Origin of the sequence: Brevundimonas sp. LjRoot202 (genome assembly GCF_964253355.1) — a bacterium.
Taxonomy (GTDB): domain Bacteria; phylum Pseudomonadota; class Alphaproteobacteria; order Caulobacterales; family Caulobacteraceae; genus Brevundimonas.
This window is the reverse complement of sequence record NZ_CAXUQW020000002.1, coordinates 141,585-195,067: the sequence shown is the minus strand read 5'-3', so window position 1 is coordinate 195,067 and position 53,483 is coordinate 141,585. Positions and strand designations below refer to the sequence as shown.

At 69.4% G+C, this 53,483-nt stretch carries 61 protein-coding genes and 1 other RNA gene (2 of these 62 cut by a window edge); 27 read left to right on the top strand and 35 right to left on the bottom strand.

What is annotated here, in order from left to right; translation table 11 throughout:
* Nucleotides 1-401, top strand: partial view of a competence/damage-inducible protein A gene (locus tag ACSQ1L_RS05885; RefSeq protein ID WP_435992896.1) — the 3' portion only. Its footprint begins 352 nt before the window's first position; only the last 401 of its 753 coding nucleotides appear in the window; its start codon lies off the left edge, out of view; its stop codon occupies nt 399-401.
* Here ACSQ1L_RS05885 and ACSQ1L_RS05880 read toward each other — a convergent pair.
* Genes ACSQ1L_RS05880 through fliI form a run of 3 tightly spaced genes read right to left on the bottom strand, consistent with a single transcriptional unit; the run spans nt 398 to nt 3,252 of the window.
* Nucleotides 398-1,498, bottom strand: a complete 1,101-nt coding sequence (locus ACSQ1L_RS05880; RefSeq protein ID WP_435992894.1) for an endo-1,4-beta-xylanase — start codon at nt 1,496-1,498, stop codon at nt 398-400. The genes ACSQ1L_RS05885 and ACSQ1L_RS05880 overlap by 4 nt on opposite strands.
* Complete coding sequence (locus ACSQ1L_RS05875; protein ID WP_435992892.1) at nt 1,488-1,898, bottom strand: flagellar export protein FliJ; 411 nt, start codon at nt 1,896-1,898, stop codon at nt 1,488-1,490. The genes ACSQ1L_RS05880 and ACSQ1L_RS05875 overlap by 11 nt, the downstream gene beginning before the upstream one ends.
* Nucleotides 1,899-1,911: 13 nt before the next feature.
* Nucleotides 1,912-3,252 (bottom strand): flagellar protein export ATPase FliI, encoded by a 1,341-nt coding sequence (gene fliI, locus ACSQ1L_RS05870; RefSeq protein ID WP_435992890.1) that lies wholly within the window; start codon nt 3,250-3,252, stop codon nt 1,912-1,914.
* A 151-nt stretch (nt 3,253-3,403) separates the two neighbouring features.
* Here fliI and cysK point away from each other — a divergent pair, with 151 nt between their 5' ends.
* The 3 genes from cysK to ACSQ1L_RS05855 all read left to right on the top strand — a co-directional run bounded on the left by cysK (nt 3,404) and on the right by ACSQ1L_RS05855 (nt 6,242).
* Nucleotides 3,404-4,384, top strand: a complete 981-nt coding sequence (gene cysK / locus ACSQ1L_RS05865; RefSeq protein WP_435992888.1) for a cysteine synthase A — start codon at nt 3,404-3,406, stop codon at nt 4,382-4,384.
* A 48-nt stretch (nt 4,385-4,432) separates the two neighbouring features.
* Nucleotides 4,433-5,650: a DUF2336 domain-containing protein gene (locus ACSQ1L_RS05860; protein ID WP_435992886.1), complete on the top strand. Its 1,218-nt coding sequence runs from the start codon at nt 4,433-4,435 to the stop codon at nt 5,648-5,650.
* 160 nt (nt 5,651-5,810) lie between these two features.
* Complete coding sequence (locus ACSQ1L_RS05855; RefSeq protein WP_435992884.1) at nt 5,811-6,242, top strand: MucR family transcriptional regulator; 432 nt, start codon at nt 5,811-5,813, stop codon at nt 6,240-6,242.
* Nucleotides 6,243-6,306: 64 nt separating this feature from the next.
* Here ACSQ1L_RS05855 and ACSQ1L_RS05850 read toward each other — a convergent pair whose 3' ends face one another.
* The 7 genes from ACSQ1L_RS05850 to ACSQ1L_RS05820 all read right to left on the bottom strand — a co-directional run bounded on the left by ACSQ1L_RS05850 (nt 6,307) and on the right by ACSQ1L_RS05820 (nt 14,357).
* A complete protein-coding gene (locus ACSQ1L_RS05850) occupies nt 6,307-7,413 on the bottom strand; it encodes a DUF2336 domain-containing protein (RefSeq protein ID WP_435992882.1) in 1,107 nt (368 codons plus the stop codon).
* A complete protein-coding gene (locus tag ACSQ1L_RS05845; protein WP_435992880.1) occupies nt 7,410-8,243 on the bottom strand; it encodes a hypothetical protein in 834 nt (277 codons plus the stop codon). The genes ACSQ1L_RS05850 and ACSQ1L_RS05845 overlap by 4 nt, the downstream gene beginning before the upstream one ends.
* A gap of 79 nt (nt 8,244-8,322) precedes the next feature.
* The gene (locus ACSQ1L_RS05840; RefSeq protein ID WP_435992878.1) at nt 8,323-9,075 is read right to left on the bottom strand and encodes an ABC transporter permease; all 753 of its coding nucleotides are present in this window, start codon (nt 9,073-9,075) and stop codon (nt 8,323-8,325) included.
* Nucleotides 9,072-9,851, bottom strand: coding sequence for an ABC transporter ATP-binding protein (locus ACSQ1L_RS05835; RefSeq protein ID WP_435992876.1), 780 nt, complete (start codon nt 9,849-9,851; stop codon nt 9,072-9,074). The genes ACSQ1L_RS05840 and ACSQ1L_RS05835 overlap by 4 nt, the downstream gene beginning before the upstream one ends.
* On the bottom strand, nt 9,844-10,884 hold the full coding sequence (locus ACSQ1L_RS05830) for an ABC transporter substrate-binding protein (protein WP_435992874.1): 1,041 nt from the start codon (nt 10,882-10,884) through the stop codon (nt 9,844-9,846). Before ACSQ1L_RS05830 ends, ACSQ1L_RS05835 begins: the two co-directional genes overlap by 8 nt.
* Nucleotides 10,885-11,476: 592 nt before the next feature.
* Entirely contained in the window at nt 11,477-12,487 is a 1,011-nt protein-coding gene (locus tag ACSQ1L_RS05825; RefSeq protein WP_435992872.1) for an alpha/beta hydrolase, read from the bottom strand.
* 43 nt (nt 12,488-12,530) lie between these two features.
* Nucleotides 12,531-14,357: an ABC-F family ATP-binding cassette domain-containing protein gene (locus tag ACSQ1L_RS05820; protein ID WP_435992870.1), complete on the bottom strand. Its 1,827-nt coding sequence runs from the start codon at nt 14,355-14,357 to the stop codon at nt 12,531-12,533.
* Nucleotides 14,358-14,394: 37 nt separating this feature from the next.
* Between ACSQ1L_RS05820 and ACSQ1L_RS05815 the strand changes: the two genes are divergently transcribed.
* From ACSQ1L_RS05815 to ACSQ1L_RS05795, 5 genes are all read left to right on the top strand, one after another.
* On the top strand, nt 14,395-14,886 hold the full coding sequence (locus ACSQ1L_RS05815) for a YcgN family cysteine cluster protein (protein ID WP_435992868.1): 492 nt from the start codon (nt 14,395-14,397) through the stop codon (nt 14,884-14,886).
* A 131-nt stretch (nt 14,887-15,017) separates the two neighbouring features.
* Nucleotides 15,018-17,333, top strand: a complete 2,316-nt coding sequence (locus tag ACSQ1L_RS05810) for a PAS domain-containing protein (protein WP_435992866.1) — start codon at nt 15,018-15,020, stop codon at nt 17,331-17,333.
* A gap of 204 nt (nt 17,334-17,537) precedes the next feature.
* Entirely contained in the window at nt 17,538-18,698 is a 1,161-nt protein-coding gene (locus ACSQ1L_RS05805; protein WP_435992864.1) for a phage portal protein, read from the top strand.
* Complete coding sequence (locus ACSQ1L_RS05800) at nt 18,698-18,922, top strand: hypothetical protein (protein ID WP_435992862.1); 225 nt, start codon at nt 18,698-18,700, stop codon at nt 18,920-18,922. Before ACSQ1L_RS05805 ends, ACSQ1L_RS05800 begins: the two co-directional genes overlap by 1 nt.
* A 50-nt stretch (nt 18,923-18,972) precedes the next feature.
* Complete coding sequence (locus ACSQ1L_RS05795; protein ID WP_435993659.1) at nt 18,973-19,410, top strand: HK97 family phage prohead protease; 438 nt, start codon at nt 18,973-18,975, stop codon at nt 19,408-19,410.
* Here ACSQ1L_RS05795 and ACSQ1L_RS05790 read toward each other — a convergent pair.
* Complete coding sequence (locus ACSQ1L_RS05790) at nt 19,407-19,751, bottom strand: hypothetical protein (protein WP_435992860.1); 345 nt, start codon at nt 19,749-19,751, stop codon at nt 19,407-19,409. The two genes, ACSQ1L_RS05795 and ACSQ1L_RS05790, sit on opposite strands and share 4 nt — an antisense overlap.
* 461 nt (nt 19,752-20,212) lie before the next feature.
* Here ACSQ1L_RS05790 and ACSQ1L_RS05785 point away from each other — a divergent pair, with 461 nt between their 5' ends.
* The 4 genes from ACSQ1L_RS05785 to ACSQ1L_RS05770 all read left to right on the top strand — a co-directional run bounded on the left by ACSQ1L_RS05785 (nt 20,213) and on the right by ACSQ1L_RS05770 (nt 24,539).
* Nucleotides 20,213-21,130 (top strand): DnaJ C-terminal domain-containing protein, encoded by a 918-nt coding sequence (locus tag ACSQ1L_RS05785; protein ID WP_435992858.1) that lies wholly within the window; start codon nt 20,213-20,215, stop codon nt 21,128-21,130.
* The gene (locus ACSQ1L_RS05780; RefSeq protein WP_435992856.1) at nt 21,127-22,278 is read left to right on the top strand and encodes a phosphoserine transaminase; all 1,152 of its coding nucleotides are present in this window, start codon (nt 21,127-21,129) and stop codon (nt 22,276-22,278) included. Before ACSQ1L_RS05785 ends, ACSQ1L_RS05780 begins: the two co-directional genes overlap by 4 nt.
* Nucleotides 22,279-22,361: 83 nt before the next feature.
* Nucleotides 22,362-23,657 carry an adenylosuccinate synthase gene (locus ACSQ1L_RS05775; RefSeq protein WP_435992854.1) on the top strand — a complete coding sequence of 432 codons (1,296 nt, stop codon included), beginning with the start codon at nt 22,362-22,364 and terminating at the stop codon, nt 23,655-23,657.
* 75 nt (nt 23,658-23,732) lie between these two features.
* Complete coding sequence (locus ACSQ1L_RS05770; protein ID WP_435992852.1) at nt 23,733-24,539, top strand: response regulator; 807 nt, start codon at nt 23,733-23,735, stop codon at nt 24,537-24,539.
* A 35-nt stretch (nt 24,540-24,574) separates the two neighbouring features.
* Here the strand turns inward: ACSQ1L_RS05770 and rpoH are convergent, their stop codons facing one another.
* The 4 genes from rpoH to ACSQ1L_RS05750 all read right to left on the bottom strand — a co-directional run bounded on the left by rpoH (nt 24,575) and on the right by ACSQ1L_RS05750 (nt 28,002).
* Nucleotides 24,575-25,462 (bottom strand): RNA polymerase sigma factor RpoH, encoded by an 888-nt coding sequence (rpoH, locus tag ACSQ1L_RS05765; protein ID WP_435992850.1) that lies wholly within the window; start codon nt 25,460-25,462, stop codon nt 24,575-24,577.
* Nucleotides 25,463-25,668: 206 nt separating this feature from the next.
* Nucleotides 25,669-26,577 (bottom strand): ThuA domain-containing protein, encoded by a 909-nt coding sequence (locus tag ACSQ1L_RS05760; protein WP_435992848.1) that lies wholly within the window; start codon nt 26,575-26,577, stop codon nt 25,669-25,671.
* Nucleotides 26,578-26,667: 90 nt separating this feature from the next.
* Nucleotides 26,668-26,973, bottom strand: a complete 306-nt coding sequence (locus ACSQ1L_RS05755; protein ID WP_435992846.1) for a GNAT family N-acetyltransferase — start codon at nt 26,971-26,973, stop codon at nt 26,668-26,670.
* Nucleotides 26,974-27,003: 30 nt separating this feature from the next.
* The gene (locus ACSQ1L_RS05750; protein ID WP_435992844.1) at nt 27,004-28,002 is read right to left on the bottom strand and encodes an RluA family pseudouridine synthase; all 999 of its coding nucleotides are present in this window, start codon (nt 28,000-28,002) and stop codon (nt 27,004-27,006) included.
* Nucleotides 28,003-28,131: 129 nt separating this feature from the next.
* Here ACSQ1L_RS05750 and ACSQ1L_RS05745 point away from each other — a divergent pair, with 129 nt between their 5' ends.
* Nucleotides 28,132-28,770: a DUF2799 domain-containing protein gene (locus tag ACSQ1L_RS05745; RefSeq protein ID WP_435992842.1), complete on the top strand. Its 639-nt coding sequence runs from the start codon at nt 28,132-28,134 to the stop codon at nt 28,768-28,770.
* A 4-nt stretch (nt 28,771-28,774) separates the two neighbouring features.
* Here ACSQ1L_RS05745 and ACSQ1L_RS05740 read toward each other — a convergent pair whose 3' ends face one another.
* From ACSQ1L_RS05740 to ACSQ1L_RS05720, 5 genes are all read right to left on the bottom strand, one after another.
* Nucleotides 28,775-29,800: a class I fructose-bisphosphate aldolase gene (locus tag ACSQ1L_RS05740; RefSeq protein ID WP_435992840.1), complete on the bottom strand. Its 1,026-nt coding sequence runs from the start codon at nt 29,798-29,800 to the stop codon at nt 28,775-28,777.
* A 113-nt stretch (nt 29,801-29,913) separates the two neighbouring features.
* Nucleotides 29,914-31,110 carry a phosphoglycerate kinase gene (locus ACSQ1L_RS05735; RefSeq protein ID WP_435992838.1) on the bottom strand — a complete coding sequence of 399 codons (1,197 nt, stop codon included), beginning with the start codon at nt 31,108-31,110 and terminating at the stop codon, nt 29,914-29,916.
* Between the two features lie 87 nt (nt 31,111-31,197).
* Nucleotides 31,198-32,208 (bottom strand): type I glyceraldehyde-3-phosphate dehydrogenase, encoded by a 1,011-nt coding sequence (gene gap / locus ACSQ1L_RS05730; RefSeq protein WP_435992836.1) that lies wholly within the window; start codon nt 32,206-32,208, stop codon nt 31,198-31,200.
* Between the two features lie 128 nt (nt 32,209-32,336).
* Complete coding sequence (locus tag ACSQ1L_RS05725) at nt 32,337-33,866, bottom strand: ATP-binding protein (RefSeq protein WP_435992834.1); 1,530 nt, start codon at nt 33,864-33,866, stop codon at nt 32,337-32,339.
* The gene (locus ACSQ1L_RS05720; protein WP_435992832.1) at nt 33,863-34,597 is read right to left on the bottom strand and encodes a response regulator; all 735 of its coding nucleotides are present in this window, start codon (nt 34,595-34,597) and stop codon (nt 33,863-33,865) included. The genes ACSQ1L_RS05725 and ACSQ1L_RS05720 overlap by 4 nt, the downstream gene beginning before the upstream one ends.
* A gap of 127 nt (nt 34,598-34,724) precedes the next feature.
* On the opposite strand from ACSQ1L_RS05720, the gene ACSQ1L_RS05715 reads away from it, so the two are divergent.
* Both ACSQ1L_RS05715 and ACSQ1L_RS05710 read left to right on the top strand, forming a co-directional pair.
* Nucleotides 34,725-35,369 (top strand): hypothetical protein, encoded by a 645-nt coding sequence (locus ACSQ1L_RS05715; RefSeq protein ID WP_435992830.1) that lies wholly within the window; start codon nt 34,725-34,727, stop codon nt 35,367-35,369.
* Nucleotides 35,370-35,473: 104 nt separating this feature from the next.
* The gene (locus ACSQ1L_RS05710; protein ID WP_435992828.1) at nt 35,474-36,718 is read left to right on the top strand and encodes a S41 family peptidase; all 1,245 of its coding nucleotides are present in this window, start codon (nt 35,474-35,476) and stop codon (nt 36,716-36,718) included.
* Here the strand turns inward: ACSQ1L_RS05710 and purT are convergent.
* The 3 genes from purT to tkt are packed head-to-tail and all read right to left on the bottom strand — an operon-like array spanning nt 36,715 to nt 40,262.
* On the bottom strand, nt 36,715-37,908 hold the full coding sequence (gene purT / locus ACSQ1L_RS05705) for a formate-dependent phosphoribosylglycinamide formyltransferase (protein WP_435992826.1): 1,194 nt from the start codon (nt 37,906-37,908) through the stop codon (nt 36,715-36,717). The two genes, ACSQ1L_RS05710 and purT, sit on opposite strands and share 4 nt — an antisense overlap.
* Nucleotides 37,909-37,912: 4 nt before the next feature.
* Nucleotides 37,913-38,308 carry a VOC family protein gene (locus tag ACSQ1L_RS05700; RefSeq protein ID WP_435992824.1) on the bottom strand — a complete coding sequence of 132 codons (396 nt, stop codon included), beginning with the start codon at nt 38,306-38,308 and terminating at the stop codon, nt 37,913-37,915.
* Nucleotides 38,309-38,312: 4 nt separating this feature from the next.
* A complete protein-coding gene (gene tkt, locus ACSQ1L_RS05695; protein WP_435993657.1) occupies nt 38,313-40,262 on the bottom strand; it encodes a transketolase in 1,950 nt (649 codons plus the stop codon).
* Nucleotides 40,263-40,404: 142 nt separating this feature from the next.
* Here tkt and ACSQ1L_RS05690 point away from each other — a divergent pair, with 142 nt between their 5' ends.
* From ACSQ1L_RS05690 to ACSQ1L_RS05660, 7 genes are all read left to right on the top strand, one after another.
* On the top strand, nt 40,405-40,662 hold the full coding sequence (locus ACSQ1L_RS05690) for a hypothetical protein (RefSeq protein ID WP_435992822.1): 258 nt from the start codon (nt 40,405-40,407) through the stop codon (nt 40,660-40,662).
* Nucleotides 40,662-40,970 (top strand): cell division protein ZapA, encoded by a 309-nt coding sequence (locus tag ACSQ1L_RS05685; RefSeq protein WP_435992820.1) that lies wholly within the window; start codon nt 40,662-40,664, stop codon nt 40,968-40,970. Before ACSQ1L_RS05690 ends, ACSQ1L_RS05685 begins: the two co-directional genes overlap by 1 nt.
* A gap of 51 nt (nt 40,971-41,021) precedes the next feature.
* Nucleotides 41,022-41,182: non-coding RNA, 6S RNA (gene ssrS, locus ACSQ1L_RS05680), on the top strand.
* An 80-nt stretch (nt 41,183-41,262) separates the two neighbouring features.
* Nucleotides 41,263-41,844 (top strand): 5-formyltetrahydrofolate cyclo-ligase, encoded by a 582-nt coding sequence (locus ACSQ1L_RS05675; RefSeq protein WP_435992818.1) that lies wholly within the window; start codon nt 41,263-41,265, stop codon nt 41,842-41,844.
* Nucleotides 41,845-41,854: 10 nt separating this feature from the next.
* Nucleotides 41,855-42,676, top strand: coding sequence for a TIGR00282 family metallophosphoesterase (locus ACSQ1L_RS05670; protein ID WP_435992816.1), 822 nt, complete (start codon nt 41,855-41,857; stop codon nt 42,674-42,676).
* Between the two features lie 82 nt (nt 42,677-42,758).
* Complete coding sequence (locus ACSQ1L_RS05665) at nt 42,759-43,163, top strand: hypothetical protein (protein ID WP_435992814.1); 405 nt, start codon at nt 42,759-42,761, stop codon at nt 43,161-43,163.
* 215 nt (nt 43,164-43,378) lie between these two features.
* Nucleotides 43,379-44,242, top strand: coding sequence for an aspartyl protease family protein (locus ACSQ1L_RS05660; RefSeq protein ID WP_435992813.1), 864 nt, complete (start codon nt 43,379-43,381; stop codon nt 44,240-44,242).
* On the opposite strand, the gene ACSQ1L_RS05655 is transcribed toward ACSQ1L_RS05660, so the two are convergent.
* Both ACSQ1L_RS05655 and purL read right to left on the bottom strand, forming a co-directional pair.
* The gene (locus ACSQ1L_RS05655) at nt 44,208-44,552 is read right to left on the bottom strand and encodes a DUF305 domain-containing protein (RefSeq protein WP_435992811.1); all 345 of its coding nucleotides are present in this window, start codon (nt 44,550-44,552) and stop codon (nt 44,208-44,210) included. The two genes, ACSQ1L_RS05660 and ACSQ1L_RS05655, sit on opposite strands and share 35 nt — an antisense overlap.
* The gene (gene purL / locus ACSQ1L_RS05650) at nt 44,549-46,768 is read right to left on the bottom strand and encodes a phosphoribosylformylglycinamidine synthase subunit PurL (RefSeq protein ID WP_435992809.1); all 2,220 of its coding nucleotides are present in this window, start codon (nt 46,766-46,768) and stop codon (nt 44,549-44,551) included. The genes ACSQ1L_RS05655 and purL overlap by 4 nt, the downstream gene beginning before the upstream one ends.
* 102 nt (nt 46,769-46,870) lie before the next feature.
* Here purL and ACSQ1L_RS05645 point away from each other — a divergent pair, with 102 nt between their 5' ends.
* On the top strand, nt 46,871-47,023 hold the full coding sequence (locus ACSQ1L_RS05645; protein WP_435992807.1) for a hypothetical protein: 153 nt from the start codon (nt 46,871-46,873) through the stop codon (nt 47,021-47,023).
* A complete protein-coding gene (locus tag ACSQ1L_RS05640; protein WP_435992805.1) occupies nt 47,023-47,265 on the top strand; it encodes a Tat pathway signal protein in 243 nt (80 codons plus the stop codon). Before ACSQ1L_RS05645 ends, ACSQ1L_RS05640 begins: the two co-directional genes overlap by 1 nt.
* On the opposite strand, the gene ACSQ1L_RS05635 is transcribed toward ACSQ1L_RS05640, so the two are convergent.
* On the bottom strand, nt 47,262-48,065 hold the full coding sequence (locus tag ACSQ1L_RS05635; RefSeq protein ID WP_435992803.1) for a hypothetical protein: 804 nt from the start codon (nt 48,063-48,065) through the stop codon (nt 47,262-47,264). The two genes, ACSQ1L_RS05640 and ACSQ1L_RS05635, sit on opposite strands and share 4 nt — an antisense overlap.
* Nucleotides 48,066-48,177: 112 nt before the next feature.
* On the opposite strand from ACSQ1L_RS05635, the gene ACSQ1L_RS05630 reads away from it, so the two are divergent.
* Nucleotides 48,178-48,444 (top strand): hypothetical protein, encoded by a 267-nt coding sequence (locus ACSQ1L_RS05630; RefSeq protein WP_435992801.1) that lies wholly within the window; start codon nt 48,178-48,180, stop codon nt 48,442-48,444.
* 3 nt (nt 48,445-48,447) lie between these two features.
* Here the strand turns inward: ACSQ1L_RS05630 and ACSQ1L_RS05625 are convergent, their stop codons facing one another.
* The 6 genes from ACSQ1L_RS05625 to purC are packed head-to-tail and all read right to left on the bottom strand — an operon-like array spanning nt 48,448 to nt 51,397.
* Nucleotides 48,448-48,993 (bottom strand): sugar O-acetyltransferase, encoded by a 546-nt coding sequence (locus tag ACSQ1L_RS05625; RefSeq protein WP_435992799.1) that lies wholly within the window; start codon nt 48,991-48,993, stop codon nt 48,448-48,450.
* Between the two features lie 34 nt (nt 48,994-49,027).
* Nucleotides 49,028-49,690, bottom strand: a complete 663-nt coding sequence (gene purQ, locus ACSQ1L_RS05620) for a phosphoribosylformylglycinamidine synthase subunit PurQ (RefSeq protein ID WP_435992797.1) — start codon at nt 49,688-49,690, stop codon at nt 49,028-49,030.
* A 45-nt stretch (nt 49,691-49,735) separates the two neighbouring features.
* Complete coding sequence (locus ACSQ1L_RS05615; protein WP_435992795.1) at nt 49,736-50,215, bottom strand: YbhB/YbcL family Raf kinase inhibitor-like protein; 480 nt, start codon at nt 50,213-50,215, stop codon at nt 49,736-49,738.
* Between the two features lie 59 nt (nt 50,216-50,274).
* Nucleotides 50,275-50,406, bottom strand: a complete 132-nt coding sequence (locus ACSQ1L_RS05610) for a hypothetical protein (RefSeq protein ID WP_435992793.1) — start codon at nt 50,404-50,406, stop codon at nt 50,275-50,277.
* A complete protein-coding gene (gene purS / locus ACSQ1L_RS05605; RefSeq protein ID WP_435992791.1) occupies nt 50,403-50,639 on the bottom strand; it encodes a phosphoribosylformylglycinamidine synthase subunit PurS in 237 nt (78 codons plus the stop codon). Before purS ends, ACSQ1L_RS05610 begins: the two co-directional genes overlap by 4 nt.
* Nucleotides 50,639-51,397: a phosphoribosylaminoimidazolesuccinocarboxamide synthase gene (gene purC, locus ACSQ1L_RS05600; protein ID WP_332659453.1), complete on the bottom strand. Its 759-nt coding sequence runs from the start codon at nt 51,395-51,397 to the stop codon at nt 50,639-50,641. The genes purS and purC overlap by 1 nt, the downstream gene beginning before the upstream one ends.
* 251 nt (nt 51,398-51,648) lie before the next feature.
* On the opposite strand from purC, the gene ACSQ1L_RS05595 reads away from it, so the two are divergent.
* Nucleotides 51,649-51,972 carry a DUF1476 domain-containing protein gene (locus ACSQ1L_RS05595; protein ID WP_435992789.1) on the top strand — a complete coding sequence of 108 codons (324 nt, stop codon included), beginning with the start codon at nt 51,649-51,651 and terminating at the stop codon, nt 51,970-51,972.
* A 124-nt stretch (nt 51,973-52,096) separates the two neighbouring features.
* Here ACSQ1L_RS05595 and ACSQ1L_RS05590 read toward each other — a convergent pair whose 3' ends face one another.
* The 3 genes from ACSQ1L_RS05590 to purB form a co-directional block, all read right to left on the bottom strand.
* A complete protein-coding gene (locus ACSQ1L_RS05590) occupies nt 52,097-52,678 on the bottom strand; it encodes a fasciclin domain-containing protein (RefSeq protein WP_435992787.1) in 582 nt (193 codons plus the stop codon).
* A 115-nt stretch (nt 52,679-52,793) separates the two neighbouring features.
* A complete protein-coding gene (locus ACSQ1L_RS05585; RefSeq protein WP_435992785.1) occupies nt 52,794-53,288 on the bottom strand; it encodes a DNA-deoxyinosine glycosylase in 495 nt (164 codons plus the stop codon).
* A gap of 4 nt (nt 53,289-53,292) precedes the next feature.
* Nucleotides 53,293-53,483: the 3' portion of an adenylosuccinate lyase gene (gene purB / locus ACSQ1L_RS05580; protein ID WP_435992783.1), read on the bottom strand. 1,117 nt of this gene lie beyond the right edge of the window; only the last 191 of its 1,308 coding nucleotides appear in the window; the start codon falls outside the window, past its right edge — the gene reads right to left on this strand; its stop codon occupies nt 53,293-53,295.

Sequence of the window (53,483 nt, the reverse complement as noted above, 5' to 3'; positions counted from 1 at the left end):
GGATGGCGCGGATTCCGGAGGGTGGCGCGCTGATCGCCAATCCGGTCACCGATGCGCCGGGCTTCCAGATCGGCAACGTGTTCGTGATGGCCGGGGTGCCGAAGATCATGACCGCCATGCTGGAGGATGTGGCGCCGCGCCTGAGGACGGGCGCGGTGGTGCACGCACGGACGGTGCGCGTGACCGGCGTCGGCGAGGGCAGCGTGGCGGACATCCTTTCAGCGGCGGCACGGGCGAACCCCGACCTCAGCTTCGGCAGCTATCCGTTCGGAGCGGGGACGGTGGGAGAGATCGGCGCCCACCTGGTCGTTCGGGGACGCGACGAGGGAGCGGTGGAGGCGGCCACGGCGGCGCTGCTGGAGGCGTTGGAACTCGCCGGGGTCGTGGCGACCGCCGTTTAGGCTCCGGCGCGGCCGGTGAAGGCGTCGACTACGGCTTGATACGCCGGGTTGGGACCGCCGGCGGCGTCGAGGAGGACGGGGCTCTCGTCGGGGCGGTTCTTGCCCTCCTCGCGTAGGAGCCAGCTGTCGATGTCGCGCAGGCCCCAGGTGGTGAAGGCGTAGCGTTGGCGTTGGGGCAGGGCCATGAAAGCCTCGGCCAGTTCGCCGACGCGGGCGACCTGCTGGGCGCGGCGTTCGGCGGTGGAGCGCAGGTCGGGCAGTTGGCCGCCGTCGCGCTGCATCGGGAAGTCCAGCTCGGAAATGTGGATGGGCAGGCCCAGGGACGCGGCGTCGCGCATGAAAGCCGTGATCTGGCCGGCCGGAATCTCGATGTTGAGGTGCGACTGGGTCCCGATGCCGCCGATCGGGGCGCCCAGTTTGAGCAGGCGTTCGACCAGCTTGAGGAAGGTCGCACCCTTCCGGGGAATGTTCTCGAGGTTGTACTCGTTGAGGAACAGGACGGCGTCGGGATCGGCGGCGCGGGCCTGTTCGAAGGCGCGGACCATGTAGCCGTCCATACCGAGTGCACGGCTCCAGTGGCAGTCGCGCAGGCCGTCGCCATCCTCGGCCACCGGCTCGTTGACCACGTCCCAGCCGGCCATCCGGCCCCGATAGCGGCTGACGAAGCTGGAGATGTAGCGGTCGAATTCGGCGGCGAAACGGGCGCGGGGGACGTCGTCGTTGAAGACGTCGCCGCCCTGCGAATACCAGATCAGGGTATGGCCGTGGACCCGCAAGCCGTTGTCGCGGGCGAAGGCGACCATGCGGTCCGAGGCCGAGAAGTCATGGGTGAAGCCCGGCCCGAGGGTGCGCTCCATCTTCTGCTCCCACTCGGGGGTGAGCTGGGAGCAGTGGCGCCGGACCTGTTCGACCCAGTCGGCCTGGTCGAGCTGCCAGGTCATGCCGATGGCGCCGAACGGGCAGGGCGTAATGGATTTCAGCGGGGCGGCCGGGGGACCGGCGGCGGGTTCGGCGGCGGCGAAGCGGTCGCAGGCGGCGAGAGCGATTGGCGCCGCCAGAAGGGCGCGGCGGTTCAGGCGGGGCGGGTCAGCCCGCACGACGCCTGAGGCCCAGTTCGTCGAAGGCGGCGGTCTCGCGCTTGCCGGCGGCGATCAGGCGGTTCAGGCGAGTGGTCTCGGCGACGTGCTCGAACTTCTTCAGCTCCTCGAAGGCGCCGGTGAGGGCGTCGCGGGCGCCCTCCTCCTCGGCCTCGATCTCGACGACGTCGGCGAGGGCGGCGGATTTGCGGGCCTTCCAGCCGTTCAGATAAGCCTGCAGCAGCAGGGCGGCCTCGGCGTCGTCGCGGGCGCGTTCCTGTTCGATCTCGGCCTCGGCCTCGAGCACGGCGATACGCATCTCGGCGGAGGCTCTACGGGCGGTGATTTCGGCGAGGCGCTTCTGCAACGTCTCGACCTCGTAGTTGGAGATGCGGATCAGGGATTGGGCCCAAGCGGTCATGCTGCGTCTCCGGTCACGGGATCATTCCCTGATTGAGAATGGTTTCCAGACGGTCAAAGGAATCGGCCAGGCGCGTCACGTCATGGTGATCCTGGCCGAGGAAGGCTTCAAGCGCCGGGTTCAGGGCGATGGCGCGGTCGACGATCGGATCGGCGCCGGTGCGGTAGGCGCCGATGCGGATCAGCTCTTCCATGTTGGAATAGGCGCTCAGGCATTGGCGCGCCCGGCGGTTCAGCTCGCGCTCGGGCGGCGTCTGGCAGGCGGGCAGGGTGCGGCTGACGGACTTGAGCACGTCGATGGCCGGGAAGCGGCCGCGCTCGGCGATCTTGCGGTCCATGACGATGTGGCCGTCGAGGATGCCTCGCACCGCGTCGGCGATGGGCTCGTCATGGTCGCCGCCGTCGACCAGCACCGTGAACAGGGCGGTGATCGGGCCGGCGGTGGTGCCGTCGGGGCGGACCGGACCAGGGCCGGCGCGCTCCAGCAGCTTGGGCAGTTCGGTGAAGACGGTCGGCGTGTAGCCCTTGGTGGTCGGCGGCTCGCCGGCGGCGAGGCCGATCTCGCGCTGGGCCATGGCGAAGCGGGTGACCGAATCCATCAGGCACAGCACCTCGAGGTCCTGGTCGCGCAGGAATTCGGCGATGGCCATGGTCATGTAGGCGGCCTGGCGGCGCTTGAGGGCCGGTTCGTCGGAGGTGGCGACGACGACAATGGCGCGGCGCAGGCCCTCTTCGCCCAACGTCTCCTCGATGAATTCGCGGACCTCGCGGCCGCGTTCGCCGATCAGGCCGACCACCACCACATCGCAGGTCGCCTGCCGGGCCAGCATCGACAGCAGCACCGACTTGCCGACGCCGGAGCCGGCGAAGATGCCGAGGCGCTGGCCCCGGCAGGTGGTGGTGAAGACGTCCATGGCGCGGACGCCGAGATCCAGCCGCTCGCCGACGCGGCCGCGCGAGTGGGCCGGGGGCGGGGGGGCGCGGAGCGGATAGGCGGCTGGGCCGGTGGGCAGAGGGCCCTTGCCGTCGATGGGCTGACCGAAGGCGTCGATGATGCGGCCGAGCCAGGCGGTGGTCGGGCGCACGCTGGCGGCGGCAGCGATGATGCGGATGTCGGCGCCGGGGGCGACGCCCTCGACCGGGCCGAACGGCATCAGCAGGGCCTTGGCGTCGCGGAAGCCGACCACCTCGGCGGGCAGGGGCGACAGATGGCGGCGGTCTATTTCGGCCCGGGCCCCGACGGCGAGGCGGGACAGGCCGCCCTTCGACTCGATCAGCAGGCCGTTCACGCCCGCGACCTTGCCGGTCACGACCAATGGGTCGATCGCTTCGACGGCGGCGGCGAGATTGCGCAAGAACGGCCCCTGGAACAGCCGTTAACGGATGGGCCATCGTGGTTAACGGCCGGTGAAGGGGCCGGCGCGGGCGTCATTTCGCGCAAGTCCTTTGCGAAGGCGACGGAACGCCTATCTTGTGTCGGTCCGCCGCCATCCCGCGAGAACCCCCATGTCCGACGCCGCCTATGACCCGTCCCGCCACCTGAAAGCCGGTCGCGGCAAGATTTTCCCATCCATTCTCGACACCATCGGCGACACCCCGGTGGTCGGGCTGCCGCGGCTGTCGGCGGAATACAAACCCAAGGCGACGGTGCTGGCCAAGCTGGAGTTCTTCAATCCGGTCGGGTCGGTGAAGGACCGCATCGGCGTGGCCATGATCGATGCGCTGGAACAGGCCGGGCAGCTGGGGCCACACTCGGTGCTGATCGAGCCGACCAGCGGCAACACCGGCATCGCCCTGGCCTTCGTCGCCGCCGCCAAGGGCTACCGGCTGATCCTGGTCATGCCCGAGAGCATGTCGATCGAACGCCGCAAGATGCTGGCCCTGCTGGGCGCCGAACTGGTGCTGACCCCGGCCGAGAAGGGGATGAAGGGCGCCATCGCCACGGCGCAGGAACTGCTCGACAAGACTCCGGGGGCGGTCATCCCGTCCCAGTTCGACAACCCGGCCAATCCCGCCATCCACCGGGTCACCACCGCCGAGGAAATCTGGAACGACACCGCGGGCGAGGTCGACGTCGTCATCTCCGGCGTCGGCACCGGCGGCACCATCACCGGCGTCGGCCAGGTGCTGAAGGCGCGCAAGGCTTCGGTGCGGATGATCGCGGTCGAGCCGACGGCGTCGGCCGTGCTGTCGGGCGGCGAGCCGGGCCCGCACAAGATCCAGGGCATCGGGGCGGGCTTCATTCCCTCGATCGTCGACCGCTCGGTGATCGACGGCGTCGAGCAGGTTTCCAACGAGGACGCCTTCGACATGGCCCGCAAGGCGGCGCGGCTGGAGGGGATACCGGTCGGCATCAGCTCCGGCGCGGCCCTGGTGGCGGCCTTCCGCCAGGCGGCCCTGCCCGAGAACGCCGGCAAGATGATCGTCGCCATCATTCCCAGCTTCGCGGAACGCTATCTGTCGACAGCGCTGTTCGAGGGACTGTAGGCGACCGTCACGGGCGGTTAACCGGCCGGCCTTAACCTTCCGGTCGACATGTCCGAGCCCGCTCTCACGTCCGAGGAGGTCGCGCCAGAAGGCGGCTTCCGCGCGCGCCACGCGCTGTTGAAGCGTCTGGCCGACGTGGTCTCGTTGCCGACCAGCCGGATCAATGCGTTCGAGCGGGCGGTGACCGGTGACCTGCTGGTCGAAATGCTGCGTCTCGCGTCCCCCGAGGACCGCAAGCGGGTGGCCGTGCGCCTTGCTCCGCTGGCCGAGCTTCCAAACGTCCTGGCGCGCATGCTGTTGCGCGATGAGCCGGACATCGCCGGCCTGCTGATCGAGCAGTGCGCCTCGCTGTCGGACGCCGACCTCGTCGCCTGTGCGCGCGACGCCGGCGTCGAGCACCGGTTCCAGATGGCCAACCGCCGCGCCCTGTCCGAGGTGGTCACCGAGACCCTGCTGAGTTTCGGCGAAATTCAGGTGATCGAGGCGGTGTTGAGGAACACGACCGCGCGGCTGAGCCAGGTCGCCGTCGAGGGGGTGGTCAGCCTGAGCCGGACCGACCGGGGGCTGTGCGGCCATCTGCTGAAGCGACCCGAACTGAGGCCGTCGGGCGCTTATGTGATGTTCTGGTGGTGCGAGCCCGAAGACCGCCGAACCATCCTGCAAAGGTTCGCCGTCTCCCGCGAGGTCATGCAGGAGGTGGCTGAGGACGTCTTCGCCATGGCGGCGGAAGAGAACTGGCAGGATCCAGTGTCGCGCAAGGCGCTGCAGTTCATTGAGCGTCGGCAGCGGAACCGCGGAGCGGTGGAGAAGAGCCCCTACGGCGGGCTCGAGGAGGCGGTCGGGGCCGCCGCCGTCAACGGCCTGACCCGCGAGGTGGCGACGGAGATCGCCTATCTGTCCGGCGTCAAACCGGTCACCGGCGCCAAGATACTCGGCGATGCGGGGGGCGAACCCCTGGCCATTCTCTGCAAGGCGACCGGTCTGGCCAAGTCGGATCTGCAGGGCCTGTGGCGGTCGATGCGCCGGCCGGAGACCGCCGCCGACGGAACGCCCGATCCTGCGTGGGAGCGGGTCCAGGTCACCTATGACATGCTGGCGGTGGACCGGGCGCAGACGGTGCTGCGCTATTGGAACTGGTCCCTGTCGTCGGCCCTGACGCCGGCCCTGCTGAGGGCGATCCGCGACGGCGACGAAGACGATATCGACGACTATTCGGCGCCCGAGCGAGCGGCGATGCTGGCGCTGGCGGAAAACTTTGGCCGTTGAATCAGGCTTTAAAGTAAAAGGCCGTTAGTCTTGTAAGCAGCCGCTGTGCGCGGCGCGAATACGCTATTGCGTGAATCAGGGTTGATCTCTATTGAGCCAGCTACAGGCTGGCGGCGAACGTTCGCCTTAAACGATCAGATCACAAGGTGAGGTCGCGCGTATGGAAGACAACTCGCAACTGCTCGAGATGACCGCCGACATCGTGTCGGCCTATGTCGGCAACAACAACGTTCAGGCGGTCGAAGTGCCGGGCCTGATTTCCAGCATCCACGCCGCGCTGTCGCAGGTTTCGAGCGGGGCGGTCGAGCCCGAGCCCGAGCCCAAGGAGCCGGCGGTTCCGATCCGCAAGTCGATCACCCCGGATTACCTGATCTGTCTGGAAGACGGCCGCAAGTTCAAGTCGCTGAAGCGTCACCTGCGCACCAAATACAACATGAGCCCCGAGGAATACCGGGCCAAGTGGGGCCTGCCCAAGGACTATCCGATGGTCGCGCCGAACTACGCCAAGGCGCGTTCGGACCTGGCCAAGCAGATGGGCCTCGGCCAGGGCGGCCGCAAACCCGCCCGCGCCGGCCGTCCCGCCAAGAAGTAAATCCGGTCCGAAGGACGGTTTGCAGCGCCCGCCCCAGCGATGGGGCGGGCGTTCTGCGTTCGGGTCAGGCCGCCTGGGCCCCGCGGCGCATGCGCCAGAAGCGCAGGGTCCGGAGCGCCGCCTCGCGGCTCAGTTCGGCGTACATGCGCGCATAGGCGTGCGCCTTGGCCATGGCGTCGCCGTCGTCGTTCAGCAGCACCACCGCATAGGTCAGGAACAGGGCGCGATCGAGATCGGCGGCCTTGCAGACCACGGCGAGGGCGTCGAGCTCGCGCCGCTCGACGATCTGTCGGGCGGTGTGGAAATCAATGTCGGCCAGCTGCGCCAGCGCGATCAGGAAAGCCGTGCGGCCGCCCGTACGGTCTCCGGACCGAAGGAAGCGGGCCAGCATCTGGGGCGTCAGCTGCGAAGCGGCCCTCAGTTCCTCCACATAGGCGGAGCATTCCGCGTAGTCGGAGGGCAGGGCGCCGTCGTCGGTGGCGATGCGGGCGCGACCGGCGGCCAGGGCGCTCTCCAGCAGGGCCGGGTCCATGCTCGCGTTCTGTTCGAGAATCCGGGTCCGAAGGCGCGCCTCGACCACGAAATACATGTCGTTCAGCAGATCGGGCGGCAGGCTGGCCCGTGAGACCGTCGCCTCGTGCAGGGCCGGGTTGACCTTGGCCCGCTCGACGGCGGCTTCCGAGGCCTTGCGCGACAGCCGGGCCCCGTCGTTGCGCAGCAGGGTTCCGAGGGTTTCATCGTCGCCACGTTCGACGATGACGTCGGAGACGGCTTCAGACACCGAGGGGCGGGCCGAGACGGCGCGCAGATGGTCCTGACCATGCCGCCGCACCACGCCCAGCAGATCTTCGTCGGTGAGCACCGGGGAGGCGGCCAGAACCGCGCCGGCGACGGCCGCCTCGTCATTGGCCAGGCGGCGGATCAGGGTGTGCGGCGCATCGGGGGCGTTGGCGAAGCGCGCGGCCAACTCGGCGCGCACGGCGCTCTCCATGTCGTCGGCCAGCTTGACCAGAACAGCGTCGTAGAGGGCGTCCTCTTCGGCGCTGCGCGACGTTCCGCCGAAGAAATGGTCCGTCAGCTCCCGCAGCAGGGTGCGGCGCTTCTCGCTGGAGTCCTCCTCGGCGAGGGCGATCAGGTCGGGCAGGCGCGACAGGGTGGACGCCTCGGTCACTGGTGGTCCCCGTCGGAGGCGGCGGGCGCGGCGCGCACATTGCCATTGCGGTCACGGATGAGGGTCGGCCCCTGCTCGGGCTCGGCCAGGTCCTGCGAGGCGAGGGTGTCGATCGAACTGACCACCAGGGCGTCGACATAGGTCGGTGCGGGGATGACCAGGGCGTCCGGCTCACGTCCGTTCTGCCGGTGCACCGAATAATAGCGGCCACCGTCCTGGGACTGGGGCTCGCCCGTCGCGGCGACTTCGGCGGCGGGTCGGGCCGGCGCCGCCTCCTGCTGCATGCGGAAGATCGCGGCGTCGCGGCGGGGCGCCATCGGGTCTGAAGAGGCGGCGACCGGGGCGGCTTCATCCGGACTGACCGGCGCAGGGTAGACGACCTCGGCAGGCGTCGGCTGACTGTGGCCGCCCTGATCGGGCAGGTATTCGGGGCCGGGCCGGGGCGGCGGCGTCGTGGCTGAGGGGGACGGCGGAAGCGGGGCCGACGCCGGAGCCACGGGCGGTCGCAGCCAGGCGTTGGCGGGGGTCAGGGTCCGTGGCGCGGATCCCGGCGCAGGCGTCAGACCGCGCTGGGGCGGCGGCTCGGCCGAGGCGAAACCGCCATGGGGAATGACGCGATTGGGGCGGCGGAGGTCGGCGCGGGTCGCGGCGGGCCGGGCGGCCTGACGGTCCGCCGGGTCGGCGGCCTCGTCCCGTCCGGGCCATGACAGGTACCGAAGGCCCCGCGCCTCGCCGGCTCCCGACGCCGACTGGGCCGAGGCGGCGTCGGCGAGCGTCAGCAGGCCGGTGGCGGCGAAGGCGGCGGCGGCGAGTGTCGAGGCGCGGCGCAAAGGGGCAGGCTCCGGGCGGAAACAGGAGCGCCATGGTAGCCGCGCGGGGCTTAACCCGTCGCTAACGGGCGACGCCGGTTCAGGCCAGCCAGCGCCGCGCTCCGCGTTCCAGCGCGGCCACGACGGCATTGAGCGCCAGACCCATGATCATCAGGCAGGCGAGGGCCGCCAGCATGTCGGCCGTGCGCAGCCGGTTGCCGGCCTCGAGCAGCCGCCAGGCCAGCCCCTGCGTCGCGCCGGAGCCGGAGACGAACTCGGCCACCACGGCGCCGATCACCGACAGGCCGGCGGCGACCCTCAGGCCTTCGAGGATGAAGGGCAGGGCGGCCGGCAGGCGCAGGCGGATCAGCCGCTGAACCGGCGAGGCGCCGTAGAGATCGAACAGGCGTTCGAGGTCGGGGTCGGCGGACTTCAGGCCGGTCAGGACGCCCGAGAACAACGGAAAGAAGGCCACGGCGGCGGCGAGGGCGACCACGGCCCGGTCGGCATGGTCGAGGCCGGTCCAGATCAGCACCAGCGGGGCGATCGCGACCACGGGCGTGACCTGCAGGGCCACGGCCAGCGGCCGGACCGCCTGCTCGGCCGGGCGATGGAGCGACACCGCCAAGGCCAGGCCGCCCCCGAGCAGAAAGGCGACGACGAGGGCCTGGAAGGCCATCCAGAAGGTCGCGCCGGCGGACGAGAGCAGCAGCGGCGCGCGCTGGACCAGGGCCATGCCGACGGCGCTGGGGGGCGGCAGCAGGTAGATCGGCACGTCGAGGGCGCGGCAGGCGATTTCCCATCCCGCGAGCAGGAGAGCGGTGAGGAGCAGGGATGGGAGGAGGCGGGTCACGAGCTCCCCTCCCGGGCCTGGCTCATGGAATGCGCCAGATCGGCGGCCAATCCCTCGACCGCCGCACGATAGGCGGTGTCCGCTCGCCACCTGTCTGGTCTGGGCAGGACGCCCGGCGACGCCCGTTCCGCGACCACCCGCCCCGTGGCCGCATCGAGCACCACGGCGCGGCCCGCCAGATAGACGGCTTCCTCGACGTCGTGGGTGACGAAGACGATGGCGGGGCGCGGCGAACGCCCGGCCCACAGGCGGTGCAGGTCCTCGATCAGCCGCCGGCGGGTGACGCTGTCGAGGGCGGCGAACGGTTCGTCGAGCAGCAGCAGGTCCGGTTCGGTGACCAGGGCCCGGGCCAGCGATACGCGCATGGCCATGCCGCCGGACAGCTGCCGCGGACGGGCCGACAGCCGGTCGCCGAGGCCGACGGATTCGAGACCCGCCGTAGCCCGCCGCCGCGCTTCCTCGCGGGGCGCGCCCGCCAGTTCGAGCGGCAGGGCGACGTTCGACTGGATATCCGCCCAGGGCATCAGGGTGGCGTTCTGGAAGACGAAGCCGGTGCGGCCGTGGCCGGCGCCGCGGACCACGGCCCCTTCCGAAGGGGTTTCGAGGCCGGCGAGAAGGCGCAGGAGGGTCGACTTGCCGGCCCCCGACGCGCCGACCACTGCGACGATCTCGCCGGGCGCCACGCCGAGGTCGACCGGTCCCAGCGGCGGCCGGCCGGGATAGCGAACGACGACGTCCCGCAGCGCCGCCGCGAACGCCGATCCGGCGTCAGCCACGGCCGGGCAGGTACTGGGTCGTAAAGGCTTGGCGCCAGTCGAGGTTCGGGGGGTAGACGCCCGCCTCCGAGGTGACCTCGAAGAACGCTCGCCAGCGCTCCTCCGTCATCGTGCCCAGGCCGTATAGCGCAGCGTCGCCGCCATCGACGATGCCGTTGGCCTTCAGCTTGGCCCGGGCCTGATCGAGGATGTCCTGGGTCATGTCCGGATTGTCGCGGCGGATCAGCGCGTCGGCGGCCCTGCCGTCGCCCTGGATGTAGTCGCGCCAGCCCTCGGCCGAGGCGGCGATGAAGCTGCGCAGGGCGCGGGCGTTGTCGCGGGCGAAGGCGGTCGGGGCCAACACCATGGCGGCGTAGGAGGGATACCCCTCGTCGGCGAGCAGGAAGACCTTGGGCGTGAAACCCGCCTCCTGCTCGATGGTGTAGGGCTCGCTGGTCAGATAGCCCTGCTGCACGGCCCGCTCGTCGGCCAGGAACGGGGCGGGATTGAAGGTGTATTTGCGCACCTGGTCGTCGGTGAAGCCGTATCTGGCCTTCAACCAGACCCAGAAGGCGTTGATCGAGGCGTCGGCCAGCAGGATGGGGCGATCGCGCAGGTCGGCGATGGAGCTCAGCGACGGGTCGGGATGGGCGATCAGGACTTGGGGGTCCTTCTGGAAGAAGGCCGCGACCGCCTTCACAGGCGCGCCCTCGGCGACGAGGTTCATCGGGATGAAGCTGTTCGAGCCCATGCCGAGTTCGACGGCGCCGGAGGCCAGCAGCTGGGGCACGTTCACCGCCGGGCCGCCCTGCATGATCTGCACGTTCAGACCGCGCTTCTCGTACGCTCCGGAGGCCAGCGCCTGGTAGAAGCCGCCGTGCTCGGCCTGGGCGCGCCAGTCGGTGGCGAAGCGGAGTCGGACGCGGCCGTCGTCGTCGACCGGGGCCTCGGACCGTCCGCAAGCCGCCAGCGCCGTCGTCGCCGCCAGCGCGCCAGCGCCCGCGAGCAGGGCGCGGCGGTCGGGCGATTGAGGGCGATTCCCGCGCAGCTTCATGGCCTTGGTTTACGGCCGGGGCGGGGGGAAGGGAAGGGCATGGCGGCGACGGAGCGGGGCGAGCTCCCGCTGAACCTGTCGCCGGAATTGAGCGAGGGGACGAAGATCCCCGGCGAACCGGTTTTCCTCGTCCCCTCGCCAAGTCCGGGTTGGACTTGGCCATTGAGGTTCAGAACCCTGGCCTCGGCATCAGCGAGGCGAACCTCGGTGATGGTCGGCTGTATCCTGTCGCGCTCCTGGTCTCCGGCGTTCCACGAGGTCGAGCCCCGCGCCGTCCATCGATCCCGATCCGGTTCCCGCCGGTCACCTCTCGGGCCGAAGCCTTTGAAGGATCCTTTGGGCCTTGATCCTGCCCCCCGCTCGTTAAGGTCCGAAAACCCCCCGGTAGCATCAGGTCAGAGAGCCGGGCCGGTCCGCTTTGAGCCCCGGGTCTCCCCGGTTTTCCGCGCCGCCGTGTCCCTCGGCCTGTTGACGTTCGCGCCAAATCCGGTAGACGGCAAGCGCCCGAATCCGGCCGGCTGTGCGGAACCGCCCCGGCCCCGGTGGACAACCCTGTGCATATCTGTGGGCGGACGGAATTCGCGGAAGCGGATCAGCGGTTTGCGTTGTCCACAGAAAGCGGGTGGTTCGACAGCTCACTGGCGATCCAATCCCGGATGAAGGCTTGGGCAAGCGCGGCCGTGGGCGCGCCGAAGTGCTGAAAGCCGTGTGGAGCTTCCGGAATATCGAGCCGGGTCGCGGGCGCAGCCTCCGCCCATCGTCCCGCCATCAGGCGACTGTCATCCCGAAAGGGATCGATCTCGCCCAAGACGAAGAGGGCAGGCGGCACGCCGGTAAGGTCGGCGTAGAGCGGAGAGATGTCAGGCTGCTTGCGGGCCGCCTCGTCTCGCCCCGGCGTCAGGCGTCCCAGATCGCGCTCCAGATTCGGCCCGTCGAAGAGCAGGGCTTCGGGTCCGGCCGATCGGGCTGAAGGGGTGCCAGATAGATCAAAAACGCCCTGGACGAAGACCGCTCCAGCCAGCCGGGCGGTGGGACCCTGATCCCGCAAAGCCAACAAGGCGAGAGCGGCAAGGTGAGCTCCGGCGGACTCGCCGATCACGAAGACCCGATCCGTGCCGAACAGACGCGCCCCCTCGTCCACTGCCCAACGGAGGGCGGCGACGCAGTCCGCGACGGCGTCCGGCATCCACACGCCCCGGACATCATCCAACAGTCGATAGTCGACGGAGGCGACGGCGAAACCGGATTCGGCCAGATGGCCGGTTAACCGGTCGTTCAGGGCCGCGCTGCCGACGACCCAGCCTCCGCCGTGCAAATCGATCACGAGCGCCCGCGCCGTCCCGGAGGGCTTGAGCAGCCTCATTCCCAGCGCGCCGGCCGGTCCTGGGATCATCATGGTCGAAAGCCCGACGCCGCGTCGCTTCAGGGCGGCTTCGGTGACGGCGCCCGCAGCGTTGCTGACGACGCCGTTGAGCCGTTGCCCAAGGGCAAGCCGCCAACCCGCAGGCTTCAGCCGGGGGGCGAGCGCAAGAGCCGCGTTCACGCGCCGCGCTGCTCGGGCCTGGGCTGGCATGAGCGGCAGGGTGTGGACGGCCAAGGGCATAGGGCGAACCTAGCCCAACGCGGAGACAGCGCCACGCGTCAGGTTAGCGCGCCAGAGCTTCCCGCTTCGCTTCCAGCTCCAGCCATTCCTCCTCGGCCGCCGCCAGGAGGGTGCGGGCGCGGTCCGCGTTGGCGGTGGCGCGGTCGAAGGCCTTGCGGTCGCGGGTGTAGAGGTCAGGGTCGGCCAAGGTCGCCTCGTGGCGGGCGATGTCGGCGGGGAGGGTGGCGAGCAGGCCTTCCAGCTCCTTCAGCCGATGGGTGTCCTTGAAAGACATCTTCGCCGGCTTTTTGGGCGCGGCCGCCATGGTCGCCGGCGGGGGCATCGCCTCGGCGCGGCGGGCGGCCTCCTTGTCCTGCGGGCGCGGATTGGCGCCGGGGCGGAGGAAGCCGGGGTTCTGGCGGATGAAGTCGGTCCAGCCGCCCGGGGTCTCGACGATGTCGCCCCGGCCGTTCATGGCTATGGTCGAGGTGGCCAGGCGGTCGACGAAATCGCGGTCGTGGCTGACCAGGATCAGGGTGCCGTCATAGGACTCGAGCAGCTCCTCGAGCTTGTCGAGGGTGTCCATGTCGAGGTCGTTGGTCGGTTCGTCGAGAACCAGCATGTTGGCGGGCTTGGCCAGCGCCCGGGCGAGGAGCAGGCGGTTGCGCTCGCCGCCGGACAGGGTCGAGATCGGCTGGCGCAGCTGGCCCTCCTGGAACAGGAAGTCCTTGGCGTAGGCGGCGACGTGTTTGGACACGCCGCGCACCAGAATGGAGTCGCCGCCGCCGGGGGTCAGGGCGTCCCACAGGGTCATGTCGCTGCGCAGGCCCTCGCGGGACTGGTCGAGGTAGACGGGATCGAGGTTGGCGCCGAGGCGGACCGTGCCGCTGTCGGGCCGGAGCTCGCCGAGCAGGATTTTCACGAGAGTGGTCTTGCCGGCGCCGTTGGGGCCGACGATGGCGAGTCGGTCGCCGCGGATGACGCGCGTGGTGAAGGGCTTGATGACGGCGCGGTCGCCGAAGGCTTTGGTCACGCCCTTGAGCTCGGCGACGAGCTTGCCGGACGTCACGCCGGAATCCACGCCGAGGTTGAGTTCGCGCGGGACGTCCTTGAGCCGTTCGGCGCGGTCGGACCGCAGGGCCTCCAGAGAGCGGGCCCGGCCCTCGTTGCGGGTGCGGCGGGCGGTGATCGAGCGGTAGAAGGTCTCCGTCTCGCGCTCGATGGTCTTGGTCAGCCGTTGCAGGGACTGGGCTTCCTCTTCCTGGACCTTGGCGGCCCATTCGTCGAAGGCCGCGAAGCCCTTGTTCAGCGTGCGGACGCGGCGGCCCTCGAGCCAGTGCACGGCCTGGGTGGTGCGATTGAGGAAGGCGCGGTCGTGGCTGACCACCAGCACCGCGAAACGGGCGCTGATCAGCTCGTTCTCGAGTAGTTCGATGGCGAGGATGTCGAGGTGGTTGGTCGGCTCGTCGAGGAGCAGCAGGTCCGGCTCTTCGGCGAAGGCCTTGGCCAGGGCCGCGCGGCGGATTTCGCCGCCGGACAGGTTCACCGCGGGTTTGGCGGGGTCGAGGCCGAAGGTGGTCAGCCAGGCTTCCGCCGTCCACGGCTGGGCGTCGCCGGAGATTGCATAGTCGAGCAGGGTCCCGCCGGTGATGACCGGCTCCTGCGGCACGTAGGCGAAGCGGACGCCGGCCTGGACCGAACGTTCGCCGGCGTCGGGCTCGGCCAGGCCCATGACCAGCTTCATCAGGGTGGACTTGCCGGCGCCGTTCCGACCCACGAGCGCGGCGCGGGTGCGCGGTTCGATGGCGATGTCCACGCCGTCGAACAGCGGGCGCGGTCCGTCCTGCAGACGGACGTCCTTGAGGGCGACGAGAGGTGGACGAGCAGCCATGGATGCTTTCGGGCGGAAGGCGGAGTATGGGGAGCGCGTGGATGTAGAGCGTACCGACCCGGCCACCAAGCCCTTCTGGCAGACCAAACGTCTGGAGCAGATGACCCGCGAGGAGTGGGAGAGCCTCTGCGACGGCTGCGGGCTATGCTGTCTGGTGCGTTTCGAGGACGAGGACACGGGCAAGGTGGTGCCCACCCGGGTGCACTGCAAGCTGTTCGACGCGGAACGCTGCACCTGCACCGACTACGCCAACCGGCGCGAACAGGTGCCGGACTGCATCAAGCTGACGCCTTGGAATATCGAGGTGCTGGGCTGGATGCCGAAGTCCTGCGCCTATCGGCGGATTCACGAGGGGCGGTCGCTGGCGAACTGGCATCCGCTGGTGTCGGGCGATCCGGAGAGCGTGCACGAGGCCGGAGTGTCGGTGCGGGGGCAGACGGTGTCGGAGCTGGCCCTGAAGGACCCGGAGGACGCGCTGGACTTCGAGGCGCCGGAGTGGATCGCCGAGCGGGGCGGGGAGCCGCGCTAACCGAAATTTCGTTGTTCGCCGGGCACGGTGCCCGGATGGGAACGCAACGTCCGCCAGCGCCGCGCAATGGGACAACGGAAAGTCTGAACCTGGACAGTCCCTTCGAGCGGCTGACCGCGCTGGCCTGCGCCATGTTCGACACGCCCCACGCCATGGTCGGCCTCATCGATGGCGACCGGACGCTGTTCCGCGCCAACGTCGGCCTGAACCAGACCGAGATGCAGCGTGACAAGACCGCCACCCACCTGTTGGTGGGCATGGGGCCGGATGCCGTGTGGATTGTCGAGGACGCCTGCGAGGATGAGCGGGTTCGCAACCATCCGATGGTGGTCGGTCCTCCCGGCCTGCGCTTCTTCGCCGGCGCCACCATCGCGGACGCGGCGGGCAAGGCTGTCGGCGCCATCGGCGTCATGGACGTGAAGCCCCGGCCCCGTCCGAGCGAAGCCGATATCGGCAATCTGAGAATCCTGGCGCGGATGGCCGGCGAAATCGTGGACCAGGCGGAACTGGCCCACCGACAGTCCGAGCAACTGAAGCTGCTGAAACTGGCCGAGGAGATGGCCGGCATCGGCCAGTGGCGGATGGATGCGGAGACGCTCACATCCACCTGGTCCGACCAAGTCTATCGCATCTATGGCGTGACCCGGGAGACGTTCGATCCAAACCTGGGGGACTCGGTCGACTTCTTCCATCCCGAGGACCGGGAGATGATCCGCAGCGCGGTGATGCATGGACTGGAGACCGGCGAGGGCTTCCGGACCCGGGCCCGGCTGATCCGCGCCGACGGCGAGGAACGGCTGGTCGAGGCCCATGCGGACACCGAGCGGGGGGCTGACGGGCGGGTCGCTTCGATGTTCGGGGTCTTCCAAGACGTCACTGAACAGGAGCGGACGATCCAGCGGGTCAGCGAAAGCGAGCGCCGCTACCGGCTGCTGGCTTCGCGGGTGACCGACATCATCGTCACCTACGGCGTCGACGGTCTGGTGACCTATGTGTCGCCGTCGATCGAGACGGTGAGCGGGTACCCGCCCGAGGCGCTGGTCGGCCGACCGGTGACCGATCTGATCCATCCCGAAGACATACCCGCCCTGACCGAGAGCTTCCGGCAGTTCGTCAAGGCGCCGCCCGAGTGGCCACAGCGGGGCGTCACCTATCGCGGACTGCCACGCAATGGTCAGACGCGCTGGTTCGAGGCGCGGACCTCGATCGTGCGGGACCAGAACGGCCGGGCTGTGGAGTTCCAGGACGTGGTGCGCGATATCACCGACACCAAACGGCTGGAGCAGGAACTCACCGAGGCGCGGGACCGGGCCGAGGCCGGGGCGCGGGCCAAGTCGGAGTTTCTGGCCAATATGAGCCACGAACTGCGGACGCCGCTGACCAGTGTGATCGGGTTCTCGGGCCTGTTGCAGAAGAGCGCGGCCCTGCCAGAGGCCGAGCGGCGCTATGCCGACCGCATCGCCACCGCCAGTGAGGCGCTGCTGGGGGTCATCAACGACATACTGGATTATTCGAAGCTGGAGGCCGACGCGGTGTCTCTGGAGCCGCGGGCCTTCGACCCGGCCGGGATGGCGCGCGCCGCGGCGGCGATGGTGGAGGGTCAGTGCGAAGCACGGGGGCTGGCTCTGGCCGTCGTCCTCGATCCCGGGATCCCGCCGGCGCTGATGGGCGATGAGGGACGGTTGCGGCAGGTGACGCTCAACTTCCTGTCCAACGCCGCCAAATTCACCGCCGAGGGCGGGGTGCGACTGGAGATGTCATGGTCGGACCGGCGGTTGAGGGTGGCGGTCAGCGATACGGGGATCGGCGTGTCCGCCGACAAGATCGAGGCGCTGTTCGAGCGGTTCAGCCAGGCCGACAGTTCGACGACGCGGCTGTACGGCGGCACCGGCCTGGGTCTGTCGATCTCGCGTCGATTGATCGAACTGATGGGCGGAGAGATCGGCGCCGAGAGCCGGCCGGATGAGGGCGCGACCTTCTGGTTCGAAGTTCCGCTGACGCCAGCCGAGGCGACGGAGCCTGGGGAAGTCGCCGGGGAAGGCCCGTCGCCCCAGGGATTGAGCATCCTCATGGCGGATGACGCGGCGGCCAATCGAGAGCTGGTGACCGCGATCCTGACTGGCATGGGCGTGGCGCTGGAGACGGTGACCGACGGAGCCCAGGCGGTCGAGGCGGCCCGAAGCGGCGACTACGACCTGATCCTGATGGACGTGCATATGCCGGTGATGGATGGACTGGACGCGACGCGGGCGATCCGCGGTTTTGACGGGGCGGCGAGCCGGATCCCGATCATCGCCCTCACCGCGAACGTGCAACCCGAGCAGGTCCAGCGTTGCCGGGAGGCCGGCATGGACGACCATGTCGGCAAGCCGATCCAGATCGCTGAATTGCTGCGGGTGATCGCCGCCCGGCTGGAGCAGCGGGCCGCGGCGGCGGCCGCCGCCTGAAGGCGTGACGCTGTGCTTGCCTTTCGCGGATCTATAGTCGGATTCAGAAAATAAAAGCGTTTCTGATCATTGGCTTAATCTTTTCTCGAGCCCTTCTTCCCGCCCTATAACGCTGGGGCCGTATGATGTCGGCAGGTCGGAAAGTCCGCTCGATGCTCCCGGAACGGGGGCGGCGGCGGCCGATACCCCACTCCGGAGATCATCATGCTGAACTGGCGGCGACCCTTCGGGGGGCGGCGAAACCTTGTCGCGCCCGAAATAAAGGATAGCCGGACCGGGCCGCTGATCGCCCTGACCAGCGCGGGGCGTCCGCGATGGACGCCGAGGGACTATGCGAACCTGGCGACGGAGGGGTTCGGCCGCAACGCGGTGGTTTACCGATGCATCCGGATGGTCGCCGAGGCCGCCGCCTCGACGCCGCTGGCCGTGTTCATCGACGGCGCGAGGCAGGACGACCATCCGCTGGCGCGGTTGCTGGCCCAGCCGAATCCGGAGCAGTCGGGGACGGAGTGGCTGGAAGCCCTGTACGGCGGCCTGCAGACGGCGGGGAACGCCTATGCGGAGGCCGTGGGGGACGATGAGCCGGCCGAGCTTTGGACGTTGAGGCCGGATCGGGTGAAGGTCGTTCCGGGCCGCGCCGGCTGGCCCGAGGCGTACGAATATTCCGTCGACGGTCGCTCGCTGCGGATCGGTCGGCAGGCGGACGGCTGGATGCCGGTGATGCAGCTGAAGCTGTTCCATCCGACCGATGACCACTACGGCTTCTCGCCGCTGGAGGCGGCGGCGTCGGCCATCGACGTGCACAACGCCTCGAGCGCCTGGAACAAGGCGTTGCTGGACAATGCAGCGCGACCGAGCGGCGCGCTGGTCTATGGCGCCAGGGACGGCGAGCGGCTGACGGTGGAGCAGTTCGAAACGCTGCGCGCGCAGCTCGACGAGGCTCACGCGGGGACGATGAACGCCGGACGGCCGATGATCCTCGAGGGCGGACTCGACTGGAAGCCGATGAGCTGGACGCCCGCGGACATGGACTTCATCGCCGGCAAGCACGCCGCGGCCCGCGAGATCGCCCTGGCCTTCGGCGTCGCGCCGCAGCTGCTGGGGATTCCCGGCGACGCCACCTACTCCAACTACCGCGAGGCCAACGCCGCCTTCTGGCGCGGCACGGTGGCGCCGCTGGTGCGGAAGACGGCGGCGGCGCTGACCGGATGGCTGGGGCCCCGGTTTCCGGGCGCGAGAATCGAAGCGGATCTGGACGGCGTTCCGGCGCTGCAGCCGGAGCGTGATGCGCTGTGGGCGCGACTGGAAGCCGCCAGCTTCCTCACCGACGAGGAACGGCGGCGCATGGCGGGAGTAGGCGTCTGATGGAAACGCGGAAGATTCCGGTGGCCGTGATCGCGGCGCTGGCGGTGCAGACGGCGGGCGCGTTGTTCTGGGCCGGAGGCGCGGCAGCGCGGATATCCACCCTGGAGAATCGGGTCGGTGAGCATCGCCGGGTCGCGGAACGGCTGGCGCGGCTGGAGGAGCAGAGCAAGGCCACCCGCGCGGCGGTCGAGCGGATTGAGATGCGGCTGGAGCGAGGCGCGTGAGCGCGCATCGGATCGCCGGTGTTGCATCGTCCGGGACGCAAACCGCCCTCGTGCGCGGTGCTGAGCTGGCGATCGAGGGCTACGCCTCCTTGTGGGGCGTGGCCGACCTGAATGGAGACGTCGTCGCGAAGGGCGCGTTCAATGGAGGTGTCGCAGCGGTCGGCGCGCGAGGCGTCCGGATGCTGCATCAGCATGAAAGCCGGTCGGTGGTCGGCGTCTGGGACGAGGTCCGCGAGGACGAGCACGGCCTGTGGGTGCGCGGGCGGATCATGGACTGGTCGGCGGAGGCGCGGTTCGCGCAGGCGCTGTCCAGGGCCGGCGCTCTGGACGGGCTGTCGATCGGCTTCCGCAGCCAGAGGGCGCGCCGCGAGGGACGGCTGCGCGTGCTGGTCGAGGTGGAATTGTGGGAGGTGTCGCTGGTTACGTTTCCGATGCTGCCCGGAGCGCGGTTCAGCGTGAAATCGCAGATAGCGGCCGCGAGCTCCTAGGGGCTCTGGCGACCCTCAAGCTGAGCGATCTCGCTCTGTGGCACGACCCGCGCGACCTCGACATTGCAGGTCCGAAGGATGGTCGCGTGGCTGCGGATGTCGAGGTGGGCCGGGTCGCCGATGCAGACGTCGGCGGTCTCCAGGCCAACAGGCCGCAGGCCGATGCTTACTTCACCGGAGACATCGAGACAGGCGGCGGGACCGGTCAATAGAACGGCTTCACCGCCCCGCGTCCGGACATAGGCGCCAGCGCCCGGCTCGAACTTGATCAGCCGGGCTTCACTGGGGGTGAAGCAGCGGCGGGCCGAGGGTTCGGCGCCGAGCGGCGCCTCAGCTCCCATCGGGGCGCATCCGGTGACGAGGAGTAGCGTTGCGAGTGTTCCAACCAGGCGCATGACGACGATCCTTAAGGTTGAGCCCCGAGCGAGCGTCACACGCCCCTGTGGACCGGTCAAGCTCGACCCCTGCTGGCTTGAACGCCCCGGGGGCGCTTCCGGCCGGAGGGGGCGGTGAGCCGGGCCCACCGGCAAGACCACAACCTTTCCATGGGGCCGCTCACGCCCTGATCTCAACCGCATACCGCGGTTCCTGAAAACCGGAGACACCATGAAAGAGACCAAGACGGCCTCGGGCACGCCCGAGGTGGCGCAGTGGGGCGACGGTTACGGTTGGGGCCTCGAGGCCCGCATCAGGCTCGGCTGATCCCCCGGTCACCAGGAGATTTGAGGCGCGCGGCTTTGCGCTGTGATGCGAATGCCCTAACTGACGGATCGGACTTGATGCGGCAGGAGCGGACTCGAACGTGGCGGGCGATCCCTACAAGGAACTGGGCGTTTCGAGGGGCGCGAGCGCGGACGAGATCAAGAAGGCGTTCCGCAAGCTCGCCAAGGAACTTCATCCAGACAAGAATCCCGGCAATCGCGAGGCCGACGAACGCTTCAAGCGCGTAACGGCGGCGTTCGACCTGTTGGGGGACGCCGAGAAGCGGGCCAGGTTCGATCGGGGCGAGATCGACGCCGACGGGCGCGAGCAGTTTCGCGGGTTCGGCGGCGGCGGCGGCGCGAGGGGCGGTCCCGGCGGACATCCTTTCGGCCAGGGCGGCGGTCAGCGGGGCGGCTTCGAGAACATCGACCTGGACGAACTGTTTGGCGGCATGTTCGGCGGAGCGCGCGCGGGCGGGCCACGGGGCGGGTTTTCCTCGCGCGGGCAAGACGTCAAGGCGACGCTTGAGATCAGCCTCGAGGATTCGATCGCGGGCGCGACCCGGCGCATCCAGTTTTCGGACGGCCGCACGCTCGACGTGACCATTCCGAAGGGCGCGGCGGACGGGCAGGTCATTCGCCTGCGCGGCCAGGGCGCGCCGGGCGCGTCCGGCCGAAGCGAGGCCGGCGACGCCTTGATCACGCTGAAGATCGCGCCGCATCCCGTCTTTCAGCGCGAGGGCGCGGACCTGACCATGGATCTGCCGGTGTCGCTGCCTGACGCGGTGCTGGGCGGCAAGGTCCCGGTGCGGACGCCCGAGGGAACGGTCAGCATGACCATTCCGCCCGGCTCGAACTCGGGCAAGATCCTGCGTTTGAAGGGCCGCGGCGCCTTCGTCGGCGGCAAACGCGGCGACCTGCTGGCCAAGCTTCTGATCCTGCTGCCCGAAGAGTCCCACGAGGGTCTGACCAAGCTGGCGCAGGAGATGCGCGCGAACAAATCGCGGAGCGGCGGATGAACGGAAAGCCGAACGCCATGCCCGCGCGGCCCTGGTTCTCGTCCGGCCCGACGGCCAAGCGGCCCGGCTGGTCCAGCCAGGCCATCCCGCATGAATTGCTGGGCCGCGGCATCCGCGCTCCGGAGGTCGTCGAGCGGTTCGCGCGCGGCCTTCGCCTCACCCGGGAACTGCTACAGGTCCCGGAAGATTGGCGGCTGGTCTATGTACCGGGATCGGACACCGGAGCTGTCGAGGCGGCTATGTGGTCGATGCTCGGCGAACGGCCGGTCCAGGTGATGGCGTTCGAGAATTTCGGCCAGGTCTGGGCCACCGACCTCCGCGACCACCTGAAGCTCGATCCCGAAATTCTCACTGCACCATGGGGCCGGTTCCCCGAGGTATCGAAGGTCGATCCCGCCAAGGACCTCGTCTTTCCGTGGAACGGCACCACCTCCGGGGTGAAGGCGCCGGAGGGCGAATGGATCGCGGCGGACCGGGAAGGCCTCGTTATCTGCGACGCCACCTCGGCCGCCTTCGCCATGCCGCTGCCATGGGACCGGCTGGACGTGGTGACTTTCAGCTTCCAGAAGGCTCTGGGCGGGGAGGCCGGCCTCGGCGTCGCGGCGCTATCGCCGAGGGCGATCGAACGGCTCGACAGCTATACGCCCCCCAGGCCGATCCCCAAGGTTCTACGACTGACCAACGGCAAGGGATTCGAACCGACGCTGGCCTCGGGCTCGATGATCAACACCTTCTCGGTCTGGACGATCGAGGACTGGATCGACGGCGTTGAATGGGGGCTGTCGGTGGGGGGGCTGCCGGCGCTGATCGCCCGGACCGAGGCCAATGCGGCGGCGCTGGACGCCTGGGTCCGGCGGACCGGCTGGATCGACTATCTCGCTGAGGACCCCGGGACCCGTTCGACCACGTCGGTCTGCCTCAAGATCGTCGATCCGCGCCTGACCGCGATGGATGAGCCGGCGCGGCAGGCGCTGGTGACGCGGATGAAGGCGCTGGTCGAGGCCGAGGGCGCCGCCTTCGACATCGAAAGCCACCGCAATGCGCCGGCGGGCCTGCGCATCTGGTGTGGCTGCACCGTCGACAGCGCAGACATCGAAGCCCTGACGCCGTGGCTCGACTGGGCCTTCGAGACGGCGTTGGCGGATTAATCCGCCCATCGGGACGACACCGCCCGATTCCCCCGCTATAGGCTGCGCCCGCATTCCGAAAATTCCGGTAGCGGAGAAACGTCTTGGCGAACGTCGCGGTGGTCGGCGCCCAGTGGGGCGACGAGGGCAAGGGCAAGATCGTCGACTGGTTGTCGAACCGGGCGGACGTGGTCGTCCGCTTCCAGGGCGGCCATAACGCCGGGCATACGCTGGTGGTCGACGGCAAGGTCTACAAACTGGCCCTGCTGCCCAGCGGCGTGGTGCAGGGCAAGCCCTCGATCATCGGCAACGGCGTGGTCGTCGATCCCTGGCATCTGGTCGGCGAGATCGAGAAGATCGAGGCGCAGGGCGTCGCCATCAGCCCGGACGTTCTGATCGTCGCCGACAACGCCTGCCTGATCCTGCCCATCCACCCGGCTCTGGATGTGGCCCGCGAGGCCGCGGCCAGTGCGCCCGGCGCCCGGATCGGCACCACGGGCCGCGGCATCGGCCCGGCCTATGAGGACAAGGTCGGACGTCGGGCGATCCGCGTCTGCGACCTCGCCAGCGCCGAGGACCTGAAGGTCAAGATCGACCGGCTGCGGGCGCACCACGATCCGCTCCGCGCCGGCCTTGGACTGGAGCCGATCGATCCCGATGCACTGCTGGCGCAACTGCTGGAGATCGCGCCGAAGATCCTGCCCTATGTCCAGCCGGCATGGCGGGTGCTGGACCAGGCCCGCCGCGCGGGCAAGCGCGTGCTGTTCGAGGGCGCTCAAGGCGCCTTCCTCGACGTGGACCACGGCACCTATCCCTATGTGACCAGCTCCAACACCGTGGCCGGCCAGGCCGCCGCCGGAGCGGGAATCGGCCCGCGCGGCGTCGGTTATGTGCTGGGCATCGTGAAGGCCTATACGACCCGGGTCGGCGAGGGGCCGTTCGCCTGCGAACTGAACGACGAGGTCGGGCATCATCTGGCGACGGTCGGCCGCGAAGTCGGCGTGAACACCGGGCGGGCGCGGCGCTGCGGCTGGTTCGACGCGGTGCTGGTGCGCCAGTCGGTGGCCATTAACGGCATCGACGGCATCGCCCTGACCAAGCTGGACGTCCTCGATGGCCTGAAGACCCTGAAGATCTGCACGGGATACCGCATCGACGGCGAGGTGCTGGACTATCTGCCGTCCAGCCTGAAAGCGCAGGCCGCCGCCGAGCCGGTGTTCGAGGAGATGGAGGGCTGGAGCGAGAGCACCGCCTCGGCGCGCAGCTTCCGCGACCTCAACGCCAACGCCGTGAAATACGTGCGTCGGATCGAGGAGTTGATCGGCGCGCCGGTGGCCCTGTTGTCGACCAGCCCCGAACGCGACGACACTATCCTGATGCACGATCCCTTCCAGGGCTGAACCGCTCGCGCCCTGCGTTCAACGGGTCTTAACCGACCCGGATTAAGCATGACCGGTCTATCTGGAGGCCGCGTCTTGTTTGCTGTCGATCCTCGCCTGCTGGCGAAGCTGGCGCCGGTGTTGAGGCGGGTTCTGATCGTCGATCCGAACCCCCATGCCGCGCGCCTGCTGACCGAGATCATCAAGGGCCTGGGCGCCGGCGAGATTGTCGTCGAGCCGAGCGAGGCGCGCGCCTTGCAGGCCGCAGCGGCGCTGGAGCCGGGCATCATCTTCACCGAGCGTAACGGCGACAAGCTGGACGGGGAGTCGCTTGCGCGGGCCGTACGGCGTTCGAGCTTCGCCTGTCGTCGCGCCCCGATCATCATGGTCACCGCCGACGCGACCGCCAGCACGATCCTCGGCGCCCGCGACAGCGGCGTGCACGAGTTTCTGCGCAGACCATTCACCAGCGCGGACCTGCTCAAGCGGGTCGAGAACGTCGCGCTCAAGCCGCGGGATTGGGTGGAGGCGGTCGGCTATGTCGGGCCGGACCGCCGGCGCTTCAACTCGGGCGAGTTCACCGGCGACCGCAAGCGCAGGGCTGACAAGCCGGCCAGCGGCGTCGAGGCGATGGCGGCGGCCCGGGATCAGGCCATGCGTATTCTGGCGGCGGCCCTCGACCAGTTCGACAGCGATCCGACGCAGGCCGTGCGGGCCATTCGGGAACAGGCCGCGACGCTGAAGTCGTTGGCCATGAAGGCTTCGGATTCGCGGCTGGCCGTCGCGGTTGGCGCGCTGGAGGTCACCCTCGCGTCAGGACCGCCCAGCAAGGCCAATCTCGCCGCGCCGATCGGTTCCCTGCTCGCCATGGCGCCGCCCGAGCCGCTGAAGCGGGCGGGCTGAGGCCGGCGCCGCCGGCCTCAGAGCCTTCGGTCGAATCAGGCGTCGACCAGATTCCGCTCTTCGGCGGCGGCGCGCATCGCCTTCTGCAGCTTCTCGAAGGCGCGGACCTCGATCTGACGCACCCGCTCGCGCGACACGCCGTACTGGCCCGCCAGTTCTTCAAGCGTGACCGGGTCGTCCTTGAGCCGACGCTCGGTCAGGATGTGTTTCTCGCGATCGGTCAGTTCCTGCATGGCCTCTTCCAGCAGGCCCATGCGGATCGACTTTTCCTCGCTTTCGGCCAGTTGGGTCTCCTGCGAGACCGCCGTGTCGTCGGCCAGCCAGTCCTGCCATTCGCTCTCGCCGTCAGCGCGCAGGGGCGCGTTCAGCGAGGCGTCGCCGCCGAGACGGCGGTTCATGTTGGTGACTTCTTCTTCCGACACGCCCAGCTTGGTGGCGATGGCGGCGAGGTGTTCCGGACGCAGGTCGCCTTCCTCGAAGGCCGAGATCTGGCTCTTGGCCTTGCGCAGGTTGAAGAACAGCTTCTTCTGCGCCGCCGTGGTGCCCATCTTCACGAGCGACCAGCTGCGCAGGATGTATTCCTGGATCGAGGCGCGAATCCACCACATGGCGTAGGTCGCCAGGCGGAAGCCCTTGTCCGGATCGAACTTCTTGACGGCCTGCATCAGGCCGACGTTGCCCTCGGAAATCACCTCGCCGATCGGCAGGCCGTAGCCGCGATAACCCATGGCGATCTTGGCCACGAGGCGCAGGTGCGAGGTGACGAGGCGGTGGGCGGCCTCGGGGTCCTGGTGCTCGGTCCAGCGCTTGGCGAGCATGAACTCCTCGTCCTTCGCCAGCATCGGGAATTTGCGGATTTCAGTCAGGTATCGCGAGAGTCCCTGTTCAGGCGACATCACCGCGAGCGATCTAGCTACAGCCATACTGGTCCCTCCGACCGTGAAAACGAGCGGGCTCTGCGGAGACGGCCACCCGATGTGCGCCGACGCCTCGCCCCTCAACCGGTGAAATAGGGTCGGGTTTCCGTCTTTGTCAGAGGCGGATCGTCACACAGAAGCGTGACCGTTGCCCCGGCGCCACGGCACCGAATGAACGAGTGTATAGCGGATAGTAAGTCCTCAATCAAGACTTACTCCGAAAGCGCCTTCCGGACGCGGGCGCGGGTGGCGTCCCAGGCCGAGGCGTCGCCATCCCGCTTTTCCGGATGTAGCGCCTGCAGCCGACGAATCCCGTCCGCCAGGTCCGGGTCGATCTCGCTGGACGGGGCGCCGAGTTCTTCGGCCGCGACGAAGGCGGCGATCGCGGCGACGTCCTGAATATCCGGATTGGGCGCGGCTGGAGCGTCCTTGCGATGGCCCGTCCAGCGGATCGCCTCGAGGATCTGGTCCCTGAAGCGGGGATCGTCCCACGTCGAGGTCGTGTGGCCGAGGTTGGTATAGAACAGGCGGCCCTGGCCGATCTGGCGAACCCAGGTGACAGGCACAGGGTAGGGGCGCCGCAGGGGCTCCGCCGTCATGTCGAGCGTCTGGAGCACGCGCACCCGATCCGGAACGAACCCGGCGTACTGATAGATCTCCTCCGCATAGGGCGTCCGATCCGGCCACATCGCGGCGAGCGGATGCGACGGCTCAAGGTTCGACAGACGGATCGGCGTACCCTGCGTCCACGGATGGCCATCGAAGCGGCCGCCGAGAAAGTCGGTGTAGGCTGCCTCTCCGCCTTCAAAATCCAGCGCGGTGTCCGCGGCGCTGTGGATGCCGACGAACCCGCCCCGGCCGCTCTCGATCCAGGCGACGATGGCGGCCCAGGTCGCGCGGTCTATGGGCAGGGCGCCGGTCGTGCTGAAGACAAGGACATCGAGGTCGGCCAGGCGGGTGGGCGTCAGCTCGCGGGCGTCCTGGCTCAGTTGGACGGTGAAGGCGCCGCTGTCGCGCGCCATCTCCCGGAGCGCGAGCTCGGACGATGACAGCCCGCCGGCCGGGCGGCGGACGGTCTCGTGCACAAACCCGACGGACTGGGACAGGTAGAAGACCCGCAAGGGCGGTTCCTGAACTGGAGGGGCGCCGGCGCAGGCGGCCAGGCACAACACCGCTGCAAGACACATCATCAGCCGCGACATCATCGACCGCTACAGTCCGAGGATGTCGCGGTAGGTCGGATGGACCACCTCGGCATGCTCAGGGTGCTTCTGCAGATACGCCGAGAAAAACGGACAGACCGGCAGGATCAGCAGGTTCCGGTCCCGCGCGTCCGCGATGACATGTTTCGCCAGCCGGCTGGCGATTCCCTGGCCCTCCAGCGCCACGGGCACCAGCGTCTCGGTGATCATCAAATTCGGGCCGGAGAGATTGTAGATGACCACCGCCACCTCGCCGCCGACCTGCAGCTCGTAGCGATGGCGTTCAATGTTGTCGCGGATGTCGGCGTCGGTCATCGCAGTTCTCCTCCAGGAACTTGTGGAGCGTCACAGCTCGGCGAGCAACCGCTCGAGGGTGGCCATGTCCCGGGGCGGCGCGGTTTCGAAGCGCAGGGGTTCGCCGGTCACCGGATGGGCGAACCCCAGCACGGCGGCGTGCAGCGCCTGCCGTGTCAGGCCGGACTCTGCGATGGCGGCGCGCACGGGCGCGGTTGGACTGCCGGAGCCATAGACCGCGTCCCCGAGGATCGGCGCGCCCTTCGAGGCGAGGTGAACCCGGATCTGGTGGGTGCGGCCGGTGTGCAGGGTGCAGGCGACGCGCGCGGCCATGGGCGCGCCGCCGGCCTTCGCGGGCAGGCCATACAGTCGCTGGACGACATAGTCGGTGATGGCGTTGCGGCCGCCGGACCGGAGCACCGCCATCTTTTTCCGGTCCGAGGATGACCGCCCGATCAGCGTCTCGATCCGGCCCCTCTCCGGGCTGGGCGCGCCGCGGGTCAGGGCGAGGTAGGTGCGCTCGATGTCGTGGGCCGCGAACAGGGCCGACAGCCCGGCGTGGGCCCGGTCCGACTTGGCGGCGACCATCACTCCGGACGTATCCTTGTCCAGCCGGTGCACGATGCCCGGGCGGGCGACGCCGCCGATCCCGGACAGCGAGGTCCCGCAGTGAGCCAGCAGGGCGTTGACCAGGGTGCCGGTCTCGCAGCCCGGCGCCGGGTGCGCGGCCATGCCGGCCGCCTTGTCGACGACGATGAGGTCGGCGTCCTCGAACAGCACGGTCAGGGGGATTGCTTCGGGCGCCGGCGTGGCCGACGCCACGGGCGGCAGGAGGATCGTGTACAGCCCTGGCTGGGCCTTGGCCGACCCGCTTGAGACGGTCTGGCCGTCGCGGCTCACCACTCCCTCAACCAGCAGGGACTGGAGGCGTGCCCGCGACAGGGTCGGAAAGATCTCGGTCAACGCCTTGTCCAGCCGCGCCCCACCCGCCTCGAGCCGCGCTTCCAGCACGGTGACGTCGTCGTCTTCGATCAGGGGTTCGTCGGACACCGGGCGCTCCGCCGCCGGTCAGGCGGTCGTCGATCTAGCATGCCCCGCGTGCGCCGCGGCAAGTCCGAAGCTTGGCCGTCGCTTCCACATAGTCCATAGTTAACGCTGATATCTCGGGGGAGACGTCCGATGAAACTTCTGATCACCGCGGCCGCGGCGGCTGGCGCCGCGCTCGCCTTGGGCAGCTGCGCGACCATGAGCGCGGAGCAGTGCATGGCCGGAGACTGGTCGGGGCAAGGCTACGCCGACGGCCAGTCCGGCCTGACCATGAGCCGCCTGGACGAGCATGCCGAAGCTTGCGCCAAGCACGGTGTTTCTCCCGACGCGGCCTCTTATGTCGCCGGGCGCCGGGAAGGCCTCGTGCATTACTGCACGCCGTACAAGGGCTTCGAGGTCGGGCGCACTGGCTCAGCCTACGCCGGCGTCTGCCCCTCCGAACTGGAGGCGGACTTCATGTACGCCTATCGCGATGGTCAGGTCGTGCACGCAGTCGAACAGGCCCTATCGAGCGCCCGCAGCCGTGTGGACAGCCTCGGAAACCGGCTTGAGGAACTGGACGAAAAGATCATCGCCAAACAGGCGGAGGCGCGCGCCGAAGGCCTGACCGAGGCCCAGCGCGAAGAGGTCCGCGGGCGCATCGCCGAGATCCGTCGCGAACGCGCTGACACCGAACGCGACTGGCGAAGGGCCCAGGATGAGATCGACGACGCCGAGCGCGACGTCCGCGATGTCCACTGGCGCTTCCGCGACCAGTACGGGAGCTGGTGAGGCCTCAGGCCGCCTTCTTCTCCAGCTTCTTCTCCCACTGACCCAGCGAGGCCAGGCCGTTCATGCGGGCGCGGTGGTGGAAGGCGGACTGGCAGGCGACGGCGTTCTCGGCCTTGCCCGACCAGGCGCGTTGCGGCGACGCCTGAAGCGCGCGCCCGTACGAGAAGGTCATCTTCCACGGGAAGCCGCCGATGCGGTTCATGGCGTCGAGGTGGGCGGTGGCCTGCTCGTCGGTCTGGCCGCCTGACAGGTAGGCGATGCCCGGCACGGCCGACGGCACGGTCGCCTTCAGCGCCGCGATGGTGCGCTCGGCCACTTCATGCACCTTGGCCTGGCGCACGCTGCCTTTGCCGGAGATGACCATGTTCGGCTTGAGGATGATGCCCTCGAGCGCCACGCGCTGTTCGTACAGTTCGTTGAACACCGTCTGCAGCACCTGACGGGTGACCTCGTCGCAGCGCGCAATGTCGTGCGAGCCGTCCATCAGCACCTCGGGCTCGACGATCGGCACGATCTGCTCCTGCTGGCAGATGCGGGCGTAGCGGGCGAGGGCGTGGGCGTTGGACTTGATGCAGCCCCAGGTCGGCACGCCGTCGGCGATGTCGATGACGCCGCGCCACTTGGCGAAGCGGGCGCCACGCTCATAGTGGGCGCGCAGGCGCTTGCTGAGGCCGTCCAGGCCTTTGGTGACGGTCTCGCCGGGGAAGCCGGCCATCTTGGTGGCGCCCTTGTCGACCTTGATCCCCGGGATCGAGCCGGCCGCCTTGATGATTTCGACCAGCGGCGTGCCGTCCTTGGCGTCCTGGTACAGGGTCTCCTCGAACAGGATCACGCCGGAGATGTGCTCGCGCATGGTCTGCTCGGCCCGGAACAGGCACTCGCGGTAGTCGCGGCGGTTCTCTTCGGTGTTTTCGACCCCGATCGCGTCGAAGCGCTTCTTGATCGTCCCCGTGGATTCGTCGGCCGCCAGAATGCCCTTGCCGGGCGTGACCATCGCCTGGGCCACTGCGTTGAGCGCCGCCAAATCCATGATTTCCTCCAGAGCTTGTTGTTGGGCGGTGGTCTAGCTCCGCCGTGGCCCGAAGTCACGCATTGTTACAGCCCGGGCCCCGCCATAGCGGGCAGAGTGGCGGAACGGCCACGTCAGGCCCGGAGCGCCTCCACGCCAGGAAGGGGCTTGCCTTCCATCCACTCCAGGAAGGCGCCCCCGGCGGTCGACACGAACGTCATGTCCCCGGCAACCCCGGCGTGATGCAGGGCCGCGACGGTGTCGCCGCCGCCCGCCACGCCGACCAGCGCACCGGACTTGACCAGCTGCGCCGCAGCCTGCGCCGCCTTGACCGTGGCCGCGTCGAAGGGCGGGACCTCGAACACCCCCAGAGGGCCGTTCCAGATCAGGGTCCGCGACAGGGCCATGGCCTTGACCAGCTTCTCGACCGTCAGCGGTCCGGCATCGAGGATCTTCTCGTCCTCGCCGATCGCCTCGCGGGCCAGCACGGTGCGGCTTTCGGCCCCCGGTTTGACCTCGGTCGCGACCACGACGTCGATCGGCAGCAGGATTTCGCAGCCCTTCGCCTCGGCCTCGGCGAGGATATCCCGCGCGGTGTCGGCCATGTCCTTCTCGGCCAGCGAGCCGCCGATATCGACGCCCTGTGCGAACAGGAAGGTGTTGGCCATGCCGCCGCCGATGGCCAGCCGGTCCAGCTTGCCGACCAGGTTTTTCAGCAGGTCCAGCTTGGTCGAGACCTTGGCTCCGCCGACGATGCCCAGCACCGGCTTCTGCGGATTGCCCAGCGCCGCGTCGAGCGCATCCAGCTCGCGCCGCATCGACTCCCCGGCATAGGCGGGCAGCAACCGCGCCAGCCCCTCGGTCGAGGCATGGGCCCGGTGCGCGGCCGAGAAGGCGTCGTTGACATAGAGGTCGCCCAGTTCAGCCAACTGCTTCGCGAAGGCCGGATCGTTCTTCTCCTCCCCGGCGTGGAAGCGGACGTTCTCCAGCAGCACCACGCCGCCGGCGTCGACGTCGGCCAGCACCGCCCTGGCCTCCTCGCCGACACAGTCCTCGGCGAACCGCACCGGCGCGCCGAGCAGCCGCTCCAGATCATCCACCACCGGCCGCAAGCTCATCGACGGCACACGCTGGCCCCTGGGTCGGTCGAAATGCGCCAGCAGCGCCACCTTGGCCCCGGCGTCGCGCAGCTTTTCGATGGTCGGGATCGCCACCCGCAGCCGGGTGTCCTCCGTCACCCGGCCGCCCTCCATCGGCACGTTGAAGTCCACGCGGACCAGCGCGGTCTTGCCGGCGAGGGCGGGAGCGTCGTCGAGGGTGCGGAAGGTCATGAGGCGAATCTCAACTAGTGAATGCTGGCGACCCGCGAGAACCATCGGGGGCGGCGGCGCCGAGCAATGAAGTCGGCGCCGATACCATCAAATGAATTTCGCCATCGCCAGCGCCGTGTCGCTCAGGCGCGTCGCGAAGCCCCATTCGTTGTCATACCAGCTCAGCACGCGAACCAGCTTGCCCTCGATGACCTGCGTCTGGGGCAGGGCGACGGTCGAACTGGCGGCGATGTGATTCATGTCGCTCGACACGACAGGATCGGTGGTGGTGACCAGCACGCCCTTCATCGGACCTTTGCTGGCGGCGGCGATCAGGGCGTTGTTGACCTCCTCCACCGACGTATCGCGTCCGGGCACGACCTTCAGGTCGACCACCGAGACGTTCGGCGTCGGCACCCGGATCGACGACCCGTCCAGCTTGCCTTTCAGCTCGGGCAGCACCAGGCCGACGGCCTTGGCCGCGCCGGTCGAGGTCGGGATCATGCTGAGCGCCGCGGCGCGGGCGCGGTACAGGTCCTTGTGCATCGTATCCAGCGTCGGCTGGTCGCCGGTGTAGCTGTGGATGGTGGTCATGTAGCCGCGCTCGATGCCGAAGAGCTCGTGCAGCACCTTGGCCACCGGGGCCAGGCAGTTGGTGGTGCAAGAGGCGTTCGAGACGACGATGTCGTCGGCGGTCAGGGTGTCGTGGTTGACGCCGAAGACGATGGTCTTCTCGACGCCGTCGGCCGGGGCCGAAACCAGCACACGCTTGGCGCCGGCGGTCAGGTGGGCGGCGGCCTTGTCGCGCGAGGTGAAGATGCCGGTGCATTCCAGCGCGATGTCGACCTTCAGGTCCTTGTGCGGCAGCTTGGCCGGATCGCGCTCGGCCGTGACCCTGATCCTGCCGGTCCCGACGTCGATCCAGTCGTCGCCGCTCTCGACCGTACCCGGGAACCGGCCGTGCACGGAGTCATAGCGCAGCAGGTGGGCGTTGGTGGCCACCGGGCCCAGGTCGTTGATCGCCACCACCTCGATGTCCTTGCGGCCATGCTCGACGATCGAGCGCAGGACGAGACGGCCGATACGGCCGAAACCATTGATGGCGACGCGGACGGTCATGGGGCGGGCTCCTGAGGCTTGGATTTGTCGTTGGCGCTTCAATGGAACCGGCGGCGCGGGGTTTCAACCCCGCGGCTGTAACAAGGCGTGATGAACTGTAACGCTTCAGCGGAGGAACGGCGTCTGACTCAATCGAGGGTCGCCGGCGCCAACGGCAGGTCGAGGCGCGCCGTCAGCCCGCGGGGCCGCCGGATCAGGACCACGTCGCCGCCGTGCGCCCGCGCCGCCTGCCGGGCGACGGTCAGGCCCAGGCCCGCCCCCCCGGTCTCGCGGCTGCGCGATCGCTCGCCGCGATGGAAGGGTTCGAACACCGCCTCCAGTTCGCCCTCCTCCAGGCCGGGGCCGTCATCCCCGATCTCGACCACGGCGCGGTCGTCGCTGGCGAAGGCCTTCACCCGCGCCGCGCCGCCGTATTTGACGGCGTTGGAAATGAGATTGGCCAGGGCCCGCCGCAGCGCCGCCGCGTCGCCTTCGATCGGCAGGGCGCCGCCGTCGAAGCTCACCTCCGCGCCGGTTTCCGTAAAGCCCGCGGCGCAATCCGCCGCCAGGGCGCCGAGGTCCAGCGGTTCGCGCCGCTCCGGCGTGGCTTCGCCGCGCACGAACGCCATGGCCTGGGCGATCAGCGCATCCATCTCCTCGATGTCAGAAGCCATCCGGTCACGCACCGCCCTTGGCGCCTGCTCGGCCCGGAAGCGCAGGCGGGTCAGCGGCGTGCGCAGGTCGTGCGCGATCGCTGCGATGGTCTGGGTCCGCTGGCGCATGTGATTGCGCAGCGAGCCCTGCATGTCGTTGAAGGCGTGGATGGCGGTGCGCACCTCGCTGGGACCGGAAGGCGCCAGCGGCTCGGCGTCCGGGTCGGCCCCCAGCCGCTCGGCGGCCTCGGCGAAGACCCGGATCGGGCGGGTCAGCCGCCGCGCCATCCACCAGACCAGCGGCGCCAGCAGCAGCATCGAGATGCCGAGCGCGAGCAGCAGCCTCTGCTGCCACGGCGACAAAAGGCCCCGCGGCGGCACGACCGTGGCCCAGCGGCCGTCCGGTTGGCGCACCGACGCCGAGAACGGCGCGAAGGTCAGGCGGTCGGCGCGGACGATGAACTCGCGCGTGTCGGAGTTGATGACGATGGCTCCGGCGTCCCCGCGAGGGACCAGGTGCCGCATGCGCAGCTGGGCGGCGATCTCGGCGTGTTCCCGGGTCAGCTCCACGGCCTTGGGCTGGGGAGCCCCCCCGGGCGCACTGGCGGGTCGGCCCTTGCCGTCGGATCCGACAAAGAAAAAGTTCGGCCGCCCCGTGTCCAGGCCCCGCCCCGGGCCCGGTCGGCGCGCCCGACCGCGATCGACCGTCACCCGGACCATGTCCGGTTCGACCCGCAGCCGCTGGGCCAGCCCCGCGGAGATGGCCAGCGCCATCGGATCGATCCGGTCGATCCGGGCCGGAGAGACGGGCTGGTCAGTGATCCGCCGCCTCAACGCGCGCCCGTCGGACGTCTCCGCCGGTTCGCCCTTCAGGGCGTTCGCGGCTGCTTCTATGCTGAAGCCCGTCGGCCGGGGCTCGGGGGCCAGCACCACCACCGCGAAGGCGACGGCCTGCGACATGACCACGGCCAGCGCCGCCAGCGCCGCCACCTGGACCAGGACGGGCAGGGACGAGGGCCGCTTCACGAGCCGCCCCGGCCGGCGCCGCCGTTCAGGCGCTCGACCCGCACGTCGAACATATAGCCCTCGCCCCGCAGGGTCTGGATCATCTCCAGCCCTGAACCGTCGTCCAGCTTCTTGCGCAGACGGCTGATCTGCACGTCCATGGCGCGATCGAAGACGTCCGCATCCGCGCCCCGGGCCCGCTCCAGCAGCTGGTCGCGGGTCAGGATTCGCCCGGGTCGCTCGGCGAAGGCGCGCAGCAGGGCGAACTCGCCCGCCGACAGCGCCACCGTCCGCCCATCCGGCCGGGTCAGTTCGCGCCGCATCAGGTCCAGCCGCCAGCCGGCGAAGGCCAGGCACGGCCCCTCGGCCTCGTCCGTCTCGCGCGGCCGGCGCAGCACGGCCCGCACCCGGGCCAGCAGTTCGCGCGGGTTGCACGGCTTGGCCAGATAGTCGTCGGCGCCGAGCTCCAGGCCGATGATCCGGTCGGTGTCCTCGCCCATGGCCGACAACATGACGATGGGCGGTCCCTTGCCGGACAGGCGCCGGCAGACCGACAGCCCGTCCTCGCCCGGCATCATCAGGTCCAGCACGATCAGGTCCGGCCTTTGGGCGGCGATGGCGCGATCCATCTCGGTCGCCGTCGCCGCGCCCGAGGCCGCATAGCCATGCTGGGCCAGGTACTCGGTCAGCACCTCGCGAATGCCGGGGTCGTCGTCGACGACAAGGATGCGCGGAGCGACGTCGGCTTGCATGGGGCCATTGTGACGAACCACGGTCGCTCCGTCATTTCAGGGTTGAAACAATTCCGGACGGCGCTGAAACACGAGCGCAAGTCCGCCGTGGTCGAACAGGGAAACCTTCAACGGGAGCCGACCGCCGATGCTGACCCTGATCGCCCTTTCCGCCGTCCTCATGCAGGAGCCGCCGGCCCCGCCCGCGCCGCCCGAGGCCCATGCCCGGGTCATGGTTCTGGAGTCGCCCGCACCCGGCTCGCTGGACAAGGACGGCGACGGCCAGGTCTCGCGCGAAGAGTTCACCGCTCCGATGAACGAGCATTTCGCCCGCATGGACAAGGACGGAGACGGCCGCTTGTCGACGGACGAGCGGTCCGCCGGTCACGGCGACGGCGGCGACGTCATGTTCTTCCGCAGCGGACCGGCCGGCGAGTCCGGCGCCCCCCACTTCGAGATGCGCCCTGCCCATCCGGGCGGCGAGGAGCGCGAGATCATCCTTCGCGGAGCCGGCGGCCACGGCATGCCGCACAGGGTCCATGGGCCGGGCCACGCGGGCCACGCCGACGGCGACTCCCGCATCGAGATCCGCCATCTGGGCGGCGAGGGCCACGCCGACATGGACAAGGACGGTGACGGCAGGATCAGCGAGGCCGAGTTCACTGGCCCACTGCGCGAGGCCTTCACCCGCATGGACGCCGACCACTCCGGCTTCATCGAGGAAGGGGAGCGGGGCGGGGACGGCGATGTCCAGGTCTTCACCCATCGCATCGAAACCCGCGCCGAAGATTGATCGAGGCCTGCGTCTTCGTGATTTGAAGAACGGAGGTCGGCCGCCCTATCGTGGCCCCGATGAACCTCCGCCGCCTCCTTCTCCGACTGGCCGGATCAGCCGCGATGAGCCTTGCGCTCGTCGCGGCGCCGGCGCTCGCGCGCGATCCCGCCGTCGGGCCGGACGCGACGGCCGTCTCCGTCGACGCCCCGCCCCGCCCGAGCCGCGAGCGGGCGCGGATGAACCAGCGCGTCTTCGACCGCGTCTGGAGCGAGGTCCGCGGCCAGTATTATGATCCCGCCCTCCACGGCGTCGACTGGAACGGCGCCCGGCGCAGCTTCCGCCCCCGCGCTCTCGCCGCGCCCGATGACCGGACGCTTTACCGCGTGCTCGGCGAGATGCTCGCCCTGCTGGACGACGACCACGCGGGCGCCTCGGCTCCGGCCGTGGCCCGCCGCCTCGACACCATCCATGAACCCCGCGCCGCCATCGGCGTCACCCTGCGGCCCGACCCCGATCGGCCGGGCCACTATGTCGTTGAGGCGGTCCGGGAAGGCTCCCCGGCCGAGGCGGGGGGCGTGACCCCGGGATGGCGGCTGGACGCCACCGGCGCGGATGCCTGGTCTCCGGAACTGGATGTCGTCGAGGGGCAGGCGGTGACCCTGGCCTTCTCGGACCCGGAGGGGACGCGCCGCTCCCTGACCCTCACGCCCCGGATCATGCAGCCCCGCCCGTCCTTCATGGCCGACCTGTCCCGCCCGGGCGTGGCGGTGCTTCGCGTCAACGCCTTCGATCCCGGTCTCGGCGACTGGATGGGCCGGCAGCTGGCGGCCCTGCCGCCCGAGACCGATGTCGTCCTCGACCTGCGCGGCAATCCGGGCGGGCGGCTGCTCGAGGCCGACGCCGTGCTGAGCTGTTTCCTGCCGCGCGACCTGGCCTGGGCCACCCGGACCACCCGCTCGGGCCGCGCCATCGTGCTGAAGACCGCGGGCGGCTGCGGCGATCTGGAGGCTCCGGCCGCCAACGAGGTCGCCGTGCTGGTGGATTCCAACAGCCGCAGCGCCGCCGAACTCACTCCCGCCGCACTCCAGGAAGCCGGCCGCGCTGTGGTGGTCGGCGAACCGACGGCCGGGGCCGTGCTGATCTCGCAGGATACCCGCCTCCCCGACGGCGGCCGCCTCAGCCTGAGCCGCTCCGACTTCGTCACCGCCGGCGGCGTGCGGCTGGAAAAGCGCGGGGTCACGCCCGATCTGAAGGCGTCGGCCCAAGATGGGGCCGGTGGACCCGATCCCGTATTGGAGCTCGCCATCGCCGCGCTCGCGCCGCCCGCGCCCTCTCAGGCCGCGACCACGGCTGCCGCGCCGCTCTAGTCCGCGATCGGCCGGACCCTGGAGGCCGCCTCGCACGCCCGTTCCCGGGCCTGCTCGACCGTCTCGCCCCGCGCGGTCGCCACGCCCATCCGGCGGCGTTCATAGCTCTCCGGCTTCCCGAACAGGCGCAGGTCCGCCGTCGGGACCGTCAGCGCCTCCGCCACGCCCTCGAAGGCGATGCCGGTCGCCTCGACGCCGCCGTAGATCACCGCGCTGGCGCCGATGTCGCGCTGGCTGACGTCGACCGGCAGGCCGAGGATGGCGCGCGCGTGCAGGGCGAACTCGGTTTGTGTCTGGGTGGCCAGTGTCACCAGCCCGGTGTCGTGCGGCCGCGGCGACACCTCCGAGAACCAGACCTCGTCGCCCTTCACGAACAGCTCGACCCCGAACACGCCCAGCCCGCCCAAGGCATCGGTGACCTTGCCGGCGATGTCCTGCGCCGCCGCCAGCGCCGCCGGCGTCATCGCCTGCGGCTGCCAGCTCTCGACATAGTCGCCCCTGACCTGCCGATGCCCGATCGGGGCGCAGAAGTCGGTCCGCACCGACCCGTCCCTCATGGACCGCACAGTCAGCAGGGTGATCTCGAAATCGAAGTCGATCCGTCCCTCGACGATCACCGTCGCCGTCTCGACCCGGCCGCCCGACTGGGCGTAGGCCCAGGCGTCCGGAACGTCCTCCATCGTCTCGATCATCGACTGACCCTTGCCCGAGGACGACATCACCGGCTTGACGAACACCGGCAGACCGATCCGCTCCGCCGCCTCCGCCAGCTCCGCCGCGCTGCTCACGAAGGCGTAGGGCGAGGTCGGCAGGCCCAGTTCCTCCGCCGCCAGCCGCCGGATTCCCTCGCGGTTCATGGTCAGGTTGACCGCCCGCGCTGTGGGGATGATCACGGCGTGGCCGGCCGCCTCGATCTCGACCAGCACCTCGGTGGCGATGGCCTCGATCTCGGGCACGATGATGTGCGGCGCTTCGGCGGCGATCACCCCCACCAGCACCTGCGGATCGGTCATCGGAATGACGTGGCTGCGGTGCGCCACCTGCATCGCCGGGGCGTTGGGATAGCGGTCGACAGCGATCACCTCCACGCCCAGGCGCTGGAGTTCGATGGCGACTTCCTTGCCCAGTTCGCCGGCGCCCAGCAGCATGACGCGGGTGGCGCCGGGTGACAGGGGCGTGCCAATGCGCATCGGGTCAGTCTCCGGTTCGGGCGGGCTCGATCAGGTCCCAGGCGTTGCCGTACAGGTCCTCGAACACCACCACCTTGCCATAGGTCTCATGCCGCGGCGTCTCGCGGAAGCGCACCCCGGCCCCCGCCCACGTAGCGTGGTCGCGGGTCAGGTCGTCGGTCTCGAGGAAAAGCCACACGCGGCCGCCGGCCTGGTTTCCAATCGCCGCCCGCTGCTCGTCTGTCGTGGCCTTCGCCAGAAGCAGCGATGTCTGCCCGCCCTTCGGCGTCACGCGCACCCAGCGCCTGCCGCCGCCCATGTCCGCGTCCTCGCTGAGGGCGAAGCCGAGCGTCCCCACAAAGAAGCCGATCGCCTCGTCATAGTCGCGGACCAGCAGGCTGACGGCGCCGAGATGCGCCATCGGGCTAGAGCCGCGCCTTGACCGCCGCGACCACCGCCTCCGCCGTGATCCCGAACTTCTCGTACAGCACCTCGGCCGGGGCGCTGGCTCCGAAGCCGGTCATGCCGACGAAGCCGCCGTCCTCGCCGATGAACCGCTCCCAGCCCTGCTGGATAGCCGCCTCGACCGCGACCCGCACCGTGCCGCGACCCAGCACCGACGCCTGGTAGGCGGCGTCCTGCTGGAAGAACAGCTCGAAACAGGGGACCGACACCACGCGCGTGGGCGTGCCTTCCGCCTCGAGCGTCTCCGCCGCCTTCAGAGCCAGCGGCACCTCGGTGCCCGTGGCGAACAGGGTCGCCTTTGCCTTGCCGCTCGCGGCCTTCAGCTCATAGGCGCCGCGCGCCGACAGGTTCTCCGACGCAGCCGCGGTGCGCACCGCCGCCGTCTTCTGCCGCGACAGGGCCAGCGCCGACGGCGCGGTCTTGTGCTCCAGCGCCAGACGCCAGCACTCCATCGCCTCGACCGTGTCGGCCGGGCGGAACACCAGCAGGTTGGGAATCGCCCGCAGCGCCGCCAGATGCTCGACCGGCTGGTGCGTCGGCCCGTCCTCGCCCAGGCCGATGCTGTCGTGGGTCAGCACATGGATGGCCCGCACGCCCATCAGGGCGCCGAGGCGGATGGCCGGACGGCTGTAGTCCGAGAACACCATGAAGGTGCCGCCGTAAGGGATGACGCCGCCATGGAGAGCCATGCCGTTCATCGCCGCGGCCATGCCGAATTCGCGGATGCCCCAGTTGACGTAGCGGCCCTCATACGTCGGCGCGTCGAAAATCGGCGTGCCCTTGACGAAGGTGTTGTTCGATCCGGTCAGGTCGGCGGAGCCGCCGATCAGTTCCGGCACGGCGGCGAACAGCTCGTCCAGCGCGGCGCCCGAGGACTGGCGCGTAGCTTGTGCGGGCCTGGTTTCGACCAGTTCGGCGATCTTCGCGTCCAGCTTGGCGAACGCGCCCTCCGGCAGGTCGCCGCTCATGGCGCGGGTGAAGTCGGCGGCCTGCGACGAAGCCGCCAGCCGGGCCTCCCACGCCTTGCGGTCGCGGACGCCGCGCTTGCCGACCTTCTTCCACGCCTTGTCGACCGCCTCGGGCAGTTCGAACGGCTCATGCGTCCACGACAGGCCCAGACGCGTTGCGGCGATCTCGGCCGCGCCCAGCGCCGCCCCGTGCGTCTTGTGGCTGCCTTCCATGGTCGCCGCGCCGCGGCCGATCTTGGTCTTGCATGCGATCAGCGTCGGCTTGTCCTGCCGCGTCGCCCACTTCAGCGCCGCCTTGATCTGTCCCATGTCATGGCCGTCGATCGCCCTGACGACCCACCCGGCCGCCTTGAAGCGCGCCTTCTGGTCGGTCGCGTCCGACAGCGAGACCGCCCCGTCGATGGTGATCGAATTGTCGTCCCACAGCACCGTCAGCTTGTTCAGTTTGTAGCGTCCCGCCAGCGTGATCGCCTCCTGCGACACGCCTTCCATCAGACAGCCGTCGCCGGCGATCACCCAGGTGCGGTGGTCGACCAGGTCGGATCCGTATTTCGCCGCCAGATGCCGCTCGGCTATGGCGAAACCGACCGAGTTGGCCAGTCCCTGTCCCAGCGGGCCGGTGGTGGTCTCGACGCCGGGCATGTGGCCGAACTCGGGGTGGCCGGCGGTCTTCGAGCCCCACTGGCGGAAGTTGGACAGCTCCTCCTTGGTCGCCGCCTTGTAGCCGGTCAGGTGCAGCAGGGCGTAGATCAGCATCGAGCCGTGGCCCGCCGACAGGATGAAGCGATCGCGGTCGGCCCAATCGGGGCGGCTGGCGTCAAACTTCAGGAATTTCGAGAACAGCACCGTCGCCACGTCGGCCATGCCCATCGGCATGCCGGGGTGGCCGCTCTTCGCCTTCTCGACGCCGTCCATGGCCAGGACGCGAATGGCGTCCGCCATCTGCTTCGGCGTGGCTTTTTCGGATACGGTTTTAGCGTCGGTCACGGGCGGACCTTTCGTCGGAAGGCGGAAAAAGGGAGGCGCGCCGCTTTACCCCGACGCGCCAGCGGGTTCTATACGGATTCTGGAGGATGTGACCTGTATGGACGCTGCATCGGCCGCCAAGGACCGGGTTGATCGCGCTCTGGCGCTGCTCGAACGCCGCCTGCTCGACCTGAAAAGCCGCGCCGGCGCCGCCGGCCGGGCCCCGGACGACGACCTGTTCGCGCCCCAGCCGTCCAGCGAAACCGACCGCGCCCGCATCCACGACCTCGAATCCGCCGGCCGCGACGCCGCCGAGGTGCTGGCCCGCGCCGCTGACGCCATCCGCGACAGTCTCGCCGAACAGGAGGCGCGCTGATGGCGACCGTGACGGTCGAGATCAACGGCCGCCCCTACGCCGTCGGCTGTGCCGACGGGCAGGAGGAGCGCGTCCGCATCCTCGCCAAACAGTTCGACGGCCATGTCCGCCAGGTCGCCGGCGAAGTCGGCCACGTCGGCGACATCCGCCTGTTCCTGATGGCCGGTCTGATGCTGGCTGACGAACTGCACGAGGCCCGGCTGAACGGCGGGGCGCCGGCCGCCGACGCTGCGCCCACGACCGACGGGGTCGCTGAAGCCCTCAACGCCGTCGCCGCCCGCCTCGAGAAGATCGCCCAGGGACTTTGAAGCCCCGCCATTGTTCCGCCCCGGCGGAGCGACTATCTTGCTCGACGGCGGGTCTTGCTGCGGCCCTCGTCGAAGGCAACATTTCCTCGCGACCTTAATTCACTCGAAGGGATCTGTCCCTGTTTGGGCTCGAGGGCCCGGGCACACGGAGCCCACCTGGCTACCCAGGTCGAGAGGATTTAAACGCCCTTCACGGTTCTTGCGGCGCCGCCACCTTTCTCCCTTCAGTGCGCTATCGCTCTCGACGCGGTCGCTCGCCGCTTGAGCGGGGGCTGGTGGAGCGCTACCGGTCGTGCGCGTGCCCGACGCGGTCTCCGGCGGCTTTTCCATGATCGACAAGCACGAACTTCGGGCAGCCATGCGGGCGACCCGCAAGCGTCTGGCCGGCCTGGACCCGGAGGCGTCGCTCAGGGCGGCGGAGCACGCGGGCGATCTGCCGCCGGGCGAGATCGTCGCCGTCTACCGCGCCATCGGCTCCGAGATCGACGCCGACGCGCTTTCCATGACGCTGGGCCGCTTCCGCCGTCGGTTGTGCCTGCCGGTGGTGATCGAGCGCGACGCTCCGATGATCTTCCGCCACTGGTCCCCGGGCGAGCCGCTCGAGCTCGACGAGGCGGGGGTGCCGGCGCCCTTCCCGCTGGCCGCCACGGTCACGCCCGACCTGATCATCACGCCGCTACTGGCCTTCGACGCGGCGGGCGGTCGGCTGGGGCAGGGGGGCGGCTACTACGACCGGACCTTCGCGGCCCTGCCGGACGCGCGCCGGATCGGTTTCGCCTACGCGGGACAGGAACTCGAAAATCTGGCGCTCGAAGCACACGATATCCGCCTGCATGGCGTTCTGACCGAGAGGGGCTATAGAGCCGTCCCATGAGGCAGATCGTATGAGACTGGCGTTCTTCGGCGACGTGGTGGGCAAGTCCGGCCGCGACGGTCTCAGCGACCACCTGCCGGCGCTCAAGCGCGACCTGAAGCTCGACTTCGTGGTGGTCAACGCCGAGAACGCCGCCGGCGGCTTCGGCATCACCGAGAACACCGCCCGCGAACTGTTCATGGCCGGGGCCGACTGCCTGACGCTGGGCAACCACAGCTGGGACCAGCGCGAGGCCCTGACCTATATCGTGCGCGAGCCGCGCCTGATCCGGCCGCTCAACTACCCGCGCCTGATGGACGCTCCCGGCGCAGGCGCCAATCTGTTCGAGACCCATTCCGGCAAGACCGTTCTGGTCATGAACGCGCTGGGCCGCATCCACATGGACGCGGTCGACGACCCGTTCGGCGCGGTCGAGAAGGAACTGGCCGCCTGTCCGCTGGGCGCGGTCGCCGACGCGATCATCGTCGACATGCACTGCGAGGCCACCTCCGAGAAGATGGCCATGGGCCATTTCTGCGACGGCCGGGCCAGCCTCGTGGTCGGCACCCACACCCATGTCCCGACCGCCGACTGCCAGATCCTGACCGGCGGCACCGCCTACCAGACCGACGCCGGCGCCTGCGCCGACTACGACAGCGTCATCGGCAACGAGAAGGAAGAACCCCTGCGGCGCTTCACCACCCGCCTGTCCGGCGGCCGCTACACGCCGGCCCACGGCCCGGCGACGATTTGCGGCGTCTATGTCGAGACCGACGACAAGACCGGACTGGCCACGCGGGTCGAGCCGATCCGGGTGGGGGGGCGATTGAGGCAGACCGTGCCCTCGGTTTAGGGGCCCAAGGCCCCGGCTGCCCCATTGACCCAGACAAGGTGCTCTGAACATCTTTTCGCATGGCTAGTCGGGGGAGGGCTCCATGGTGCCGGTGCAAGTTGTCGAGGAGCCGCATGGCCGGTTGCCCAGCTATATGCTTGCCGAGGGGCTTGAACCGACAGCAAACCTCGTGCTTCAGGGCATATTCTGGCTGACCTTAACGATCTCGGTGGTTGTTTTGGCTGACCTCATTATGCGGGGTCGCTTCAGGAATATCTCATTGACCTTGGCGCGGATGCTGGCGGCTTTCGGGCCGTTACTGGGCGTCTATGGCGCCGCGAAGATTCTGATGAATGTGTCGCTGGATTTAAATCGCACATACATAGATCCTGGGACGGTCGGTCAATCCGCCCTTCTGGTCGCAGTGGGTGCGTTGTGCGGTTGCATCGGGGTGGTGCTCGCCGCGGTGCTCATGATCGTTCCGGTGAGGCGCAGAGGTCTCCCGTAGAGACGCTCGATCAGTCCAACGCCCTTACGCGTTAGCGCCGGTTCCGCGGGGTCAGTCCGGCCGACGTCTCACCTGCTCGACGCCGGCTCCCACGCCTGCATCTCCGCGATCTCGCGGGTCGAGCTGACCGGCCGGCGACGCGCTACCCGTTACCGCCAATTAACGAGCCGGGGCCGCGAGGACTGCTAGGTTCGGCGCCACAGGAGGAGCTTCCCATGGTCATTCGTTTCAGCACCGTCCTCGCCGCCGCCCTGGCGCTTTCCACCGCCGCGACAGCGCAGACCGCGCCGCGCACGGTCCTCCTCGGCGACTACTTCGGCATCCGGACGGTCGAGGTGACCGTCGCTGGCGAGACCGGACAATTCCTGTTCGACACGGGCGGCGGCGTCAGCGTCATCAGCCCGGCCTTGGCGGAGAAGGCGGGCTGTACGCCGTTCGCCCAGATCACCGGCTTTCGCCTGTCCGGCGAGCGTCTGACCATGCCGCGCTGCGACGATCTGGCGATCACTGCCGGGGGGGAGGCGTTGACCGTTCCCAGCGCGGGCGTGTTCGACCTCACCTCGCTGCTTCCGCCCGAGGCTCCGCGGATCGAGGGGCTGATCGCTCTTGATGTCCTCGCGGACCGACCCTTCACCCTGGAGCTGGGAGCCGGACGGCTGACCTTCGAGACGCCGGGCTCGCTCGCGGCGCGGATCGCGACGGCGGTCGAACTCCCGGTCCGGTTTCACCGCCAAGCGGGCGGCATCAGCCTGACGGTCATGGCGCGCGTGCCGACGGCGCAAGGCGACCTGTGGATGCAACTGGATTCAGGCAGCGACGGCGCGCTTCAGGTCGCCAGGACCTCGGCCGGACCCCTGGGGCTCGCCGCTGACGTCGAGCGGCAGCCCCTCCATCTGAAGCTGACCGGCGCCGATGGGCGCGAGGTCGCCGCCCATGTCGAGGCGCGCGTCCGCGACATGATCATCGACGGCAATATCGGGCTTCCGGTGATGAAGGACTGGATCATGACCTTCGACCTCGCCGAAGGCCGGCTGTGGGTTCAACCTACGCCGCCGGCTTCCACGACTGGAGCTCGGTGATCTCGCGCGTGCGCTTGTCGATCTCCGCCTGGGCCAGCCGGCGGATTTCCGGATCGTCCGATCGGGCCAGGGCGTCGACCGCCATCTTCACGGCTGCGCGGTGGTGCTCGATCATGCCGGCGACATAGGCCGCGTCGCCCGTGGTGTCCCGCCCGGCGACGGGCGCGGCCGGAGCACGGGTCGAGCCCTCCTTGACCGCCGCCGCCTGACGGGCCGCCGACGCGTCCCTGAGCGCCATCTGCACCGGGTCGCCGCCCTCCGAGCAGGCCGCGACGGCGACAAGCGCGGCGGCGAGCGCGAACCGCTTCATCCGTGGACGCCTTCGATCCACTCCGGCAGCCAGCGCTCGTGCATCTCGCGCAGGTGTTCGAGCGGCAGGCGGAACAGATCGCCGTCCGGCCCGCCCGAGGCGAAGTCGCGTCCCTTGGCGCGGCCCACGACGCTGGCGTGCACGCCCGCCGCCTGCGCCGCCGCGATGATCTCCGTCGCGTCCGGCACGGCGACCAGATACCGCGCCTGATCCTCGCCGAAGAGCAGGATGTGGGCGTGGGTCGCCGAGCTCGCGTCCAGCTCGACGCCGACGTCCGAGGCCAGCGCGAGGTCCGCCGCCGCGCCGATCAGGCCGCCATCCGACAGGTCGTGCACCACGGTCAGGGCGCCCGCCTCGATCTGGGCGCGGACGAAGTCGCCCGTCTTGCGCTCCAGCATCAGGTCCACCGACGGCGGAGCACCGTCCTCGCGGCCCAGCACCTCGCGCAGATAGATCGACGAGCCCAGCTCGCCGACCGTCTCGCCGATCAGCACCAGCACGTCGCCCTCGTTCATGCCGCCGAAGCCGGTGACCACGTCATAGTTGGTCAGCAGGCCGACTGCGCCCACCGTCGGGGTCGGCGGAATGGCCGCGCCATTGGTCTCGTTGTAGAGGCTGACGTTGCCGCTCACGACCGGGAAGTCCAGCACCTGGCAGGCTTCCGCCATGCCGTCGATCGCGCGGACGATCTGGCCCATGATCTCGGGCCGCTGCGGATTGCCGAAATTCAGGTTGTCGGTGATGGCGATCGGTCGCGAACCGACCGCTGTCAGGTTGCGCCACGCCTCGGCCACCGCCTGCTTGCCGCCTTCGTAGGGGTCGGCCTGCACATAGCGCGGCGTGCAGTCCGAGGTCATGGCCAGACCCTTGTCCGTCCCGTGCACCCGGACCACGCCGGCGTCGGCCCCGGTCGAGGAGTCCTGCAGGGTGTCGGCCATGACGTGGCGGTCGTACTGCTCCCAGAGCCAGCGCTTGGAGGCCATGTCGGGGCAGGTCAGAACCTTGATCACCGCATCGACCCAGCTGTCCGGCGCCGGGACTTCCTTCGGGTCGAGGCGCGGCTGCAGCTCGGGCTGGACCCAGGGCCGGTCGTACAGCGGCGCGTCGTCGAACAGCGGGGCCAGCGGCACGTCGCACACCGTCTCGCCGTGATGCTTCAGCACCAGTCGACCGGTGTCGGTGGTCACGCCGATGACGGCGGCGTCCAGCCCCCACTTCTCGAAGATGCGGTAGCCGTCCTGTTCGCGGCCCGGCTTCAGCACCGCCAGCATCCGCTCCTGGCTCTCCGACAGCATCATCTCATAGGCCGTCATGCCCTCTTCGCGCTGGGGCACGGCGTCCATATTCAGCTCGATGCCGACGCCGCCCTTGCCGGCCATCTCGACCGAGGACGAGGTCAGGCCCGCCGCGCCCATGTCCTGGATCGCCGCCACCGCGCCCGAGGCCATCAGCTCCAGCGTCGCCTCGATCAGCAGCTTCTCGGCGAAGGGATCGCCGACCTGCACGGTCGGACGCTTCTCGTCCGAATCCTCGTCGAACTCGGCCGAGGCCATGGTCGCGCCGTGGATGCCGTCGCGTCCCGTCTTCGAGCCGAAATAGACCACCGACAGGCCCGGCGCCGGGGCGGCCGAGTAGAACAGGCTGTCCGCCCGCGCCACGCCCACGCACATGGCGTTGACCAGGATGTTGCCGTTGTAGCCGGCGTGGAAATTGGTCTCGCCGCCCACGGTCGGCACCCCGACGCAGTTGCCGTAGCCGCCGATGCCCGAGACCACGCCCTTGACCAGCCGTTTGGTCTTCTCATGCGAGGGATCGCCGAAGCGCAGGGCGTTCAGCAGGGCCACCGGCCGCGCCCCCATGGTGAAGACGTCGCGCATGATGCCGCCCACGCCGGTCGCCGCGCCCTGATAGGGCTCGATGTAGGACGGGTGGTTGTGGCTCTCCATCTTGAAGATGCAGGCGTCGCCGTCGTCGATGTCGATGACCCCGGCGTTCTCGCCCGGCCCGCAGATCACCCGCGGTCCCTTGGTCGGGAATTTGCCGAGGTGGATCTTCGACGACTTGTACGAGCAGTGCTCGGACCACATCACCGAGAACACGCCCAGTTCGACGTTGTTGGGTTCGCGCCCCAGCCGGTCGAGGACGACCTGATATTCGTTGGGGGCCAGGCCGTATTCGGCGGCCAGTTCGGCCATGGTCTTCTGCGGAGCGCTCATGGCCGCGCCTTCTAGCCGCAGAAGGGGCGCCTGTCAGCCGTCCGTGGCGGAACATCGTCGCCGGACCGCCATTGAGTCCGGGTGAAGCCAACGGAGGCCATCATGACCGACCAGCCTGTCGACCCCGCCGCCACGCCCGAGGACCCGAACGCGCCCGAGATCGCCGCCGACGACGCGGGGGCCAGCGCGGCCGCCGAACGCGCCTCGAAACAGGCGGCCAACGACGATCATGAGCTCCACGAGGAGGGCGCCTGATGGCCCGGACCGGCAAAGAAACCACGCCGACACCGCCCGACCACCAGCAGATGGACCGCTCCAACGACCCCGAGGTCACCCGGGCCATGGACGCGGCCGCTCCCGAACTGGCCATGACCAGCCGGCGTCAGCGCCTGACCGGCTCGGCAGTCGGCGTCGGCAGCGTCGGCTTCGATGAGAACGGCGCCTTCGATGTCGGCGAACCCGACCGCGACCCGCGCGAGACTCCCGAAGCGGACTAGTCGGCGGTCGCCCGTTCGACGCCCGGGCGCAGCCGGAACGTCAGGATGACGGCCCCGACCAGCACCGCCACGGCGGTGGCCAGGGCGACATAGGCCAGTGGCCCGTTCCGCTCCTGCTCGGCCACGAATGCGCCCAGCAGACCCCAGGCGATGGGGAGGGCGTAGGCCAGCATGCGGATGCTCGCCGTCACCCCCACAGCGACCAGCGCCACGACCACGATAGCGAGAATCGCCCAGGCGGTTGGGCTCAACACGGTCGGCAGGGCCCCGTTGCCCGTCGCAACGGTCAGCAGGTTCAGCGGCGCGGCCACGGTCAGCCATCCCGCCAGCAGGCCCAGCGGCCAGACCACCAGCCAACGGTCCCGCTCCGTGCGGCCCAGCGCCCGGATGGCGCCGGCGTTGTGGAGCAGCGGCAGCAGCAGCACGACCAGCGAAGCGAAGATCAATACGACGGTCGCCGCCTCCCAGTCGAAGGCGGCGGCCACGACCCACCAGCCGATCCCGAGAAAGGCCGCGGCCGAGGGCCAGCCGAAGCGATGGATCAGCAGGCTCTCACCCGTCTGTCGCAACGCCTGCCGAACGGCATAGGCGAGGATCGCCACATAGATCAGCCCCCAGATCGAGAAGGCGTAGCCGGCCACCTTTAGCGTCGCGTCGCTGTCGGCCGAGAACTCCGCCGGCGTCTGGCCCCAGCCCATCAGCATCTGCGCCTGGGCGACGGCCACGGCGAACACCGCGCAGGCCAGCACGATCAGCCGGCGGGTGATCTGGGCGGGGGTGGCGCGTTCGATCGCGGACATGCGGGCTCCTGCAAGCGGGGCGGTGACTGTCTTTACGCGCCGGGCGGGCGTTGGTTCACCGGCCCGGAACTCTGCGGTGCGGGCGGGGGTTCTCTCCGCAAAGGAGACTGTCATGGCCGACGAACCCGCCCGCCCCAAGGAAAGCCCCAACTTCGAGACCGACACGGTCCAGGCGGACCGCGCCCGCGAGCAGGGGCTGGGCTTCGGCGAACGCGAGCTGAACGCCCAGCGCGACCCGGGCGGTGTCCGCACCGCCGACGAGGATCCGACCTTTGAGGACGGCGCCTCTCTCAACGCCGACGATGACGATGCGCTGGACCAGTCGATCGGCGTTCAGGGTTCGGCGGACGGAGAGCAGCGTCGCGCCGACGACGTCTAGCCGTCAGACCTTCACCCGCGCCGGATTGCCCATGGCCGTCGCCCCGGCCGGCACGTCGCGGGTGACCACGGCTCCTGCCCCGATGACGGCGTCGTCGCCGATCGTCACGCCCGGAAGGATCAGCGCTCCGCCGCCGATCCAGACGTTGCGGCCGATGACGATGGGTCGCCCGAATTCGATCCCGGCGGCGCGTTCGGCCGGGTCGCGTGGATGGTCCGCGGTGAGGATCTGCACCCCCGGCCCGATCTGGGTCTGATCGCCGATGGCGACCTCGCAGACATCGAGGACGATGCAGTTGAAGTTCAGGAACACGCCCCGGCCAAGCCGGATATTGTAGCCGTAGTCGCAGTGAAACGGCGGGCGGATCACCGCGCCTTCGCCGACCTCGCCCAGCCTTTGCCGCAACAGGTCGCGCCGCTCCGCCGGGGTCGAGGCCAGCGACGCGTTGTAGTGCGCCATCCACTGTTTGGCGCTGGCCTGATCGGCCTGAAGCTCCGGGTCGCCCGGTTCGTACGGCAGGCCCGAGACCATCTTCTGGCGTTCGCTCATGGGCATGGCCGTCGTTCTCCGGCGGTCGCGCGGCTCAGGCGGCGGCGAACACGCTCCGGAACAGGGTCGCGCCGTCGGCGGAGCCCAGTTCTTCCTCGAACGAGCGGTCCGGGTGGGGCATCAGGCCCAGCACGTTGCCGCGTGCGTTCTGGATGCCGGCGATGTCGTCGACCGAGCCGTTGGGGTTGTCGACATAGCGGAACACCACCTGGCCCTCGCCCTCGAGGCGCGCCAGCGTCTCGGCGTCGCAGAAGTAGTTCCCGTCGCCGTTGCCCTGGGTCATCACCACCTCGCGCTGGCCCTGATAGCCGGCGGTGAAGCGGGTCTGGCCGTTGGCGACGGTCAGGCTGATCGGCTTACAGACGTATTTCAGTCCGGCGTTCTTCAGCAGCGCGCCCGGCAGCATCCCGGCCTCGCACAGGATCTGGAAGCCGTTGCAGATGCCGACCACGGCCACGCCCTTGTCAGCCGCCTGTTTGACCGCCTGCATGACGGGCGACAGCGCGGCCATGGCCCCGCAGCGCAGGTAGTCGCCATAGGAGAAGCCGCCGGGCAGCACGATCAGGTCGAGCCCCGACGGGAGTTCCGTCTCCTGATGCCAGACCATGTCGACGGTTTCGCCCGTCGAGCGTTCGATCGCGACCTTGCAGTCGCGGTCGCAGTTGGACCCCGGGAAGACGATGACGGCTGCGCTCATGGGCGCGCCTCTAGCACCGTTCGAAGGCGATGTCAGGGCGCCGGTTCAGCCCAGGCCCGTGTTCTCGTAGCTGGCCGTGATCGAAGCCTTGGCCAGGGTATGGAAATGCAGGTTGAAGCCGAACACCGCGCCCGAATTGTCCGGCGTCACGTCCAGCTTGTCGGTGTCCACGGCGAAGACGGTGAAGATATAGCGATGCGGCCCGTGGCCCGGCGGCGGCGCGGCCCCGCCGAAGCCGGGCTCGCCGTAGTCGGTGCGGCCCTCGACCGCGCCCGGCGGCAGGCCGTCCGGGGACGCCCCGGCCCTCAACTGCGTCACGTCGGCGGGAATATTGGCCACCGTCCAGTGCCAGAAGCCCGACCCGGTCGGCGCGTCCGGGTCGTAGCAGGTGACGGCGTAGCTCTTCGTCCCCTCCGGCGCGCCTGACCATTGCAGATGCGGCGAGGTGTCGCCCTTCGCCTTGACCTGCGCGTCGGGCAGCACGCCCTCATCGGTGATGTCGTTCGAGGTGAGGGTGAAGGTCACGTCGCGTCCTCCTGCGGGGTACGTCGCATCCTAACGCAGCAGCGCACCGCGAGTCGCCCCTAGTGCGCCGCGCCCACCGCCGCCGGCGTGAAGGCGCTGTCGTCCATCAGTCCGCCGGCCAGCGCCGCGGCGAACACGAGGCACCCCGCCAGCACCAGAAGGACGACGACCAGCTTCAGGCCCCGCTTCACGCGATCTCGACGCGGTAGCTTTCGATCACCGTGTTGGCGAGCAGGGTCTCGCACATCTTCTTCGCTTCGGCGGCCGGATCGGCGACGCCGTCCAGATCGAACTCGATCAGCTTGCCGACGCGGGCGTGGGCGACGCCGGGCCAACCCAGTCCGTGCAGGGCGCCTTCGACGGCCTTGCCCTGGACGTCCAGCACGCCCGGCTTCAGGAACACGTGAACCTTCACCTTGGCCATTAGTGCAGTCCCCCCTGAATCACGGTCGGCATGTCCTTCATGATGCCCAGCCGGCGCGCCACTTCGGTATAGCTCTCGATGACGTTGCCGAGATCGCGGCGGAAGCGGTCCTTGTCCAGCTTCTCACCCGTATTGGTGTCCCACAGGCGGCAGCTGTCCGGGCTGATCTCGTCGGCCAGGATGACGCGGCTGAAGTCGTTCTCCCAGATGCGGCCGAACTCGATCTTGAAGTCCACCAGGGTGATGCCGACCGCGCCGAACATGCCGGACAGGTAGTCGTTGACCCGCACCGTCATGGCGAGGATGTCGTCCAGTTCCTGGGTGGTCGCCCAGTTGAAGGCGGTGATGTGCTCCTCGGTCACCATCGGATCGTTGAGCTCGTCCTTCTTGAGGTAGAATTCGATGATCGAGCGGGGCAGGGGCGTGCCCTCGTCGATGCCCAGCCGCTGGCTCATCGAGCCCGCCACTACGTTGCGGCACACCACTTCAAGCGGGATGATCTCGACCTCGCGGATCAGCTGCTCGCGCAGGTTCAGCCGCTTGATGAAGTGGTTGGTCACGCCGATCCCGTTCAGGCGCGACATGACGAACTCGCTGATGCGGTTGTTGATGACGCCCTTGCCCTCGAGCTGGGCCTTCTTCTCGCCGTTGAAGGCGGTGGCGTCGTCCTTGAAGTACTGGATCAGGGTGCCCGGCTCGGGTCCTTCATACAGAATCTTGGCCTTGCCCTCGTAGAGCTTCTTGCGCTTGACGTTCATCATCGTGGGTCCGGGCGGGGCCTCGCCGGAAACGAAAATCGCGCGGCCAGCACGGTGGTCTGGGCGGCGCGATCCGGAATCGGGCGGGCGGGAGAATTCGACGGGCCCTCCCTTAGCGGAACCCGGGCTGCGACACAAACGGCGGCCCCGATTGAACCGTCAGGGTTTCCGTTGCGTTCGGCTCGGGGGGAGCTATAGAGCACCTCGATCGCGGTCACCTTCCGGCCGCCTGACGGAGCCTGCAGACGCCCATGACGACCTTCGACGATCGGGAAAAGGGCTTCGAGTCCAAGTTCGCCCTCGATCAGGAGCAGGAATTCAAGGCGATCGCCCGGCGCAACAAGCTGCTGGGCCTCTGGGCGGCTGAAAAGATGGGCCTGTCGGCCGACACCGCCGATCAGTACGCCGGCGCCGTGGTCCGCGCCGACTTCGAACAGCCGGGCGAGGAAGACGTCTACCGCAAGATCGCCCAGGACCTGGAAGGCGCGGGCCTGATCGTTTCCGAGGGCGAGATTCGCCGCAAGATGGACGAACTGTCCTCGGTCGCCCGCGAACAGATTCGCAGCGGCGAATAAGCCGCTTCCCTGCGTCACGACGAGGAAAGGCCGCGGCCTTTCGGCTGCGGCCTTTCAGGACGGACCGATTGGGGGCGATCCGCCGCCGGCGCCGTAGGGGGAGGCGGCGCCGGTATTCCTGCCGCTACCGCGGCTCTGCGACCGTATCGACCGCGTGAACCACGCCGTTCGAAGCGATCATGTCGGCCTCGACCACCCGCGCGACCTCGCCCGCGCCATCGGTCAGGGTGATCGAGCCGGCCGCGTCGGTCCGCGCCGTCAGCGTTCCTCCCTGCATGGTGGTCAGGACCAGCGATCCGCCGCCGGCCTGGATCCGCTGGATCAGCGCGGCGGCTTCGAGCCGGGCCGGGATTACGTGATAGGTCAGCAGTCGCCTCAGATCAGCGCGCCCCTCGGGCGCCGTCAGGGCGTCACGCCGGGCGGCCGGAATCTTCTCGAAGGCCGCATTGTTGGGCGCGAAGACGGTGAAGGGACCCGCGCCGTTGAGGGTCTCTTCCATCCCGGCGGTCTGGATGGCGCTGACCAGGGTGGTGAGGTCGGGGTCGCGCTGCGCCAGCATCAGAACGGTTCCGGCCGACGACGTGGCTGGCGTGGCCGTCGGAGCCTCGGCCCTGTCCTGCGCCGGCGGAGTCTCGCCGCGGTCGCAGGCCGCCAATGTCAGCGCCAGAGCCGACAGGGCTGCCAGGATCGGACGAATAGACGGCATGCGCTTCCCCTCGTGGGACCCGCCCCTCCAGGCGATGTCACAAACGGATATGGCTCAGCCGCGAAAAGGATGCGTCGCCGCGATATTTTTCTGCACCGCCGATCGCCGAATGGCGTCATGCGGCGTAGCTGGCCAGCGCCGCCCATGCCGCCGCCTTGTCCGCGAACGGGCGCGCATGGGCGGGGCTGGAGGAGGGAAGGTCGATCAGCGCGACCCCATCGGGGCGGTCCGCCAGAATCGCCCGCCCGAGCTTCGCGGCCTTGCTCCCGTTGAAAGCCACGGCCCGCAGCGCCGGCAGGGTCAGCACCAGTCCGCGCAGGTCGGCCGCCTCGGGGGCGCGGATCGCGGCGTCCAGGCTGCCGGGCCGTTCGGCGCTGGCGATGACATCCCACAGGCCGACGCCCGCCGCCTTCAGCGCCGTCAGCCGGTCTTCGTAGGGCAGGGCGGCCAGGTCGCGCCCGGTCACGCCGCCGATCAGTCGCCAGAAGGCGTTCTGGGGATGGCCATAGTATTGTCCCGCCCTCAGCGAGGCGTCGCCGGGCAGGCTGCCGAGGATAAGCAGGCGCGTGTTGGCGTCGACGACCGGGTCGAAGGCGCGCTTGCGGTTCACGGCCTCAGGCGTGTTCGGGCCCGAACACCCGCGCGAACACCGTGTCCACGTGCTTGGTGTGGTAGCCGATGTCGAACAGCGCCTCGAGCTGCGCCGCCGGCAGGGTGACCCGCTCGTCGGCCTTCAGGAAGTCGAGGAAGGCCCCTTCGCCGCGCCACACCTTCATGGCGTTCTCCTGCACGGCCGCGTAGGCGC

Coding starts and splice junctions, on each gene's coding strand:
- ACSQ1L_RS05590 (WP_435992787.1), bottom strand. CDS start 52,678: ATGCCGTCTATTCGTCCGATCCTGGCAGCCCTGTCGGCTCTGGCGCTG.
- ACSQ1L_RS05740 (WP_435992840.1), bottom strand. CDS start 29,800: ATGGATTTGGCGGCGCTCAACGCAGTGGCCCAGGCGATGGTCACGCCC.
- purC (WP_332659453.1), bottom strand. CDS start 51,397: ATGAACGTCAAGCGCAAGAAGCTCTACGAGGGCAAGGCCAAGATTCTG.
- ACSQ1L_RS05670 (WP_435992816.1), top strand. CDS start 41,855: ATGAGACTGGCGTTCTTCGGCGACGTGGTGGGCAAGTCCGGCCGCGAC.
- ACSQ1L_RS05630 (WP_435992801.1), top strand. CDS start 48,178: ATGGCCGACGAACCCGCCCGCCCCAAGGAAAGCCCCAACTTCGAGACC.
- ACSQ1L_RS05875 (WP_435992892.1), bottom strand. CDS start 1,898: ATGACCGCTTGGGCCCAATCCCTGATCCGCATCTCCAACTACGAGGTC.
- ACSQ1L_RS05805 (WP_435992864.1), top strand. CDS start 17,538: ATGCTGAACTGGCGGCGACCCTTCGGGGGGCGGCGAAACCTTGTCGCG.
- ACSQ1L_RS05595 (WP_435992789.1), top strand. CDS start 51,649: ATGACGACCTTCGACGATCGGGAAAAGGGCTTCGAGTCCAAGTTCGCC.
- ACSQ1L_RS05755 (WP_435992846.1), bottom strand. CDS start 26,973: ATGACCGACGCCGACATCCGCGACAACATTGAACGCCATCGCTACGAG.
- ACSQ1L_RS05685 (WP_435992820.1), top strand. CDS start 40,662: ATGGCGACCGTGACGGTCGAGATCAACGGCCGCCCCTACGCCGTCGGC.
- ACSQ1L_RS05635 (WP_435992803.1), bottom strand. CDS start 48,065: ATGTCCGCGATCGAACGCGCCACCCCCGCCCAGATCACCCGCCGGCTG.
- rpoH (WP_435992850.1), bottom strand. CDS start 25,462: ATGGCTGTAGCTAGATCGCTCGCGGTGATGTCGCCTGAACAGGGACTC.
- ACSQ1L_RS05820 (WP_435992870.1), bottom strand. CDS start 14,357: ATGGCTGCTCGTCCACCTCTCGTCGCCCTCAAGGACGTCCGTCTGCAG.
- cysK (WP_435992888.1), top strand. CDS start 3,404: ATGTCCGACGCCGCCTATGACCCGTCCCGCCACCTGAAAGCCGGTCGC.
- ACSQ1L_RS05745 (WP_435992842.1), top strand. CDS start 28,132: ATGAAACTTCTGATCACCGCGGCCGCGGCGGCTGGCGCCGCGCTCGCC.
- gap (WP_435992836.1), bottom strand. CDS start 32,208: ATGACCGTCCGCGTCGCCATCAATGGTTTCGGCCGTATCGGCCGTCTC.
- purT (WP_435992826.1), bottom strand. CDS start 37,908: ATGCGCATTGGCACGCCCCTGTCACCCGGCGCCACCCGCGTCATGCTG.
- ACSQ1L_RS05860 (WP_435992886.1), top strand. CDS start 4,433: ATGTCCGAGCCCGCTCTCACGTCCGAGGAGGTCGCGCCAGAAGGCGGC.
- purS (WP_435992791.1), bottom strand. CDS start 50,639: ATGGCCAAGGTGAAGGTTCACGTGTTCCTGAAGCCGGGCGTGCTGGAC.
- ACSQ1L_RS05625 (WP_435992799.1), bottom strand. CDS start 48,993: ATGAGCGAACGCCAGAAGATGGTCTCGGGCCTGCCGTACGAACCGGGC.
- ACSQ1L_RS05735 (WP_435992838.1), bottom strand. CDS start 31,110: ATGACCTTCCGCACCCTCGACGACGCTCCCGCCCTCGCCGGCAAGACC.
- ACSQ1L_RS05660 (WP_435992813.1), top strand. CDS start 43,379: ATGGTCATTCGTTTCAGCACCGTCCTCGCCGCCGCCCTGGCGCTTTCC.
- ACSQ1L_RS05655 (WP_435992811.1), bottom strand. CDS start 44,552: ATGAAGCGGTTCGCGCTCGCCGCCGCGCTTGTCGCCGTCGCGGCCTGC.
- ACSQ1L_RS05690 (WP_435992822.1), top strand. CDS start 40,405: ATGGACGCTGCATCGGCCGCCAAGGACCGGGTTGATCGCGCTCTGGCG.
- tkt (WP_435993657.1), bottom strand. CDS start 40,262: ATGGCGGACGCCATTCGCGTCCTGGCCATGGACGGCGTCGAGAAGGCG.
- ACSQ1L_RS05700 (WP_435992824.1), bottom strand. CDS start 38,308: ATGGCGCATCTCGGCGCCGTCAGCCTGCTGGTCCGCGACTATGACGAG.
- ACSQ1L_RS05640 (WP_435992805.1), top strand. CDS start 47,023: ATGGCCCGGACCGGCAAAGAAACCACGCCGACACCGCCCGACCACCAG.
- ACSQ1L_RS05780 (WP_435992856.1), top strand. CDS start 21,127: ATGAACGGAAAGCCGAACGCCATGCCCGCGCGGCCCTGGTTCTCGTCC.
- ACSQ1L_RS05665 (WP_435992814.1), top strand. CDS start 42,759: ATGGTGCCGGTGCAAGTTGTCGAGGAGCCGCATGGCCGGTTGCCCAGC.
- ACSQ1L_RS05855 (WP_435992884.1), top strand. CDS start 5,811: ATGGAAGACAACTCGCAACTGCTCGAGATGACCGCCGACATCGTGTCG.
- purL (WP_435992809.1), bottom strand. CDS start 46,768: ATGAGCGCTCCGCAGAAGACCATGGCCGAACTGGCCGCCGAATACGGC.
- ACSQ1L_RS05720 (WP_435992832.1), bottom strand. CDS start 34,597: ATGCAAGCCGACGTCGCTCCGCGCATCCTTGTCGTCGACGACGACCCC.
- purQ (WP_435992797.1), bottom strand. CDS start 49,690: ATGAGCGCAGCCGTCATCGTCTTCCCGGGGTCCAACTGCGACCGCGAC.
- ACSQ1L_RS05790 (WP_435992860.1), bottom strand. CDS start 19,751: ATGGGAGCTGAGGCGCCGCTCGGCGCCGAACCCTCGGCCCGCCGCTGC.
- ACSQ1L_RS05715 (WP_435992830.1), top strand. CDS start 34,725: ATGCTGACCCTGATCGCCCTTTCCGCCGTCCTCATGCAGGAGCCGCCG.
- ACSQ1L_RS05800 (WP_435992862.1), top strand. CDS start 18,698: ATGGAAACGCGGAAGATTCCGGTGGCCGTGATCGCGGCGCTGGCGGTG.
- ACSQ1L_RS05645 (WP_435992807.1), top strand. CDS start 46,871: ATGACCGACCAGCCTGTCGACCCCGCCGCCACGCCCGAGGACCCGAAC.
- ACSQ1L_RS05825 (WP_435992872.1), bottom strand. CDS start 12,487: ATGCCCTTGGCCGTCCACACCCTGCCGCTCATGCCAGCCCAGGCCCGA.
- ACSQ1L_RS05830 (WP_435992874.1), bottom strand. CDS start 10,884: ATGAAGCTGCGCGGGAATCGCCCTCAATCGCCCGACCGCCGCGCCCTG.
- ACSQ1L_RS05810 (WP_435992866.1), top strand. CDS start 15,018: ATGTTCGACACGCCCCACGCCATGGTCGGCCTCATCGATGGCGACCGG.
- ACSQ1L_RS05710 (WP_435992828.1), top strand. CDS start 35,474: ATGAGCCTTGCGCTCGTCGCGGCGCCGGCGCTCGCGCGCGATCCCGCC.